Annotated in this window: 41 protein-coding genes, 3 tRNA genes, 1 other RNA gene, 1 pseudogene and 1 riboswitch; of the genes and pseudogenes, 23 read left to right on the forward strand and 23 right to left on the reverse strand. The window is 49.6% G+C overall.

Annotated features, from left to right (window positions below):
• Positions 1-161: 161 nt before the first annotated feature.
• The gene (purF, locus tag PKH29_03520) at positions 162-1,625 is read right to left on the reverse strand and encodes an amidophosphoribosyltransferase (protein ID HNX13906.1); all 1,464 of its coding nucleotides are present in this window, start codon (positions 1,623-1,625) and stop codon (positions 162-164) included.
• A 53-nt stretch (positions 1,626-1,678) separates the two neighbouring features.
• Positions 1,679-2,164: a 5-(carboxyamino)imidazole ribonucleotide mutase gene (gene purE / locus PKH29_03525; GenBank protein HNX13907.1), complete on the reverse strand. Its 486-nt coding sequence runs from the start codon at positions 2,162-2,164 to the stop codon at positions 1,679-1,681.
• A gap of 253 nt (positions 2,165-2,417) precedes the next feature.
• Positions 2,418-2,565, forward strand: a riboswitch (cobalamin riboswitch).
• Positions 2,566-2,811: 246 nt separating this feature from the next.
• Here purE and PKH29_03530 point away from each other — a divergent pair.
• From PKH29_03530 to thyX, 6 genes are read left to right on the forward strand one after another with little or no spacing between them, the layout of a single operon-like run.
• Positions 2,812-3,672 (forward strand): hypothetical protein, encoded by an 861-nt coding sequence (locus tag PKH29_03530; GenBank protein ID HNX13908.1) that lies wholly within the window; start codon positions 2,812-2,814, stop codon positions 3,670-3,672.
• Positions 3,662-5,242: a DUF4430 domain-containing protein gene (locus PKH29_03535; GenBank protein ID HNX13909.1), complete on the forward strand. Its 1,581-nt coding sequence runs from the start codon at positions 3,662-3,664 to the stop codon at positions 5,240-5,242. The genes PKH29_03530 and PKH29_03535 overlap by 11 nt, the downstream gene beginning before the upstream one ends.
• Positions 5,243-5,259: 17 nt before the next feature.
• Positions 5,260-6,138: an energy-coupling factor transporter transmembrane component T gene (locus PKH29_03540; protein HNX13910.1), complete on the forward strand. Its 879-nt coding sequence runs from the start codon at positions 5,260-5,262 to the stop codon at positions 6,136-6,138.
• Positions 6,111-7,748 carry an ATP-binding cassette domain-containing protein gene (locus PKH29_03545; GenBank protein ID HNX13911.1) on the forward strand — a complete coding sequence of 546 codons (1,638 nt, stop codon included), beginning with the start codon at positions 6,111-6,113 and terminating at the stop codon, positions 7,746-7,748. The genes PKH29_03540 and PKH29_03545 overlap by 28 nt, the downstream gene beginning before the upstream one ends.
• Positions 7,745-8,431: an ECF transporter S component gene (locus PKH29_03550; GenBank protein ID HNX13912.1), complete on the forward strand. Its 687-nt coding sequence runs from the start codon at positions 7,745-7,747 to the stop codon at positions 8,429-8,431. The genes PKH29_03545 and PKH29_03550 overlap by 4 nt, the downstream gene beginning before the upstream one ends.
• 25 nt (positions 8,432-8,456) lie before the next feature.
• Positions 8,457-9,086 (forward strand): FAD-dependent thymidylate synthase, encoded by a 630-nt coding sequence (thyX, locus tag PKH29_03555; GenBank protein HNX13913.1) that lies wholly within the window; start codon positions 8,457-8,459, stop codon positions 9,084-9,086.
• 329 nt (positions 9,087-9,415) lie between these two features.
• Here thyX and PKH29_03560 read toward each other — a convergent pair whose 3' ends face one another.
• The 8 genes from PKH29_03560 to PKH29_03595 all read right to left on the reverse strand — a co-directional run bounded on the left by PKH29_03560 (position 9,416) and on the right by PKH29_03595 (position 20,300).
• Positions 9,416-9,898, reverse strand: coding sequence for a CinA family protein (locus PKH29_03560; protein ID HNX13914.1), 483 nt, complete (start codon positions 9,896-9,898; stop codon positions 9,416-9,418).
• A 6-nt stretch (positions 9,899-9,904) separates the two neighbouring features.
• The gene (ilvA, locus tag PKH29_03565) at positions 9,905-11,119 is read right to left on the reverse strand and encodes a threonine ammonia-lyase (protein HNX13915.1); all 1,215 of its coding nucleotides are present in this window, start codon (positions 11,117-11,119) and stop codon (positions 9,905-9,907) included.
• Between the two features lie 144 nt (positions 11,120-11,263).
• On the reverse strand, positions 11,264-11,869 hold the full coding sequence (locus tag PKH29_03570; GenBank protein HNX13916.1) for a pyroglutamyl-peptidase I: 606 nt from the start codon (positions 11,867-11,869) through the stop codon (positions 11,264-11,266).
• A 6-nt stretch (positions 11,870-11,875) separates the two neighbouring features.
• Positions 11,876-14,950 carry a glycoside hydrolase family 2 TIM barrel-domain containing protein gene (locus PKH29_03575; protein ID HNX13917.1) on the reverse strand — a complete coding sequence of 1,025 codons (3,075 nt, stop codon included), beginning with the start codon at positions 14,948-14,950 and terminating at the stop codon, positions 11,876-11,878.
• 7 nt (positions 14,951-14,957) lie between these two features.
• Positions 14,958-16,199, reverse strand: a complete 1,242-nt coding sequence (locus PKH29_03580) for a sialidase family protein (GenBank protein HNX13918.1) — start codon at positions 16,197-16,199, stop codon at positions 14,958-14,960.
• 47 nt (positions 16,200-16,246) lie between these two features.
• Entirely contained in the window at positions 16,247-17,284 is a 1,038-nt protein-coding gene (locus PKH29_03585) for a rod shape-determining protein (GenBank protein ID HNX13919.1), read from the reverse strand.
• 41 nt (positions 17,285-17,325) lie between these two features.
• Entirely contained in the window at positions 17,326-17,892 is a 567-nt protein-coding gene (locus tag PKH29_03590) for a phosphoribosyltransferase family protein (protein HNX13920.1), read from the reverse strand.
• 116 nt (positions 17,893-18,008) lie between these two features.
• Positions 18,009-20,300 carry an ATP-dependent RecD-like DNA helicase gene (locus PKH29_03595; GenBank protein ID HNX13921.1) on the reverse strand — a complete coding sequence of 764 codons (2,292 nt, stop codon included), beginning with the start codon at positions 20,298-20,300 and terminating at the stop codon, positions 18,009-18,011.
• Between the two features lie 307 nt (positions 20,301-20,607).
• Here PKH29_03595 and PKH29_03600 point away from each other — a divergent pair.
• Together PKH29_03600 and PKH29_03605 are read left to right on the forward strand one after the other, a co-directional pair.
• Positions 20,608-20,683, forward strand: a tRNA-Ala gene (locus tag PKH29_03600).
• A gap of 80 nt (positions 20,684-20,763) precedes the next feature.
• Positions 20,764-22,176 carry an NCS2 family permease gene (locus PKH29_03605; GenBank protein HNX13922.1) on the forward strand — a complete coding sequence of 471 codons (1,413 nt, stop codon included), beginning with the start codon at positions 20,764-20,766 and terminating at the stop codon, positions 22,174-22,176.
• Positions 22,177-22,252: 76 nt separating this feature from the next.
• On the opposite strand, the gene PKH29_03610 is transcribed toward PKH29_03605, so the two are convergent.
• Genes PKH29_03610 through PKH29_03620 form a run of 3 tightly spaced genes read right to left on the reverse strand, consistent with a single transcriptional unit; the run spans position 22,253 to position 24,309 of the window.
• Entirely contained in the window at positions 22,253-22,417 is a 165-nt protein-coding gene (locus tag PKH29_03610; GenBank protein HNX13923.1) for a hypothetical protein, read from the reverse strand.
• Positions 22,418-22,445: 28 nt separating this feature from the next.
• The gene (locus PKH29_03615) at positions 22,446-22,862 is read right to left on the reverse strand and encodes a secondary thiamine-phosphate synthase enzyme YjbQ (protein ID HNX13924.1); all 417 of its coding nucleotides are present in this window, start codon (positions 22,860-22,862) and stop codon (positions 22,446-22,448) included.
• A gap of 31 nt (positions 22,863-22,893) precedes the next feature.
• Entirely contained in the window at positions 22,894-24,309 is a 1,416-nt protein-coding gene (locus PKH29_03620) for a transglutaminase domain-containing protein (protein HNX13925.1), read from the reverse strand.
• 230 nt (positions 24,310-24,539) lie between these two features.
• On the opposite strand from PKH29_03620, the gene PKH29_03625 reads away from it, so the two are divergent.
• Positions 24,540-25,715, forward strand: coding sequence for a hypothetical protein (locus tag PKH29_03625; protein ID HNX13926.1), 1,176 nt, complete (start codon positions 24,540-24,542; stop codon positions 25,713-25,715).
• A gap of 221 nt (positions 25,716-25,936) precedes the next feature.
• Here PKH29_03625 and PKH29_03630 read toward each other — a convergent pair.
• The 8 genes from PKH29_03630 to PKH29_03665 all read right to left on the reverse strand — a co-directional run bounded on the left by PKH29_03630 (position 25,937) and on the right by PKH29_03665 (position 32,416).
• A tRNA-Arg gene (locus PKH29_03630) sits at positions 25,937-26,013 on the reverse strand.
• Positions 26,014-26,030: 17 nt separating this feature from the next.
• Positions 26,031-26,376: RNase P RNA component class A (gene rnpB / locus PKH29_03635), an RNA gene on the reverse strand.
• 22 nt (positions 26,377-26,398) lie between these two features.
• The gene (gene galU / locus PKH29_03640; protein ID HNX13927.1) at positions 26,399-27,268 is read right to left on the reverse strand and encodes a UTP--glucose-1-phosphate uridylyltransferase GalU; all 870 of its coding nucleotides are present in this window, start codon (positions 27,266-27,268) and stop codon (positions 26,399-26,401) included.
• Positions 27,269-27,281: 13 nt separating this feature from the next.
• The gene (locus tag PKH29_03645; protein ID HNX13928.1) at positions 27,282-28,295 is read right to left on the reverse strand and encodes an RING finger protein; all 1,014 of its coding nucleotides are present in this window, start codon (positions 28,293-28,295) and stop codon (positions 27,282-27,284) included.
• 163 nt (positions 28,296-28,458) lie between these two features.
• Positions 28,459-29,634: a spermidine/putrescine ABC transporter substrate-binding protein gene (locus tag PKH29_03650; GenBank protein HNX13929.1), complete on the reverse strand. Its 1,176-nt coding sequence runs from the start codon at positions 29,632-29,634 to the stop codon at positions 28,459-28,461.
• A 22-nt stretch (positions 29,635-29,656) separates the two neighbouring features.
• Positions 29,657-30,484 (reverse strand): ABC transporter permease, encoded by an 828-nt coding sequence (locus PKH29_03655; protein ID HNX13930.1) that lies wholly within the window; start codon positions 30,482-30,484, stop codon positions 29,657-29,659.
• Positions 30,481-31,293 carry an ABC transporter permease gene (locus tag PKH29_03660; GenBank protein HNX13931.1) on the reverse strand — a complete coding sequence of 271 codons (813 nt, stop codon included), beginning with the start codon at positions 31,291-31,293 and terminating at the stop codon, positions 30,481-30,483. Before PKH29_03660 ends, PKH29_03655 begins: the two co-directional genes overlap by 4 nt.
• Positions 31,280-32,416: an ABC transporter ATP-binding protein gene (locus PKH29_03665; protein HNX13932.1), complete on the reverse strand. Its 1,137-nt coding sequence runs from the start codon at positions 32,414-32,416 to the stop codon at positions 31,280-31,282. Before PKH29_03665 ends, PKH29_03660 begins: the two co-directional genes overlap by 14 nt.
• Positions 32,417-32,818: 402 nt before the next feature.
• Here PKH29_03665 and PKH29_03670 point away from each other — a divergent pair, with 402 nt between their 5' ends.
• Both PKH29_03670 and PKH29_03675 read left to right on the forward strand, forming a co-directional pair.
• Positions 32,819-33,511 carry a hypothetical protein gene (locus tag PKH29_03670; GenBank protein HNX13933.1) on the forward strand — a complete coding sequence of 231 codons (693 nt, stop codon included), beginning with the start codon at positions 32,819-32,821 and terminating at the stop codon, positions 33,509-33,511.
• 310 nt (positions 33,512-33,821) lie between these two features.
• Positions 33,822-36,428, forward strand: coding sequence for a valine--tRNA ligase (locus tag PKH29_03675; GenBank protein HNX13934.1), 2,607 nt, complete (start codon positions 33,822-33,824; stop codon positions 36,426-36,428).
• Between the two features lie 102 nt (positions 36,429-36,530).
• Here the strand turns inward: PKH29_03675 and PKH29_03680 are convergent.
• A tRNA-Leu gene (locus tag PKH29_03680) sits at positions 36,531-36,613 on the reverse strand.
• Between the two features lie 173 nt (positions 36,614-36,786).
• On the opposite strand from PKH29_03680, the gene PKH29_03685 reads away from it, so the two are divergent.
• The 12 genes and pseudogenes from PKH29_03685 to leuB all read left to right on the forward strand — a co-directional run bounded on the left by PKH29_03685 (position 36,787) and on the right by leuB (position 51,386).
• Positions 36,787-37,770 carry a DUF5050 domain-containing protein gene (locus PKH29_03685; protein HNX13935.1) on the forward strand — a complete coding sequence of 328 codons (984 nt, stop codon included), beginning with the start codon at positions 36,787-36,789 and terminating at the stop codon, positions 37,768-37,770.
• Positions 37,771-37,877: 107 nt separating this feature from the next.
• On the forward strand, positions 37,878-39,128 hold the full coding sequence (locus PKH29_03690) for a hypothetical protein (protein HNX13936.1): 1,251 nt from the start codon (positions 37,878-37,880) through the stop codon (positions 39,126-39,128).
• 139 nt (positions 39,129-39,267) lie between these two features.
• A complete protein-coding gene (locus tag PKH29_03695) occupies positions 39,268-39,966 on the forward strand; it encodes a helix-turn-helix domain-containing protein (GenBank protein HNX13937.1) in 699 nt (232 codons plus the stop codon).
• Between the two features lie 494 nt (positions 39,967-40,460).
• Complete coding sequence (ilvB, locus tag PKH29_03700; GenBank protein ID HNX13938.1) at positions 40,461-42,125, forward strand: biosynthetic-type acetolactate synthase large subunit; 1,665 nt, start codon at positions 40,461-40,463, stop codon at positions 42,123-42,125.
• Positions 42,126-42,140: 15 nt separating this feature from the next.
• The gene (ilvN, locus tag PKH29_03705; GenBank protein ID HNX13939.1) at positions 42,141-42,647 is read left to right on the forward strand and encodes an acetolactate synthase small subunit; all 507 of its coding nucleotides are present in this window, start codon (positions 42,141-42,143) and stop codon (positions 42,645-42,647) included.
• A gap of 30 nt (positions 42,648-42,677) precedes the next feature.
• Complete coding sequence (ilvC, locus tag PKH29_03710) at positions 42,678-43,673, forward strand: ketol-acid reductoisomerase (GenBank protein ID HNX13940.1); 996 nt, start codon at positions 42,678-42,680, stop codon at positions 43,671-43,673.
• Positions 43,674-43,745: 72 nt separating this feature from the next.
• Complete coding sequence (gene ilvD / locus PKH29_03715; GenBank protein ID HNX13941.1) at positions 43,746-45,389, forward strand: dihydroxy-acid dehydratase; 1,644 nt, start codon at positions 43,746-43,748, stop codon at positions 45,387-45,389.
• A 55-nt stretch (positions 45,390-45,444) separates the two neighbouring features.
• Positions 45,445-46,962, forward strand: a pseudogene (locus PKH29_03720) (2-isopropylmalate synthase).
• A 7-nt stretch (positions 46,963-46,969) separates the two neighbouring features.
• Positions 46,970-48,532 (forward strand): citramalate synthase, encoded by a 1,563-nt coding sequence (gene cimA / locus PKH29_03725; GenBank protein HNX13942.1) that lies wholly within the window; start codon positions 46,970-46,972, stop codon positions 48,530-48,532.
• A 12-nt stretch (positions 48,533-48,544) separates the two neighbouring features.
• Positions 48,545-49,810: a 3-isopropylmalate dehydratase large subunit gene (gene leuC, locus PKH29_03730; GenBank protein ID HNX13943.1), complete on the forward strand. Its 1,266-nt coding sequence runs from the start codon at positions 48,545-48,547 to the stop codon at positions 49,808-49,810.
• 2 nt (positions 49,811-49,812) lie between these two features.
• Entirely contained in the window at positions 49,813-50,316 is a 504-nt protein-coding gene (gene leuD, locus PKH29_03735; protein ID HNX13944.1) for a 3-isopropylmalate dehydratase small subunit, read from the forward strand.
• Positions 50,313-51,386, forward strand: coding sequence for a 3-isopropylmalate dehydrogenase (gene leuB / locus PKH29_03740; GenBank protein HNX13945.1), 1,074 nt, complete (start codon positions 50,313-50,315; stop codon positions 51,384-51,386). The genes leuD and leuB overlap by 4 nt, the downstream gene beginning before the upstream one ends.
• 159 nt (positions 51,387-51,545) lie before the next feature.
• Here the strand turns inward: leuB and PKH29_03745 are convergent, their stop codons facing one another.
• The gene (locus PKH29_03745; protein ID HNX13946.1) at positions 51,546-52,844 is read right to left on the reverse strand and encodes a thymidine phosphorylase; all 1,299 of its coding nucleotides are present in this window, start codon (positions 52,842-52,844) and stop codon (positions 51,546-51,548) included.
• Positions 52,845-53,029: the final 185 nt, after the last annotated feature.

Raw genomic sequence — 53,029 nt, forward strand, 5'->3', positions numbered from 1 at the left:
CGGGTGAAAACGGCTCTTCAAAACATCCGATGTCGCCGACGACGCCCGGGATCAGGGTCTTCGCGATGTGCTGCCGCATCAAACGCACGCCTTCGTAACCGGCTTCCACGTCGACACCGGACGCTTTGTAACTCTCGTTCATAAGTTCCTCCCATTTATTTTTATTCGTATTTTTTCATTCGAGCGCGCTGTTTTGCCTTGTCGCTCTCACTGTATTTTTTCTCGAATTTGTCCGGCTTTACTTCGTCGGGAACATTCACCGGATATTGCCCGGTGAAGCAGCCGGTGCAGCATCCGCCGCAGGATTCGTCAGCAAGCTGCCCGATGTGTTCGACCGAGAGATAACCGAGCGAGTCAACGCCGATGCTTTTTGCAATCTCGTCAACGCTCATCCGGCAGGCTATCAATTTATCTTTACCGTCGATGTCGGTGCCGAAATAGCAGGGGCTGATGAACGGCGGACAGGAGACGCGCATGTGAACTTCTTTTGCTCCGGCTTCGCGCAGCATTTTGACAATTCGGGCGCTGGTTGTGCCGCGCACAATCGAATCGTCGACCATGATCACGCGTTTGCCTGAGACCGTCTCAGCAATCGGATTCAATTTTATATGCACAGACGCTTCGCGCAGCGCCTGCGTCGGTTGAATAAAGGTTCTGCCGATATAGCGGTTTTTCACAAATCCCACGCCGTAGGGAATCTCCGATTCTGCGGCATATCCGATCGCAGCGTCGAGTCCGGAATCCGGAACACCGATCACGACATCGGCCTCGACTGGGTTCTCTTGCGCTAAAAACTGTCCCGCGCGCTGACGGGCCATATGCACATTTGTACCCTCAATCATCGAGTCGGGGCGCGCGAAATAGATATATTCAAACACGCATAGAGAGGGCTTCTGTCCGCAGTGCGAGGTGATGGAGCGGAGATTTCCGTCTTCGATGACAGCGATTTCTCCCGGAACGATATCGCGGACGAATTTTGCGCCGAGGGTCTCAAACGCGCAGGTCTCGGAGGCAAAAATGTAACTTCCGTCGGGCGTTTTTCCCAGTGAAAGCGGACGAAAACCATGGGGATCACGGACAGCGATCAACTTTCGCGCCGACATAATGACGAGTGAATAAGCGCCTTCGAGCTCGTCCATGGCTTTTTCAATCGCGCTCTCAATGCTCGGGGTGCAAAGCCGGTTTTTGGTGATGACGTAGGCGATGACTTCGGTATCGGAAGTGGAACGAAAGATTGCGCCTTCACGCTCAAATTTTTCACGCAGTCCGGCGGCGTTGGTGATATTGCCGTTGTGGGCGACGACCATCGGCCCTTTAACATGACGCACGACTAACGGTTGGAGATTGGTTCGGTTCGCCGAGCCGTTCATCGAATAACGAACATGACCGACCGCCATCTGCCCGCCGTCGAGTCGCTTGAGAACCTCTTTGGTGAACACCTCGTTGACGAGTCCCATGTCAGCATGCGCTGTGACAATGCCGTCATCGTTGACAGCGATACCGCAGGCCTCCTGGCCGCGGTGCTGCAGGGCATAGAGCGCGTAATAAGCAGCTGAAGAGGCGTTAAAAGTCTCGGTCGAACAGATGCCGAATACGCCGCATTCCTCGTGAATGTCACCGAACATGAAAGATCTCCTTGCTAAAATGATAAAAAAGGAAATAGCCCTGAGAGACAGAGCTATTTTTGGTTGAAGGAAGCGTCCTTGGAAAGGACGGCTTTTTGCATTTCAATTTTATAATCGGCCAGTTTTTCAGACAGCTGCTCATCCGATACGGCAAGAATCTGCACCGCGAGCAGCGCGGCGTTTTCGGCTCCGTCGATGGCGACAGTTGCGACTGGTACACCGGAGGGCATCTGAACCGTTGAGAGCAGGGCGTCGAGTCCATCGAGCGTGGACGATTTGATCGGGATGCCGATGACCGGTAAGACGGTTTGTGCGGCGATAGCGCCCGCGAGGTGTGCGGCCTTTCCGGCTGCGGCGATAAAGACACCGATGCCTTTTTCGGCAGCCGAGGAGGCATATTGCGCTGTCTCAGCGGGGGTTCTGTGGGCTGAGAGCACCCTCATTTCATAGGGTACACCAAACCGCGCAAGACAGTCGGCGGCTTTTTGGACGACGGGCAAATCGGAGTCGCTGCCCATCACAATGGCAACCTTGCGCACCGAAACCACCTCCGAAAAAGAATTGAGGCGTAAAAATTTACACCCGCATGCATATTCTATCATAATTTTTTAATATTTGCAATCGAAATTTATTTCAGCATTTTGTATTAGAAGAGTAAAATAAATTATTAAATATGTAAATATGTAAAGATTATTTTATAAAGATCTTTCGAAGTTCCATAAAGCGGTTGACTTTCGGTATTTATCATGCTATCATACGCCTGTACCGGATAACTCCGGACATCAAAATTGAATATTGAATTCGCAGCACGGTTCCAAACGGTGAAAACCGCCATTGGATCAGAGGGAAGTTCGGTGAAAATCCGTCGCAACCGCCATTACCGTAATTGAAAGATGCTCTTTCATAAGTCGGAATACTTGCCGTGCATGCGCGGTCACCGGTTATACTATTTTTATAAAATGAGTTTTCCGGAACATTTTTGGGCATGAAAAGTGCAGCCGTTTTAAGATTTCCAAAGGGATATTTTCGGCTGTGCCATGCCTTCGAAATCATTAGAGCAGTTGCGCTTTTATCGTTTCAAACGATAAGGGCGTTTTTTATTGCAATATGCCCGCATTCATCGGATAGCTGCGCCGGCGCAGTAAGGCGCAATATCATATATTGAAATCACAAGGAGAGAATTACCATGAAAATCAAAAAAGCGGTTGTCATGATTTTAACGCTGGCGATGATGCTGTCCATGCTCGGCCTCACGGCGTTTGCAGCAGACGATTCGGCGAAAATCAATGTCACGATCGTCGACAAAACCGGCGCTGTTGTATTGGCGCAGGAACCCATCACCGTCACCGACACCGACAAGGACGGCAAACTGACCATTGATGATGCCTTGTATCTTGCGCATGAAGGCAAGTTCACCGGCGGAGCAGCCAAGGGTTATGCCACCAAAACCGGCGAATACGGTCTTTCCATCACCAAACTCTGGGGCACCGAAAACGGCAGCGGCTTCGGTTATTATCTGAACAACAAGTCCGCCATGAGCTTGACCGATACTGTTAAAACTGGCGATTTTCTAACCGCTTTCTTGTATACAGATACAACGAATTTTTCCGATACCTATACCTATTTTGATGTAAACACCGTCAAAGCGACAGCAGGTGAAGAGATCAAACTGACGCTTTCCGCTGCGGCGTTTGATTCAAATTTCAAGCCCATCGTAAAACCGGTTGCCGGGGCTGTTATCACGGTTAACGGAACCGCAACAACCTATAAGACCGACGCCGAAGGCAAAGTCACAATCAAAATCGATAAGACAGGAACCTGCGTAATCAGCGCCACGTCTTCTGCTATGAGAATTATCGCGCCGGTTTGCACGGCAACCGTCTCCGCAGCCGATACCGCATCCGCTTCCGCCACCTCCGAGGTTTCGGGAGTCACACTGCCCAATACCGGTTCCTGTATCAACCCGGTTATTTATGCCGTGGTTGCATTCGCTATGATCGCCGGAATCGTTGTTGCGGCAATCCCGAAAAAGGTCAATGAAAAGTAAGTCTTTTGCCGTAATCGGCTGCTGTCTGTTAATTCTAGCTGTTTTGTCAGGCCCTGCAGCCGTCTCGGCGCAGAATATCGGGAACACCGCCGGCGAGGTGCAATACCTCGTCGGCGGCATTGCCGAATACAACGAAGCGCAATCCGGCGTCAATTCCATCCAGGAGTGGATCGACACCGGGCTGACCGAAAACGCGGGCGTTACTTCCGAATGGTACGCAATGGCGCTGAGCCAGTCGGGCGAGTCGTATGATTTTTCCGCTTACGGCAATGCTTTAAAAACATATCTGAGCAAAAACGAAATTACTGACGCCGCGACACGCCAAAAGTATGCACTCGCTTTAATATCAACCGGTTTTTCGAATGACGCTTTTGTGAATTCTGCGGTTGAAGATTCAATCGGGCAGCAAGGAATTATGAGTTGGATTTTTGGTCTGCACTTGCTTAACAACGGATGTAAAAGTTCGGGCTATACAATTGATGCAGTCATCAATCAAATTATATCTTTGCAATTTACAGACGGGGGCTGGGCGCTCTACGGCGAGAATTCCGACGTGGACGTCACCGCAATGGCGATCGAAGCGCTCTCACCTTATTATCAAACCGATGAAGCCGTCAAAGCGGCTGTGGATAAGGCAATTGTCCTTCTTTCCGATAAGCAGTTGGACGACGGCGGTTATATGGGTTTCGGCGAAGAAAACCCGGACAGCGCCGCGCAGGTGATTGTGGCATTGTCGTCTCTCGGGATTGACTGCACAGCGGGCAGCCGGTTTATCAAAAACGATCACACACTGCTTGACGCAATCGCCCAATATCGCCTTTCAGACAGCAGCTTTTCACATACAAAAGGCGGAGATTTCAATCACACTTCTACCGTACAGATTTTTTATGCGCTGATCGCTTTTCAAAGGCAGCAAAAAGGGCTGGGGCCGTTTTTCGTTTTTGACAAACCGACAACCGCCGAGAATCAAGGACAAACGGATGGTGCGAAATCAGGTTATAAATTTTGGGTCAGCATATCCGCTGCGGGATTAGCTTTGCTCGTCAGCGTGGTATTGATATTTAAAAAGAAAACACATTTTAAAAACTTTTTAGCGGTGGTTTTAGCCGCCGCTGCCGTAATCGCATTTATTCAGCTGACCGATTTCAGTGCCGCAAGCAGCTATTATAACGGTAAAGACACCGAAAAAGATACGATTATCGGCAAAGTGACGCTGACAATCCGTTGTGACACCATCGTCGGAAAGTCCGATTCAAAATATATCCCGTCTGACGGTGTCATATTAAAAACGACTTCGTTTGACATCGCGGACGGCGAGACGGTTTATGACGTGCTGGTAGAAGCGGCACGTAAATATAATATCCAAGTGGAAAACAACGGCACAAAGAATTTGGCTTATGTCGCCGGGATCAATTATCTCTACGAATATCAATTCGGTGACCTGTCCGGTTGGGTTTTCCATGTCAACGGCACTGCGCCTTCGGTCGGCTGCGGGGAATACAAGCTTTCCGACGGCGATGCGATCGAATGGCTGTACACCCTCGAAATGGGCGACGATCTTCAATTATAAAGAAAGGGGAGAGCGGCTTGAAGGATTTTTCGGAGTATAACCCCTTTGCTGTTTTAATTTATTTTCTCGCCGCCGCAGGTTTGGCGATGTTTACCGCCGGCCCGATGCTCCTCGCGCTTTCATTGGCGGGGTCGATTTCGCTTTTTATTGTCCGAAACGGCCGCAAAGGCCTCCGTTCCCATCTGTTCTTCTTCTTTTTATTCGTCCTGATGTCATTTATGAATCCGTTGATTTCCCATAACGGTGTGACGGTGTTATTCGTGATGAACAATAACCCCGTGACGCTTGAGTCTTTTTATTACGGCATTGCCTCCTCGGCGATGATCGTGTCGGTATTATACTGGTTTCGCTCCTTCACGCAAATTATGACAAGCGATAAATTGCTCTATCTGTTCGGTTCTGCGGCTCCGAAACTTTCATTGATCCTCTCAATGGCACTCCGTTATATCCCATTGTTCGGCAAACAGATAAAAAAGACCGACGCAGCGCAAAAAGCCCTTGGGTTATACAAAGAAGATAACGTCATCGACCGGGCTCGAGGCGGTACGCGGATTTTTTCGGTCATGGTGACCTGGGCGCTTGAAAACGGCATTATAACCGCCGACAGTATGACGGCACGCGGTTACGGCATCGGTCGTCGCACTTTTTTCGCGCTCTATAAATTCCGCAAGAACGATTTAGTGTTAATCCTGATTTCGCTCGGATTGCTCACCGCAACTGCGATTGGAATCGGTTACGGTTCGATCTCTTTCGAATACTATCCGGCCATTAATGCTTCGCCCGTCACTGCGGCATCAATTCTGACTTACACCGCATACGGGCTGCTTGCGTTCATTCCCACAATTATTGAAGCGGAGGAAAGCATCAAATGGAAATACTTGCTGTCAAGGAACTGAGCTTTACTTATCCGCTTTGTACCCAAAAAGCGCTTGATAAGGTGTCTTTTTCGGTCGAAAAAGGCGATTTCACCGTGGTCTGCGGAGCGACCGGAAGCGGTAAGTCAACCTTACTGAGGATGTTAAAGCAGGAATTGACGCCGCTTGGCGATAAAACCGGAGAGATCATCTATAACGGCAAGCCGCTTGATAAACTTGATGAAATGACCTCGGCCTGCAAGATCGGTTTCGTAATGCAGCGGCCCGAGCAGCAGCTCGTGACCGACAAGGTCTGGCACGAACTTGCGTTCGGGTTGGAGAATATGGGGTTACCGCAGCAGATGATCCGCCGACGCGTCTCCGAGATGTCGAGTTATTTCGGCATCGAAGCGTGGTTTGACAAGAACGTCTCCGACCTTTCCGGCGGGCAAAAGCAGATTTTAAATCTCGCAGCGGTCATGGTGATGCAGCCCGACATTCTGATTTTGGACGAGCCGACCGCCCAGCTCGACCCGATTGCGGCTTCGGATTTCATCGGGACCTTGCAAAAACTCAACCGCGAGCTCTCTCTGACAATCATCTTAGTCGAACACCGGCTCGAGGATGTCATTCCGGTCTGCGATAAGCTGCTTGTGATGGAAAAAGGATCGGTTCTTGATTATGGTGCATCCCGCAACATCGCCGAGAACATGCGTTCGCATCCGGCAATTTTACAGGCCATGCCGGCAGCAGTTCGGCTTTACAGCAAACTTAATGTGCTGTCACCCTGTCCGCTGACCGTTCGCGAGGGACGGCGTTTTATCGAAGAGCACTTTGAAAATACCGCTAAATCAAAAGAGCAGGGGGATTATGCGCATAATCAAACGCCCGCGCTCGAATTTTCGGATGTATGGTTCCGTTATGCCCGCGAACTGCCCGATGTGCTGAGCGGGCTCGATCTGACCGTTTACAACAGCGAATTATTCTGCATTCTCGGTGGAAACGGCTCGGGAAAAACCACCGCGCTCGGTGCTGCTGCCGGATTGAATAAGTTTTATGCCGGCAACATCAAGGTGTTTGGAAAAAAGCTGAAGGACTATAAAAATCAATCGCTTTATCGGAGCTGTTTATCCTTGTTGCCCCAGGATGTCCAGACGGTGTTTTTACGCAATACCGTGCGCGAGGAACTGGCCGAAGTCGGCGGAAGCAACGTTGAATTGCCTTATGACCTTACCCCATTGATGGACAAACACCCTTACGACCTCAGCGGCGGAGAGCAGCAGTTGGTCGCATTGGCCAAGGTGCTTGCGGCCAAGCCGAAATTGCTCTTGCTTGACGAACCGACCAAAGGACTTGACGCTTATGCAAAAAACGGTATCATCCACGTATTGAAAAAATTACAGGCAACCGGCGTGACGATTGTTGCGGTGACACACGACGTCGAGTTCGCCGCGCAGTGCGCCGACCGATGCGCGTTGTTTTTCCGGGGTGAGATCACCTCGATTGATACGCCCGCGAAATTTTTTGCCGAAAACACCTTTTATACCACTGCGGCCAATCGCATGACACGCGGCATCTTCGGCGGTGTGGTAACCGTAGATGACGCGGTTGACCACTGCCTGAAAAACAAACGAAAAGGGGAAGGCGTATGATCGTCATCAAAAACAACGGTCTGCGTAAAGCGGTTAAAATCGCCATCCCGTTCCTTTTGATTCCGGCGGCAATCGCCGCGGGCATCTTTCTGTTTGACGAAAAGCAATATGCGTTCATTTCGCTAACCGTTGCGATTTTATCTCTGGCGCTGTTTATCGCCGGATTTGAAAAGCGGCAGACAGGAACCAGGCGCCTGATCATCGTGGCGGTCATGGTGGCATTTTCTGTTGTCGGTCGTTTTATTCCTTTGTTCAAACCGATTACGGCGCTGACTATCATCACGGCGATCTACTTGGGCGGAGAAGCGGGATTTATGGTGGGCTCTTTGTCGGCTGTGATCTCGAATTTTTATTTCGGGCAAGGCCCCTGGACACCGTTTCAGATGTTTTCCTGGGGAATGATCGGACTGATCGCCGGTTTTTTATATTTGCCGTTAAAAAAGAGCCGTGTCTTTCTTCTCGTTTTTGGCTTTTTGTCCGGAATTATCTATTCGATTGTTATGGATAGCTGGACGGTTTTATGGTATAATCAATCGTTTGATTTGACGCTTTATCTCGCTGCGCTCGGCACAGCGCTGCCCTATACGATTATGTATTCGGTCTCCAATGTGATATTTTTAGTGTTGTTTGCAAAACCGTTCGGTGAAAAACTCGAACGAATCAAATTGAAGTACGGAATTTAAATCTAAAACGAAAGGATGATCCGAAATGAGAATTATCTCACCGGGGTTCGAGTTTATCCAAAAGCCCGACAGGGAACAGATTTTGCGTAATCTTGAATATATCGGCAGAGTCTGTTATAAGAGCGAGGATAAAATCACACCCGATTCCGCCGCGAAATTCGTGAGCATTCTGATCAAAAACGGCCACGAGTCGGTGATTGAGCATGAAAAAATTACGGTTAAAATCACCTGCGACCGCGGTGTCAGCCACGAGATCGTCCGTCATCGGCTGGCCAGTTACAGCCAGGAAAGCACCCGTTATTGCAATTATAATAAAGACAAATTCGGAAACGAATTAACTTTTATCCGCCCGTATTTTTGGAATGACGACCCCGATAAATACACTGTCTGGGAACAGATAATGGCGCAGATTGAATCGGCTTATTTAAAATTAATCGAAACAGGTGCCGCACCGGACGAAGCCAGAACCGTGCTGCCCAACAGCCTGAAAACCGAGATTGTGATGACGATGAATCTGCGCGAATGGCGGCATTTCTTTATATTGCGCACATCACCGAAGGCGCATTCGCAGATGCGGGAAATCACCATTCCGATGTTGAAAGCGTTTCGAGAAGCCATCCCGGTAATCTTTAACGACATCACAGTTTCCGAGTAAAAATGATATGCAAGAAGCCGCTGTTTATAAGCAGCGGCTTTTCGTATTATAGCAGGCCTATTCATTCGTCATCAGGTTGTCCTTTTGAAACACCGTAATCAGCGGGGGGGATTAAAACGGTTTGGATAGTCATCACCGGGACAGTATATTTATCACCGCACCTGTCCGGAACGAGGTAAATCCGAATTCGGTGTTTTGAATACCGCAGGGGATTTATTCCGCGGCACCGGAAAAGCGATATTTTTAATCGATAAGGCGTTCATATCATTGGAATACGCCGTTAAGTTTCATGCCCGGAACTAATAAAAACCATTAGGAAAACAGGTCTGTCAGAGAGATTTAACCAATTTAAGCGCCATCTCAAATGCAGCAAGCGCAGAGGCATTTCGAATCTGCTCACGTGCGGCTTTGTTGTCGAATTGGCGCTTTTTCACCCAGTATTTGCCCGGTTTGCCTACTGCGATAAAGATCGTGCCGACCGGTTTATCGGCGCTGCCGCCGTCCGGCCCGGCAATGCCGGTAATCGCAACCCCGACATCCGCACCCGAGAGCCGTAAAATGCCGCGTACCATCGAAGCCGCACAAGACGAACTGACCGCACCCATATCTTCGAGAATCTGCTCTGAAACGCCGAGCAGTGCAGTTTTGGCTTCATTGGCATAGGTCACCGCCGACATGTCCAGCACTGCTGAGCAGCCCGGCACATCGGTCAGGAGTTTGCATAATAGCCCGCCGGTGCAGGACTCCGCCGCGGAGATTTTCATGTTCTTTTCTTTTAAAAGCGCAACAAGCTGTTCGGCAATTTTTTCCATTATTTTTTAATCCAGCATAATATGATACCCGTTCGCGAGCAGCTGATTTTGAATCGAAATGATATGTTCGTGGTCACGGGTCTCAAGTTCGAGCGTCACGACGACTTCGCCGAGCCGTGTGCGATTGGAGAGCCGGTCATGGCCGATGCTCATGACGTTTGCTTTGGTATCTGAGATGAGATTGAGCAGTGCGCTGAGTTGTCCCGGTTTGTCGGCGACGATGGTTTTGAACAGAAACCGGCGGCCGGAGCTGATCAGGCCTTTATCCATGATCCGGTCGAGCATATTCATATCGATATTGCCGCCGGAGACGATAGCGACTGTCTTTCCTGAGGTGCGGTATTTATTGAATGCGACCGCAGCCGGCGCCACGGCGCCCGCACCCTCGGCGATCATTTTCATGCGCTCAGCCATAAGTAAAATGGTATTGTAAATATCGGCTTCGCTGACAGTGATAACATCATCGAGCAGCTGCGAACAAATGGTAAACGTGAGTTTTCCCGGAGTCTTAACTGCGACACCGTCGGCGACCGTGTTGGCTGAAGCTAACGGAAAAATCGCACCCGCGTGAATCGCCTGACGCATGCAGGCGGCGTTTTCGGGTTCGACGCCGATGATCTTGACTTTCGGATTAATGGCCTTAGCCGCTGCCGCAACGCCGGAAATCAATCCGCCGCCGCCGATCGGCACCAAAATGGCGTCGCAGTCGGGCATGTCACTCATAATCTCAAGACCGATCGTGCCTTGCCCCGCAATGACTTCGGGATCGTCGAACGGAGCGATAAAGACGGCCTTTTTTTCCTCAGCCAATTGGATGGCATAGGCGTTGCATTCATCAAAGGTCGGGCCGTATAACAAGACTTCTGCACCGTAAGAGCGCGTTGCTTGTATTTTATAAAGAGGTGCGCCTTCGGGCATCACAACAATGCACCTTGCACCGAGCAGTTTTGCCGAGAGCGCGACGCCCTGCGCGTGGTTTCCGGCGGAAGCGCAGACAACTCCGCGCGCGAGTTCTTCTTTGGTGAGGGTTTTCATCTTGTTCAGCGCGCCGCGGACCTTAAAGGAGCCGGTTTTTTGCAAGTTTTCGATTTTCAGATAAAAGTCCGACTGCCCGCCGAAAAACGCGGCGGGTGCGCTGATGATGTCGGTATGATGAATCAGGCCCGACATTCTTTTCGCGGCCTTTTTAATCATATCCAGGGTCACAAGATCACAAGTCATGGTCATCCCTCCGTTGTTATTATACCATAAAAGTTACGGAAAACGGCTTTGCCGTTTTCGAAGACAGCACAACGAGTGTTTGAAACATGCTGAAAGCTTCATGCGCTGTCATTATATCGTATCAGTCAATATATAATTTATGAATTATTCTTGGTTTGTCAGAGTCGAAACTAAAAGTTTAATGACGGCTGCCGCTGTCTGCGGTTCCATGAAAGGATACTTCTTGGTCAGCGCCTGTTCCATCGTTGCCGGAAGGTGTAAAAATCCGACTTTCAGCGGAAGATGGTTTTCACCTACATAATATAGAATACTGTATAAGACATGATTGCATACAAAGGTACCGGCGCTGTAAGAGATGTTGCAGGGCAGGCCGTTTTCACGGCAGGCGGCTGCCAGTTTTTCAACCGGAAGAGTCGTAAATAACCCATCGGGACCGTCTTCGCAGATTTTTTGGTTCAGGTGGATATCACCTCCGTTATCGGCGGTCGAAGCGCTGTCCCAGTTGATGCCGATGCGTTCCAGTTCGGGTTGAGTACGCCCCGCGGCTTGCCCGACCATCAACAGCACATCGGGGCTGTGAACTTCCAGCAAACGCTTGATTATCTCAACTGAAGCATCATATTTAGTGGGAATCTGTGCAGTGATAATGCGGGTGAAACGGACACGCGACGGCAATAAATCGACCGCTTTTTGCGCGGAATTGATTGTCTCTCCGCCGAACGCGTCAAAACAGGTGACAAGAACTTTCATTTCAGTTTATTTTCCTTTGCAAATATTAATTAATAATTTATCTAACACCGGGTTATAGCCGACACGCCCGCGCAGATCCATCGAGACGGCGAACAAATGATTGGCAAGTTCGGCGACGACAGGGGACTTTTGCTTGTGTCCGGTGGTCTTGTCAAAGAATCCGGCTTTGGCATAGGTGAATACAAGTGGCTTCAGATCAAACCCCTCCGCCTTGATATAATTGACCGCCGCAGTGTCTATAAAGTTTTTATCAGCATTGTAGAGATAGGCGAAATCTTGCGGGCCGAATTCGGCGGTCAGCGGATGTACGGGGTTGCGGGCGACAAACGCCACGCCGTCCTCGTGGTCAAACGGCATCGCACCTTCAACGGCGTCGTAAACACCGTAGATATAGACATAACCGACGGTCTTTTTGCCGATTTGATAACCTGCTGTGCCGCTGTCGGGTGGCAGAATGATCACTTTGCAACCTGTTTTAGCCAACTGTTCGGCTTTCGAGAGATCACAGGCGTTATTCGATATAAACACCATTTCGGCTTCGTCGGGCAGGGAAGTTGCTGTTTCGGCTTCCAACCCGATCGCATTTACAATCCTCAGTGCATTTTGACCGATACAGACCGCTTTTCCTTGAACCGCTTGTTTCGGATAGGTTTTGACCGTGAATCGCTCCCCTTGAATCAGTTTTATGCCGTCGTAAAGCGCCGCATCAAAATGAATAGCGGTCTTGGCAGTAATTTTCGGCAATGTCGCTTTGATCATTCCGGCGCACTTGGGACGGACAGCTTTGATACTTGAGATGAGTTCCCAGCTCGAAAGGACTTTTTCACCGTTTCGCAAGGTCACAACCATACGAAGATTCTTATGATCTTCCTGCGTATCATTTAACAGCCAACATTCGAGCGGGATGGTCTCGCCTTCATAAGCCGTCCAGCGGTCGCAGCGCAAATTCAAACGCAGCGGGGCGAGGGAGTTTTTAAATTCGAAGAAGCCGGGTTTGGGTTGGCGATCAACGCCGATCAGCGTTTTCATCCAACCCGCGGGCCACGCGTCGATTAAGAGGTGCAGGGCGGTTGAGACGATTTTATCGCTGCGGCGGCGTAAAGCGTCCGTCATGATTTTTGTCGCGAATGCCTGATGCCGTTGACTCTCGGCAATCCAATTTAAAATACCTTCTTGTTCCTCGTACCAGTCGCCGTGCATCGTGTTGCTCTGAGCAAAGACGATCTTGTCGGGCAGCCATTGCTCGCCGGGAGTCGGCAGCCATTCCTTGGGGTATCTGGAGGTCATGACGTCGTAGTTGTCCAACCCCTCGGTGCCGTATTCGCCGCAGCCGGTCTTCCAGCCGATCCGGATTTTCGGGAGCCAATTTTGATAGAGCCGCCCGATGGGCAGCGCATGATTGGTATACCACATATTGTAGCAGTGGAAATCCGAAAGTCCCTCGTTGGTCGGCGGATCATAATCGCCTTCGACGCGCTTGATCACCCGGTCGGGGTTTTCCTGTTTGACCGCCCGGTCGCAGCATTCAAACCAGCGTTCGAGTTCGGGGCGGCCGAGATGCCGGTGGCATTTACCATCGCGCTCGACAGGCATCGACTCATTGACATAAGTCACCATAATGCAGGAGGGGTGCGAACGTACCAACCGTTCCATCTCGCCGGTCTGGCGAATGCCCTCATAAAATTGTCCGCGCCGGAAAGTTCCGAACACCGGCAGATCGGTCTGGTTGAGCATACCGAGCATATCGCAGTAAAGATATATTTCATCCTGTACCGGTCTCTGTGTAAACCGGTAGTAATTCATATTGGCGACTTTGGCGATCAGAATATCGGTGATCAGCAGTTCCCAGTCTTCGTCACACACGGCAAGCTGCATATGTCCCATGTCGTTTGCGCCGCGCAGGCGGATCTTTTTGTTGTTGAAAAACAATTCGCCCTTATCATCGTTGCTCTCAGTCTCGGTCTGCATAGAAAACTTGCGCATGCCGAACGGCTTGTCACATTGATCTAGCAGCACTCCGTCGCGAGAATATAATGAGATGCGCGCTGTGTACAAATACGGCTTTTCGAGTTCCCAGGTCTTGAACCTGCCCATTGGTACTTCATAACGGTAATCGTTAGCGCCGGGGCCGGTGTAAGGAATGTTTTCAAACAGAACTTCCTTTTTCGGAGTGCCTTCAAAATTGCGGGGAAAAATTTTTACGCCGAGGGTAAAACTGCCGGATTTATCGCGGTCGGAATAATTCTCATCGGTGGCATTAAAAACCTGTACCCATGCCTGGACCGTCCCGATATCGATATTCGGGCGCATAAAGACATCGTTGATCAAATAATCCGGCGTCTCCTCCAAAAAAACCTTGTTGTAAATACCGCCTCCGGGAGGGCAGTGGTGCCAACCGACCTGCGGGTCGTCCCAGCCGAGTCCGGTAGCGGCGTATATCTTATCCCCGTCAATCCGATCTCCTTCAATGCCTACGGTCGGAAGATCGTTTTTTAATTCGACCAGCAGCACGTTCTTGCCGCGTTTTAGAATCTTGGTAACTTCAAATTTAAAAGGTGCAAACATGCCCTCGTGGCTGCCGACATATCGCCCGTTTAAATAGATATTGGCAATGTAGTCCGCACCCAAAAAGTTGAGCCAGACCCGTTTTTCCGATGAGGCGAAATACTGAAATTCAGATCGGTAAAAAGCCGTCCAACGGCCGATCGGTCCGTGAAAATGCGGCAGTTTGACGTGCTCCCAGTTCCCGCGTCCTTTTTGAGCGTTCTCGAAATTGCAGTTATCTTCCGGGGTCTCGAACCGGAAATTGAATTCGGAAAGATATCGGCGTCTGCGAATCTTTTTCGCTTTTGGGACAAGATCGCGCAAAAACGGCGCATAGGTTTCTCTCAGTGCTTTGATTTCGTTCCAATAGTCCTTTTTCAATTCCTCATAGGACTTTTGGATGACCTCAGGTGCAACGGCCTTAGAGGGTTTGAAATCGACGGGATCATAGTAAATCGGCGGACACTTCTTCAGCCCCGGTCGGGTCGCCTTGTTATCCGCTGCGATCTTTGCAAAGTATGCCTGTTCGTTTGCCATGTTGAACTTAAACCTCGATTATATATTTATTGAGCCAGCCGCCAAACTTGGAAAGTTCGGGGCGGCAAGGCGCGAGCACGACGAGTTTTCCGTCGAATTGCTCATAAGCCCAGTGTCCTGTAAAATCGACCGGAAACAATGTTTTGGCATCATCAACTTCTTCTGGTTTTGTCACAATCGTTGTGACGGTTTTTCTTTTCACCCGGCAGGAGTATTTATCGATTTCGGCGATGCAGAGAGGATAACGCGGGAAGTTGCCCACGGGATTCCGGTCATTAATGACGCCGATATAAAATAACCGTCCGTCGGTGTGTTCAAATATGCGCGCGCGGCTCGAGGAAGAATACATAAAGCTGCCGTCGTCGTAGAGCAATGGTTCGGGATGGCTCCAGGTCTGCCCTTCATCTACAGACAACAGCATAAATTTGCAGCCTTCCACAACCGAATGAGGCGCATTGCTGCCTCTCGCGACCATCATAATCCGTTCGCCGTTTACCACAGAGAGAACCGGTTCAAACAGTCCGCGCGTCGAGCGTTCGACCTCGATGGCCGCCCAGTTGCCGAATTCAAAAGTATACCCGAGATCAGCGGCGTTCCACTTTGCCTTGATCGCGCCGCTGCGCATAAAGCCGTTGCCGAAATAATCAATACGATTCCAATTGGGATCGACTGCCTGAGAACTGACGCCGAGTGTTAATGTAAGGTCTTTGGTGCGCACAAGATTCGGAATCACAAACGTGGCCATATTAGCTCCGAATTTTACACTGTGCATATAATGAGTTTTATCGTACATCTGGCCGGCGCTTGAGATTCCTTTTTGTATGATCTGACGTTTATCCGACCAGGTGAAACCGTTATCAAATGAAATACGATAGTAAATTTTACGTTTTTTCGACGGACTTTCCGGGTCGTTGTTTTCAAAATACAGCTCAGTGCCGAAATAGAGCATCGTCCCCCGGATATCGTCCGAGAAGACCGAGCCGTAACCATCTCTGCGGCTGCTCCCGTGCAGATCATAGACGAATTTATGTTCGAAGACGCTTTGGAATTTCCAGGAGCGGCCGCCGTCCGAAGACCGGTAGATCGAAGTGGCCAAATTGCTCTTTCGGCGGTCCATCCGGTCAAAAGTCAGGATCATGTCGCCGCCTCCCGGGATATCTTTGCGCGGACATTTGGCGACCGAGGGTCCGTTGATGAATTCATCGCCTTCACAGCGGATAAATGCTTCTTCGCGCTCGATGACTCTCATGACGTTACGTTATCCTTTCGCATCTGCTGTCTCTTATACAAAATAAGTTAAAAAACATTGTCGATATAACCTTTCGCTCCCGGAGTGAATTTATCGATATTGTCCAGCGCTCGCGCGGCTCCGAGAATAACCGCATCTTTCGGGCTGAGCGCACGAACGACCGGCGTATTCAAGCGCATAGACATATATTCATCCAATCCCTCCAGCATGCTTCCGCCGCCTGAGAGCAGAATGCCGTCGGTCTTGATGTCGTTGATCAGTTCCGGAGGTGTGCGCTCCAGAACGGATTTGGTTGCGTCGACGACGATCGAAACGGATTCGGCGAGAGCATCGGCTAACATATCGTTCCCGACTTCGACCGCCTGCGGGATGCCGGTGATATAGTTTCTGCCCTTGACTGTCGTAGTCTTGTGTGTTCCGTTATAATATGCGCAGCCGACTTCCCGCTTGACACGCTCGGCAGTCGGTGCGCCGATAATCAATTTAAACCGACGTTGGATATACTTGATAATTTCATTATCAAAGCGGTTACCTGCCACGTTCACAGAATTGGTGGCGCTGATGCCGTTCAGGGTGATGACTGCGATATCGGCTGTGCCGCCCCCAATGTCAACCACCATAATACCGTGCGGTTTTGAAATATCCATCCCGCTTCCGATGGCAGACGCAACCGGTTCGCTGATCAGATAAACCTCCCTCGCTCCTGCAAGATCGCATGCATCCACAACCGCTCTGGCCTCAACATCGGTCATTCGGGCAGGGACAGAGACCATGACGACCGGCTTGAAGATTCGCAAATCACCGCAGATAGTTTTAATATAATGCCTGAGCAGCTTCTCCGTGACGTCGAATTCCGAAATCACGCCGTCGGCGAGCGGCTTAATGACTTCGATGCCGCCGGGGTTGCGCCCGAGCATCTTATTGGCTTTCTCGCCGATAGCGATCACATCGCCGGTTTCGCGGTCGAAAGCGGCCACGGTCGGCTCGTCGATCAAAATGCCTTTTCCGCGCAAAAACACTTTTGTGGTAGCGGTTCCGAGGTCGATCGCGATATGCTGGTTCAGGCCGAGAAAACCATATGCCATTACTGAAACGCCCTTTCAAAATCAAGTCAAAGTCTCTAAATTTAAAATCCGTAATCCGTTTCCCGTTTTAAAATCGTTGAGGCTGCGCATACGGCGAAAACTTCTTTTGCTCCGGCTTCTTTCAAAACCCGGATGGCCTCGCACAGAGTTGAACCGGTGGTCATGACATCGTCAATCAATAATATAGAACGCTTTTTGACAATTGCATCGGTTTTCAGCCGGAAACTGCCGAAGATATTAGCGGCGCGCTCCGCTGCGGTCAAACTTTTTTGTTCAGTCGAGTGGCGCAGGCAGATCATCGTGTCGAAAAACGGAAAACCGAGGACGTCTGCAACCCGTTCGGCGAGCAATTCCGATTGGTTGTATTCGCGTACCTTTCGGCTGTGCTCGCTTTGCGGTACACAAGTTATAAAATCTACCGGCCCGAAGTCGGCGCCGAGACAACAGTGCGCCATCATCTCGCCCAGTACTGCGGCGTTTTGCCGCTTCCGGTTGAATTTCAAATCCTTGACTGCTTTTTTAGCGCCCTTTATGTAAAAGAAAGGGGAGAAGTACCCATCCGCATTCGGTACTCTGCGGCCGGCCAACTCCATGTCCCGGCGCTTCATAAAAGGAGGGTGACATTTTCCGCAATAATCAAGATCAGCGCAAATCTGACCGCAGAAAACACACTTGTGCGGGAAGAAAGCCGAGATTAACCTATCAAAGAATGTCACGCCGTCCATCAGAGTCCAGCTCCCTCGTCGAGTCCGAGTAAAAACTTCTTTAACCCGGTATAGCGCAGCGCCTTTTTCTCGTTGGCAATCATCTTCATTACGGTCGCTTCGCTGCCCACGATCACAAGCATTTTTTTGGCGCGGGTCACGGCGGTGTAGAGCAGGTTTCGGTACATCAACTGTTCCGAATAGGCGGGAAAGACCGGAAGAATTACGGCTTCGAATTCGCTGCCCTGGGATTTGTGCACCGTGCAGGCATAGGCGGGTTCCAATTCGTTGAGCTGCTGCGAGGAAAAACAGACCTGCCGCCCGTCGAAATCTGCATATAAAAGCCGCGCCGCTTTATCGATGCCGGTGATGATGCCCGTGTCGCCGTTGTATAACCCGACACCGGCCTCGCCGCCCTTTGTCCACATTATATCATAATCATTGTGGGTTTGCATAATCTTATCGCCGATTCGATAATAAAATCCCTCATATTCATATTGCGGACTTTGACTCGGAGGATTCAAGACGGCCTGCAGTTTTTTATTCAGTTCGAACGTGCCTAACGAACCCTTTCTGCCTGGGGTCAGTACCTGAATATCGGTAAACGGCGACCAGCCGTAACGGGCGGGCAGGCGGGAAGAGCAGAGCGACACCAGGGTTTTTGCACATTCGGTTTCTGTACGGACAGGCATGAAAAAGAAGTCGCCGTCTTTTCGGTCCAAAATCGGTGATTCTCCGTCATTGATGCGGTGAGCATTGACCACGATCAGAGATGCGGCGGCCTGCCGGTAAATTTCGGTCAGCCGGATTAGCGGAATTTTTCCGCTTCCTGCCAGATCGCGCATAATGTTGCCTGCGCCGACGGCGGGCAGCTGGTCCGCGTCGCCGACGAGAATCAATTTGGCTCCGGGCTGCATTGCGCGGAGCAGTCCTTCCATCACAAAGATATCGCACATCGAGGCCTCATCGATGATCACCGCGTCACTGTCGAGCGGCAGCTCCTCGTTGCGTCCGAAAGTGAGCCAGCGATCGTCACCGTTGCCGACTGTGCTTTCGAGCAGGCGGTGGATGGTCGTTGCCTCCCACCCGACAAGTTCGCTCATGCGCTTTGCCGCGCGGCCTGTCGGAGCTGCCAACGTCACTTTCAAGCCCCGATTTTGCAATAGCCGAAGCACAGCATAAAGTATTGTCGTTTTGCCGGTGCCGGGACCTCCGGTGATGATGCAGGTCCCGTGCGAGACAGCTGTTTTCACGGCTTCTCTCTGATAATTTTCATAAGCAATACCGACGGCTTTTTCTAATTCGGAGATTTCAGCGTCATTCACCGGTTTTGTATAAGAGTCAATTTGAGATAGCATTTTCATTCGGTCGGCGATGTATTTCTCGGCGATAAAGACCTTTGAGAGGAAACAAAACTGCTTCTCCCCAAAACAGACGGGTAAAACCTCGCCCATCGTCATCTGGTTATTCAGCGCATTTTCCGCCAGCTCCGGTTCGCAGCGCAGCAGCGTCTGAGCTGCACCGAGCAGTTTATCGGTCGGAAGGCAGGTATGTCCGTTTTGAAGGTTGTGACGCAGTACATGCAGAACGCCTGCGCCGAGGCGGTTATCGTTGTTGTATTCAAATCCTCGCTCAAAGGCCAGAGCGTCAACCCGCGCAAAATCGAGACCGATGGCGTTGCAGCACAAAATATAGGGGTTGTCCTCAACCAGCCGCATTGTGTGCTCTCCGAGCGTCCGGATTGTTTTAACCGATTCGGAAGGGCGCAGGCCGTAACCCGATAAATATAACAGCATTCGCCGCAGATCGAATAATTTCGTAAGTTCTTCGGCAATCGCAATGGCTTTTTTATGAGAAAATCCGCGCACTTCGGCAATCTGCATCGGATCGTTTTCCAATATGAACAAAGTGTCGTCGCCGAAACGATCAAAAATCCTCTCGGCGCTGACCGGTCCGATGCCCTTTACCGCACCGGATATTAAATAGCGCAGAATATCCTCACGGTTATCAGGAAGACGGCGTTCAGAGGATTGTGATTCAAGCTGTTTGCCATAAGAGGAGTGGGTCACAAACCTGCCGATGACCTTAAGGCGTTCACCGGGGAAAATCTGCGGCATCTCGCCTACGACTGTCAGGATATCGCCGCCGCAGAGCAGCTCGACGACATGATATCCGTTATCTTCATTGGCAAATACCACCCGGTCGACAACACCCTCGGCCTGATACAGCCCGTCCTTATCATCCAAAGACGTACCTTCACAGGGGATACAGCCCGAGATATCGCCCGCAAGATCTCTCGCAATGTCTCTCAAGCCGCCACCTCCAAAGAAAAAACACCGTATATCGGCAATTATTAAATTATAGTATACCATATATAGTAAACAAGGTCAATGAATAAGATAAAATTAGCCAAAGTTTTCGTATTTTTTTTGTAATTTTAGACAAAGATAAATCAGGCAATAACTTTTTCGGAAAGATTGCTTGAAAAGGGTACGGCGATATGATATGATTCTTTCGTAATCGTTGATTTGCGATTTAGCGCAATTCATCCGATTTATAGGTCGGAGGCGCCTAACCAACCGATCGGGATTAGTTCTTTTCATCACAAAGGTTTCACGCGGGGGTATAGCTCAGCTGGGAGAGCGCTTGAATGGCATTCAAGAGGTCAGCGGTTCGATCCCGCTTATCTCCACCAGCACAAACCTTGTGATACAAAACTTCTCTCCCCTTGTATGACAAGGTTTAGGCAAATATTTTTTTATAGGAGGAGTTTTCTTGTTCAAAATCAAGGAAAACGGCTCTTCCGTCGGAACTGAGATCATCGCCGGTTTGACGACCTTCTTCACGATGGCGTACATCATCTTCGTCAATCCGTCAATTCTTGGCTTGACGGGAATGCCGCAAAAAGCAATCTTCCTCGCGACCATTTTCGCGACCGTTATCGGCACGCTGATCATGGGCCTTTTCGCGAATGTGCCGTACGCACAGGCACCCGGTATGGGGCTGAACGCCTTTTTCACATTCACGGTCGTTTTCGCCCTCGGTTTTACCTGGCAGCAGGCGTTGTCAATGGTCTTTATCTGCGGTATCATCAATATCGTTATCACCGTAACAAAGATCAGGAAGACCATAATTAAGTCGATCCCCTCCGGACTTCAGAACGCCATCGGCGGCGGCATCGGTATTTTCATTGCCTACATAGGAATTAAAAATGCCGGTCTCATCAACTTCACCTCCGACCCGGGCAAAAACACCGTTTTGGGTGACGGAACGGTTATCGCCGACGCCAGCGCGGTTCCGGCGCTTGTTAAACTCGCCTCGCCGGCAGTTCTGCTCGCCTTAATCGGCTTGGTTATTACCGTCGTTTTGCTGGTTATCAAAGTAAAAGGCGCCATCTTAATCGGGATTGTCGCCACCACGATTATCGGCATACCGATGGGCGTAGTCAGTTTTGCAAACGTTGGTATTGCCGGCGGTATTGCGGATTCCTTTAAAGAACTCGGAAGCACATTCGGCGTTATTTTCAAAAGCGAAGGTATTCCATCGTTATTCGCAGACGCCTCCAAATTACCTTTGGTGCTCGCAACCATCTTCGCATTCAGTTTGACGGATACGTTTGACACTATCGGAACGTTTGTCGGTACAGGCCGACGGAGCGGTATCTTCTCGGAAGAGGATATGAAATTGATGGAGAGCGGTTCGGGCTTTAAGTCCAAGATCGACAGAGCGCTTTGCGCTGACTCTGTCGCTACCTCTATAGGCGCGATTCTCGGTACCTCCAACACGACAACTTACGTCGAGAGCGCCGCTGGCATCAGCGTCGGCGGACGCACCGGTCTGACCAGTGTTGTCACGGCTGTTCTTTTTTTGGCCTGCATCCTGATTGCTCCGTTCGCGGGAATTGTTCCGGCTGCCGCAACCTCCGCTGCATTGATCGTGGTCGGCATCATGATGATGGCCTCCTTCAAAGAAATAGATTGGCACGAACTCTCCGAAGCCATTCCTGCCTTCTTCGCGGGTGTGTTCATGGCGATCTGCTACAGTATCTCCTACGGTATTGCTTTCAGCTTCATCTTCTACTGTATTGTGAAGATTTTCAAGGGGAAAGTCAAGGAGATTCACCCGGTTCTCGCAGTCGCGACAGTGCTGTTTATTCTGAACTTTGTCCTGTTGGCGATTCAGAAATAAGATTATCTCAGGATAAAGAGAAACCGGCGTACCAAACGGTACGCCGGTTTTTTGTTTAAACAATTTAACTGCAAAATTAATCCGTCTTTGCAATTTCCTTTGTAATTAAATCCGACGCGATATGAAGCGCTTTGATTCGATTGCACAGCAGTGTCTGCTGAGAAAGCCCCAGCGTCTGTTTTTCCTGTATTTTTTCACACTTTCTGATCGTGGAAGAGACAACGCGAAGTGCTCCCTCCAATTCAGCCTTTGAATATTGTCCCATCATGTCACTCCCCGATGATCTTAATCAAAACATGCTTATCCCGCTTACCATCGAATTCGCCGTAAAAAATCTGTTCCCAGGTTCCGAAATCGAGTTTGCCGTTTGTAACCGCAATGACGACCTCGCGACCCACTACGGTGCGTTTCAAGTGCGCGTCGGCGTTGTCCTCATAGCTGTTGTGGTCGTATTGGCCGTAAGGTTTTTCCGGCGCGAGCTTTTCAAGCCATTTTTCAAAATCGCGGTGCAGGCCGCCCTCGTCGTCGTTGATGAACACACTCGCAGTGATGTTCATTGCGTTGACAAGGCACAGCCCCTCATGAATTAAGCTTTCGGCAAGCGCAGCCTCGACTTGCGGAGTGATATTGACAAATGCCCGACGTGTTCCGATATGAAAATAAAGTTCTTTTCGAAATGATTTCATGTGCACTCTCCTGATTTTCAATGAGCGTCGCTTATGTCCTTTTTCGGAAGATCAGAGAACCGATAATTAAAACCACAGCCGTAACCAGGAGTATCATTAATATTGTGGTAAGTTGTACGGAAATTCCGAGTTCATGAGAAACTGCGGAGATATACCTTGAAAGTTGAAAATTTGTTGGTTGAGAAGAGGGCAGTGAATCGGCGGTTGAAATAACAGGGAGAACGGGCGCGGAAGAAAAAACGGAAGATGAAGGTGTCGGAATCGAAGTTTCCTCCGAAGTCCGAACCGATGATTTTGACGAAGCCGCCGGAACGGACTGCTTTGAAGAGACGGTTTGAGAGGAGGGTAAACGCGCCTGCGAGCTGGTTTGAACTACGGATATTATCGATTCTGCCTGCGATTGCGGACGCATAGCAGCCTGTGTGGCGTTGATACCCCTGTCTTTGACTGTGCATTTGGGATAATCACCGCTCCAGACATGGTCAACCGCCATTTCCGAATCCGTAATATTAAAATAATCGTAGGTCTTGTTATTTTTGCCGTCCGAACTCACAGGATCGTCCCAGGTGATGTCGAGCTGATACCAGTTTCCGCCGAGTTTGACAAGGTTCCAGGCATGCGGGATGTTTGCAACAACAGTTCCGCTGACAAATACGGATTCGATTCCGACAGCGTTAAACAGAAGGCGTGCGGCTTCCGTATATCCCTCACAAACTCCTATCCCTTTAATTAACGGGCCGTAAGCATAATAAACCAATTGCAGATTGCTTTTTTCTTCATATCTGGCATGGTCGATCAGATAATCATGGATTGATTTTACGAGCATGTATTCGCTCATACCCGGTGCAAATACTTCCGTTGTAAGCCGAACCACTTCGTCTTTCGTTTCCTTTTTCATCTGAACCAGTGTTTCGCTGTCATAACCGTAGGTAAAATTAATTTTATATGCAGCCGCGTCGGAGTGGTTATTTGAGAAAATTTTCACAGATACACTTTTATAGCCCATATAGGCGATATAATCGCGGTCGCGAACCTGTTCAACCAGTCCGGAGAAATCAGGTATAAGGTTTTTCCCGTCGGAAAAAACAATATAAACGTCGGTCTCAGCTTTCATCATGGCTGTTCGGATACAGCTATATAAATCTTCGGAGGAATCTGCTACATGAATGCTGTTTATTGGGATATCGGTATTGGCATATTGAACGTCACAGTCTGTGTGGCTTCCGTAAACAGTATAAGACATCCCGTAATAATAAAAAACCAGTTCCGGTTTGGCAGCAAAAGCGTCTTCGAAAGCGCTATTAATATTTCCGGTTGAGACACTGAAATGCTCATTAAATGCCGACAAGTTTTCAACGACGGTATCGGCTGGAGATGCGGAAAGAGACAAAGGGAGCTGGGAAATGATGAGTAAAGCAGCTGCTAAAATGCAGAGCGCTCTTTTCAAAAGTGATCCCCCTCCCATTTTAATTTACATGACAAATATATCATTATAAAGACAGTTTTGTCAATCATTCCGATAATTCTCCTATTGGAATTAGTTGACATGGAAAATGCAGTATGATATACTGAAATACAGTTTGTACACGCATTTCATTGATACCTCCGCCCATAGACGGTAAAGGTTCAGTTTTTCAGAAAAGCCGTCGAAAAATAGAAAAACAGAAGGATATAAGCATGAAGAAGTACATCGCAGTTTTGGAAATCCTGCTTGCAGCAGTATTATTCTCCATTTCTTTTTCGGGGACTCAGACGAGAAAAATTCAATCTTACTCAATAGCGGAAGGAGGGTCACTGACACTTACAGCGTATGAAGGCTCTGCATATTATTGGTATATCGGCGATGACGCCAATCAAAAGTATTTTTGCAATACGGACACCGCATTAAAATACGGAGTCGAGTTTCTCGGAAGCAACAGCAGAACACTGACGATTAAAAGTGTCAACCCGAAAAAATTCTTTGCAATGGTTAGTTGTTGGGATAAAGAACAGCCTTACAGTGGAAATAAATACGTTGGTAACGAATTATTCATATGTTTTGTATCACTCACTTCCTCTAAAACAAAGATATCGAGTGTACCTTATGCCTCTTCAGCGCCATCTGTTATATCGGCGACATTCAATTCACCGATTCCGAAACTGGAATATAATTTAAAAATGGCAAGTGTGAACCCAGGTGAAACAATCAATTTAATCGCAACACATTCTTTAAAAGAATCAGTAAAGGGATTAATTTCTTATCAGTGGTACGAAAGTGCAAAAAGCGATTATTGTAACGCCAAAGCCATTTCAGACGCAATTTCCGATACTTACACCATTGATGGAAACACCCATTCCGGAACGACACGCTATTACTATTGTATAATAACCAATGAATTGAATGGCGAAAAATACACCAATAAGGGCGACGGCATGGAGATGGTCGAGATCACCTTCGCTGGGGAGCACATTCACGCGTACAGCGAGTGGAAAATAAAAACAGAGCCGACCTGCACCGAGAACGGCGTAAAAACCCGAACTTGCGAATGCGGAGATAAACAGCAGGAGGTTATCTCGGCGCTCGGACATACATTCAGCGAATGGGCAGTAAAAACTGCAGCGAATGAGACCGCAGAAGGGCAGGAAGAACGCAGCTGCATCAAATGCGGTGCGGTTGAGAGTCGTATTATTCCGCGAACCGAAACATCATCAGAAAGCGCATCAAGTATCCCTATAACTCAAATAAACGGACAATCAGCAGATCAATTTAAAACTAAATGGTGGATTTTTGCAATTGTTCTCATTGGTATCGCCGGTGGAGCGGTTTACGGCTTAATTCTGATAAAAAAGAAAAAATCAAATAGTAATTTATAACCATTCATAACACACCCAGAAGCTTATCACATGCGAAGAAAATAATAGAATTATAAATTGATCCGCTCATGGGCGTATTATGGTTAGAAAGGTTAGCAGAGAGCGCAGCTTATCTAAGCGTAAAAAGGGGACAGTCCTGAGTCCTTCCGGAGAGATTATCCTTCTGCGAAGAAAAAATACTAATAGATAAAAAGCACCCGTAAGATATACGAGTGCTTTTTTGGCACTCCCGGTGCGATTTGAACGCATGGCCTGCCGCTTAGGAGGCGGCCGCTCTATCCAGCTGAGCTACGGGAGCATATTTTCGGCAGTCGGCAAACGATCCGGTCTGTAAGCCGGGTTCTGTACGGTTTTCACCGTGACGACCATCTATCTGGGACAGACATTGCTGTCCGCCTCGTGCCATCAGTCGGGAATGCGCCGGGCCGGCGCGTCACCCAGTCGATGTTGCTTCGAATAGAGTTTACAGGGAGCGACAGTCTCCCGCCGCGCCGGTGAGCTCTTACCTCGCCTTTCCACCCTTACCCGAACCGTTGCCGGAACAGGCGGTATATCTCTGTTGCACTTGTCCGAGGGTCACCCCTGGCGGCCGTTAGCCGTTATTCTGCCCTATGAAGCCCGGACTTTCCTCCCCTTGCAGGGCGGCCGTCCGACCGGGTCGTTTGCCGACTGCCGAAATTTTATTATAAACTTTTTACGAATGTTTTTAAATAGTTAATAAAATCCGTGCCAAGTTCGGGATGTTTAACGCCGATTTCAATGATTGCTTCGAGATATCCGAGTTTGTTTCCGATATCGTATCGTTTGCCCGAAAAATCTACTCCGATCATGCCGTCGCGTTTGGCCAGTACCCGCATGGCGTCTGTGAGTTGAATTTCGCCGCCCGCTCCCGGAGGGGTATTATCGAGGACATCAAAGATTGCCGGCGTTAGTACGCATCTGCCTAAAATCGAATAAAGGGACATAATCCGATCGTCGGTCGGTTTTTCGACCATGTCTGAGACTGCAAAAGTTTTTTCACCGAGCGGGGAAACTTCAAGGGAGCAATATTTTTTGATCGCTTCGCGGCTGACTTGCTTAATGCCCGCGACGCCTTTGCCGTATTTCTCGTATGCAGCACATAGTTCGCCGATGGCAGGAGTATCGCCGATAACGACATCGTCTCCGTAGAGTACCGCAAACGGCTCATCGCCGACAAATCCACGCGCACAACTGATCGCATGCCCAAGCCCTTTGGTTTCTTTTTGGCGCACAAAGAAGATATTCGCCATCTTGGCCGTATCCAGCACAGAATTGTATAATTCGGTCTTTTTACCTGCCAGAAGCCGTTCCTCGAGTTCCGGAGAGCGGTCAAAATGATCTTCCATCGCTGCTTTCCCACGGTTGGTAATAATCAAGATATCGGTAATGCCGGCTGCAACCGCTTCTTCGACGATATATTGGATAGAGGGCTTATCGACGATGGTCAGCATCTCTTTCGGAATCGCTTTAGTCGCCGGCAAAACACGGGTCCCGAGACCTGCGGCCGGAATGACGGCTTTTTTAACTTTCAAAAATATCGCTCCTTTAACTGAAAATCAAGCAGATATAGGCTACTGCGGATGAAGCAAAGAAATAGAGTATAACCGGAAATAAAACCGCAAAAGCGTTGACGCCGCCTTTCGCGGAGAACAGATATTCGCGCTGATAACGGTCATAGGAACGCTGCCGGATCATCCTGATGGTTTTTATGGCTTTGTTGTAATAGAGCTTCATACCGAAAAATCCGCAAAAGACCATCGACAGAACATATAAAACCGCCGTGAGCATAATGCAGATGTTTAAAGTAGACATGTTAGCCGTCATAAAATCGTTCAGAATGCGTAATTCTTCGGCTAAATAGGCATTATAATCGGTAATTGTATTGGCAGCCGTCAGCAAAGCATCTGAACTTTTTACAAAGAAAATACCATAAAAGGCTATAATTGGAGATATGACTGCTAATGTAAGTGCAGTTCCGGCGCCAATCACTTTATGATAAAACAACCAGAAGAAAGATGCAAAAAAAGCATAGACGGAAAAAGCATTTTTACCCCGGCTGATTTTCTTGAAACGCTCCATAACGTCTTCGGAATTACTGCCGTAAAAACGTGCCAAATCAGCCCGGCTGATATCATCAACCAATTTCCCGTCATCATTGTAAACGGTATCAAAATCGTTATAGGCATGAGAACCGGGAGGAGGCGGATAATTCGGCACAGTTTTATATTCAGGATTCGGAGCCGTTAACTCATGACCGCAATTGATACAGACACGAAACAATGGGTTATTGCGATAACCACAGAATTCACAGACTAATTGTCCGTTTTCGTCGGAGCTGCTGCGGATGGGTTGAACGCTCGGTGGCTGAGAAAGCGTTGCAAGCTCGTTAACCGTATCAAAATTACCGTTTCGGTGTTCAGACGCAAAAAAGCAGGCATTCGTTTCTTTCCAGCAGCCTCGATGATGAGCCGTTCCGCATTCCGGACAATAGACGATATCGTCTTTATCGGTAAATTCTTTTTTGCAGACGGGACAGATTTTTCCCTGCCAAAAATTCATGTTAACGCCTTTCCGAAAAAATTCGTGACTGGTGCTAAGCCGCAAATCACTTAAAATATATTAACCAAATATTTATGTTTTGTCAAGTAAAGAACCGCAATCGATGAAAGCAAACAAAAGGCGCACATACGGAATTTGCCGTATGTGCGCCTTTGAAACTCGCTTAATAATCCGTACGTTTTTTCTTTCTGACGACCAGGAAGACGATCAATGCGGCCACAAAGACGGCAAGCGCAATTAAAACATACCAGCTCCAGCCTGAGCTCGAGGTCTTTACCGTGTCAAACAGTTCGTTTGTATATTTGGTGGTTTCGGTGGGAAGAGTTTTAAATTCGACACCGCGCTTTAAAACTTCCTGAGAGGGATAGGCAATAGGATTTTCAGCCACTTCCGTGTCCATGAAAGCCTTCGCAGCGCTGATAGGTGTGGAATAACCGAGGTATTCCGTATTTTGTCCGGAAATCTCGGGGTCACACAAAAAATTGATATATTTCTCGGCGGCCGTTTTGTTTAGAGCACCGGTGGGGATGCAGATGGAGTCGACGAAGACGTTAAAACCCTCTTTGGGGAAGCAGAACGCAAGGTCCGGGTTTTCGGCCTGCATGGTTAAAAAGTCGCCGGCATAATAAGGGGCGATCCAGGCCTCTTCGGTCTCCATTTGAGAAAATACCTGATCCATGACATAACTTTGCACCAGTTTCTTTTGCTCAGACAGCTTTGCGGCAGCCTTATCAAGCTCACTTGAGGAGGTCGTGTTAACGTCGATACCGAGCAGCATCTGGGCAATGGCGAACGCGTCGCGGCTGTTGTCAAACATCAGGATTTTACCGCTGTATTGGCTGTTCCATAGTAAATCCCAGCTTGTAACTTCTTCGGTGACGTACTTGCTGTTATAGATCAAACCCACGCAGCCCCAGGTATAAGGCACACTGTATTCATTGGCGGGATCAAATATGCGGTTTTTAAATTCAACATCGATATTAGAATAGTTCGGGATGTTGGAAAAATCAAGCTTTTGCACAAGCCCTTCTTCAATTAGTTTTCCGACCATATAGTCGGAAGGAATGATGACGTCATAACTCGCGCCGCCTGTTTTGAGTTTGGCGTAGAGTGCCTCATTGGAATCATAAGTCGAATAGTTGACTTTGATGCCGGTGCGGCGGGTGAATTCTGCGTTGACATCAAGACCGCCGTCTGTGCCGTCGGAGATGTACTGACCCCAGTTGTAAACGTTGATTTCCTCGCCTGTCAGCGGAACTGCGGCGTCCGTCGCAAAAACGGGCAAAACCATGCCTGCCAGTAAGAACAGAGAAAACACGAGCGCGAAGACCTTTTTCATCTCTCAAACCTCCTGAAATATTTTATTGCATATTTTGTGCAACCGGCGTATCAAGCCGCTGCTTTTTTTTATCGTCATAACTCTGCATGATCGTCATACCTGCCATAACCAAAACAATTGCAAGGAAGATGATAGTAAACAAGGCATAAATTTTCGGGGGAAGGGGCTTTTTGGTGTAGCTGTAGATCTCAATCGGAAGCGTAGTGTAGGACGGGCCGTAGACAAAATAGGAAATGACGAAATCGTCAAGGCTCATCGTAAACGCCATAAGACCGCCGGTGATAATACCAGGTAAAATTTCGGGCAGTATGACTTTGAAGAATGATTGCACCGGAGTGCAGCCGAGGTCGAGCGCCGCCTCGTTGAGATTGGGGTTCAATTGCCGCAGTTTCGGAATCACCGAAAGGATGACATAAGGCAGGTTAAAAGTGATGTGCGCAATCAGCAGCGTGCCGAAGCCCAGAATATTATTGTTGGCGATCATACGTCCCGCAAAGGCGAATAACAACGCTAACGAAATGCCGGTCACGATCTCCGGGTTGGTCATCGGGATGTTAGTCGCGGTCATGATCAGCGATTTCGTGCGTTTTCCCATTTTCTCAATGCCGATGGATGCAGCGGTTCCGAGCACTGTGGCGATGAACGAAGATAAGATTGCGATGATTAGAGAATTGAGCAGCAGTCGAAGTAAGGTGTCATCTTTGAAAAACTCCAGATAATTATAAAAGGTGAAATTCTTGAAAACGGTCATATCTTTCCCGGAATTGAACGATGCCACTACCAATAGTACGATTGGGGCATAGAGCACGATAAAGACAATGACGGTAAAAATCCTGCTGAATCGTTTCATACGAGCGTTACCTCATCATTGTCTGTGAATTTATTCATGATGCCCATGCAGATAAAGACGATGACCATCAGGCAGAGAGACATTGCCGCACCCACGTTGAAGTTATACGATGCTTTGAACTGGCTCTCGATCACATCACCGATCATGGCAGTGCCGGTTCCGCCGAGCTTTTTCGAGATATAAAAGGTGCTTACCGCCGGAACAAAAACCATTGTGACGCCGGAGATGATGCCGGGAATCGAGAGCGGCAGATAAACCTTCGAGAGAACTTGAAACCCGTTGCAGCCGAGGTCTTGAGCGGCCTCGACGAGCGCGGGGTTGATTTTGACCAAAACGCTGTAAAGCGGTAAAATCATATAGGGAAGATAATTATATACCATGCCGAAAACGACTGCCGTCGGGGTGCGCAGCATCGTCACCGGACCGATCCCGAATATTCCGAGTAACTGATTGATGACACCGGTGTCTTCAAGCATTGCGACGAGCGCAAGGGTGCGAAGCAAAAAGCTCGTGCACATCGGCAGCAGCAGAAGCAGTGTCATGATGCGCTGAGCAGCCGGAGATGCATGCGCAATCGCGTAGGCCATTGGATAACCGATCACCAAACAGCATGCGGCAGAAATGATTGCAAGCCAAAGAGAATCGGCAAACGTGGGCAGATATTGCTTTAATCCGGTGATGTTGGAAAAGGTGAATTGGCCGGTTGCGTTGTCTGTGAAGGCGAAATAAAAGACCACGGCGAGAGGTATGATCGTGAACAGCGCCATCCAGAGAATATAGGGCGCCGCAAGCAGCTTAGCCCTCTTCATTCTCTTCCTCCGTACTATCGTTTGCTTCGCTCTCTTCGTCATACTGTTCGCTGAAGGACGAATAATCGCCGAACCTGCCGGAGTAGTCGCTCTTATGCATGATATGTATGGCGTCGGGTTCGATGACGAAAGCGACTTCGGTGCCCATTTCGAGATAATCGGTCGACTGGATCAGCCATTTATAGCCGCTGACGTCGACGATAAATTCATAATGCACACCTTTAAAGGTGACTGATGTGATGGTGCCTTTGATATGTCCTTTTTCAAATGGGATGATGTCGATGTCTTCGGGACGAATGACGACGTCGACCGGAGTATTTGGTTCAAATCCCGAATCCAGACAATCGAATTTGCGCCCGCAGAACTCGACCAGACGATCCTCGAGCATGACGCCGTCGATGATATTTGATTCGCCGATAAAGTCGGCGACAAATGCGTTGATCGGTTCGTTGTAAATATCTTCGGGCGTTCCGATCTGCAGAATCTTCCCATTGTCCATGACTACTACGCGGTCGCTCATCGTGAGCGCTTCTTCCTGGTCATGCGTGACATAGACAAACGTGATGCCGAGCTGCTGTTGAATGCGCTTGAGTTCCGCCTGCATGTCTTTGCGCAGGCGCATATCGAGTGCACCGAGTGGTTCGTCGAGCAGCAGCACGCGGGGGCGGCAGACGAGTGCGCGGGCGATTGCGACGCGCTGCTGCTGGCCGCCGGAGAGCGCACTGCTGTTGCGGCGTTCAAATCCATGCAGATTCACGAGATCGAGCATCGAAAACACCCGTTCTCGGATTTCTTTCTCGGGCAGCTTTTGAAGCCGAAGACCAAAAGCGATATTTTCAAATACATCCAAATGAGGGAACAGGGCGTATTTTTGAAAAACCGTGTTCACATGGCGCTTATATGGAGGAAGATCGGTGATGTCTTTTTCATCAAAATAAACCAAGCCCGAATGCGGCGTCAAAAAACCGCCGATAATTCTCAGCGTAGTGGTTTTTCCGCAGCCGCTCGGGCCTAAAAAAGTTATAAATTCCTTGCTGTTAATGGAGAGATTGATGGATTTCAAAACCTCTTCGCCATCGAAAACCATACTGATATCCGATAGGCGGATAAGTTCTTTTGGCATCTATCATCCCCCAAATCGTTAAAAAATCAGCCCGGCGTTGCCTCGCTTTTTTGTCACAAAGCATCCGCGGACCGTGCAAGTTTTAATATAGCGTTTTCCCAAAAGAATGTCAATATATTTTTCGATTTTTTTCGTGGTTATTTTCGAACTGCTGATTTAACAAGCGGCTTTTGAACTCAGCAATTTGTTGATTGTATGATAATATTTCGAGCAAATGGTTGAATCCATCTGAAAAGTGCTCAATCGTTGCGTGCCGAATTACAAACATTTTCGTTTATCTTTTCTTCTGTTTTTTACTTGACATTTGAGGGATAATTTGGTAAAATTATTGTAACGCGTGGAAAAGCTCTGACTCCGCGTTGTTGCATAAAAAACAGAGCATTTTTGAAAGAGGGAAAAATCATGAAAAAAGTCCTTGTCATTTTGCTTGCGCTTGTCTTTGTTATCGGTATGAGCGCCTGCGCAGTGTCTTCCAAACCGAGCGATGAGACATCGTCCGTTCTGTCTGAGACAGCTTCCGTCACTCAGCCGATCGATTCGACGGTGTCCGAAGTAACATCCAAAGTTTCGTCCGTCGCGTCGGTTGTATCCGAGACATCTGCCGTATCGGAAGTCTCGACTCCGTCCGAGACGTCCGAGCCCACCACGACCGCTGTCGAATATACCGATATCGCAGCTGCTGTTTTGGCTGACTTCAACGCGAAGCGCACCGAACTCGGCAAAGACGCACTGGTCACCAGCGACCGCCTGACCAAAGCCGCCGAGACTTACGCGAAAGCGCTGCTCGACGCATCGGATGATTTCATCAAGGGCACCGATTATCGTACATTGCCCGATGGCTCCGGAGTTACCGCAATCGTCAATTCTGTTGACAGCACCGAAGGCCGTCTGACCGGTCTGAACTACAGTGTCTGGGTCAACGAGATGCCGTCCTCAGGTAATACACTCGAAGCCCTCAAAGCGGTCATGCTCGCCAGCACACAGTTCGCCACTAAAGCTGAATTCGACTTTGCCAAGATCGGCATCACCGCACTGCAGACCGTCATCGATGGTGTCCCGCAGAGAAGCGTCATCGTCATCTTCTACGCTGCATAATTTCATTCTCATGGATACAAAGGGACGGCTTTGAATTTCAAAGCCGTCCCTTTTTGTTGACATTTTACACTGTTTATGATATTATGACCGCATATTCGGTCTTGAAAGGGAGAGTTAAATGTCCTTTTCGCAGCTCCAATTATCGGTGAGTATTTCCGTCGGGGTACAAATGCGGTTGTAGCTGCGTTTATCGCGGGTGCAATCGCTTGTTATGCTTGCACCGACGAGGACGAAATGATCATGATTCCGGTGCAAAAGCGCCGGATTTTTATATGAGAAGATAGAATATAAGTATATCGGGAGGATGTTCATGGCTAAAGAACTTGAAAAAAACTACGATCCGCTTCAGTTTGAAGACAGATTGTATCATACTTGGGAAGAAAAAGGGTATTTTCACGCCGAGCCCGATTCCGAAAAACAGCCCTATACCATTGTGATTCCGCCGCCCAACATCACCGGGCAGCTGCATATGGGACATGCACTTGACAATACCCTGCAGGACATCCTCATCCGCTATAAACGCATGAGCGGTTTCTGTACGCTTTGGCTGCCGGGAACCGACCATGCCTCCATCGCCACCGAGGCCAAGATCGTCGAGGCGATGCGCAAAGAAAGATTGACCAAAGAGAGCATCGGACGTGATAAGTTTTTGGAGCGCGCTTGGGCGTGGAAAAAACAATACGGCGACCGCATCATCGAACAACTCAAAAAGATGGGCTCCTCCTGCGACTGGCAGAGAACCCGCTTCACCATGGACGAGGGTTGTTCCAAAGCCGTAAAAGAGGTCTTTGTCCGCCTGTATAATAAGGGTTTGATTTATCGCGGCGAGCGCATCATCAACTGGTGCCCGCACTGCCTGACCTCGATCTCCGACGCCGAAGTTGAATATGAGGATCAAAAAGGCCATTTTTGGCATCTGCGCTATCCCCTCTCGGATAGCAGCGGCTTTATCGAGCTCGCCACAACCCGTCCCGAAACGATGCTTGGTGATACCGCGGTCGCCGTTCACCCTAAAGACAAACGCTATAAAAAACTGGTTGGAAAGACTGTGATTCTGCCGTTAGTCGGACGCGAAATCCCGATCGTCGCCGACGAATATGTCGATCCGGAATTCGGAACCGGCGCGGTTAAAATCACACCCGCGCACGACCCCAACGACTTCGAGGTCGGCAGACGCCATAACCTGCCGTTAATCAACGTGATGACGCCGGACGCCAAGATCACAGCCGACTATCCGAAATACGCCGGAATGGACCGCTACGAGGCTCGTAAAGCCATTGTGAAAGACCTGGAAGAGCAGGGGTTCCTGATTCGTGTCGAAGATCATGAACATAACGTCGGCACCTGCTATCGCTGCTCCACCACCGTCGAGCCGCGCGCGTCCTTACAGTGGTTTGTCAAGATGGAACCGCTGGCCAAACCCGCCATCGAAGCCGTGAAAAGCGGCGATATCAAGTTTGTCCCCGAGCGCTTTGACAAGACCTATTTCCACTGGATGGAGAACATCCGCGACTGGTGCATCTCCCGTCAGCTCTGGTGGGGTCACCGTATTCCGGCATTTTACTGCGACGAATGCGGTGAGACGGTGGTCACCAAGGATGAAAACCCCGTCTGCCCGAAATGCGGCAAGCCGATGCGTCAGGACCCCGACACTCTCGACACATGGTTTTCCTCCGCGCTCTGGCCGTTTTCGACCCTTGGCTGGCCGGAAAAGACCAAGGACTTGGATTTCTTCTACCCGACCAACACACTCGTGACCGGCTATGACATTATCACCTTCTGGGTCTCGCGCATGATCTTCTCGGGGCTTGAATACATGGGCGAAAAGCCGTTCGATACAGTACTGATCCACGGCCTAGTGCGCGATGCGCAGGGGCGCAAGATGTCCAAATCTCTCGGCAACGGCATTGACCCGCTCGAGATCATCGATAAATACGGCGCAGACGCACTGCGGTTCGCTCTGGCCACCGGCATCGCTCCCGGAAACGATATGCGCTTCTCCGATGAAAAAATCGAAGCCAGCCGCAACTTTTGCAATAAGCTCTGGAACGCGGCGCGCTTTATTTTAATGAACCTGAAAACCGAGATCACACCGGATTCGCTGCCTAAGACCCTTGCCCCCGAAGATAAATGGATTCTGACCCGTTACACCCGAACCGTCCAAGAAGTCAACGAGCTACTCGACCGTTACGAGATCGGAATGGCGCTCGGAAAACTTTATGACTTCATCTGGGACGAGTTTTGCGACTGGTTTATCGAACTCTCAAAAGACCGTTTGTATGCCGGCGGAGAACCCGCTGAAGAAGCCTCGCAGGTGTTATGCTATGTGATGGGCAACACCCTCAAACTGCTGCACCCGTTTTTGCCGTTCATCACCGAGGAGATTTGGCAGGCGCTTCCGCACAATAGCGATACTATCATGCTTGCGTCTTATCCGAGATATGATGGGTCCCTCGATTTCAGCGCGGAAGCCGACATGGTCGAGATGATTATGGCTGCCGTCAAAGCTCTCCGCAACCGCAGAACCGAGATGAATGTCGCACCGTCCCGCAAGGCAGTTGTGCACATCAGCAGTGAGCACATCGGCAAATATCTCAGCTGCAAGCGGTTTTTTGTGCGCCTTGCGAGCTGCAGCGACGTGGTCGAGGGTAAAACCGATGGCATTTCGATTGTCACCGATGACGCCAAGATGACGATTGCAATCGCTGAACTGGTTGACATTGAAGCCGAAAAAGCGCGCTTGAAAAAGGAACTTGAGACCGCCCAAAAGGAACTCGGGCAGATTGAAGCGAAACTCGGAAACAGCGCGTTTGTTGACAGAGCACCGCAAGCGGTCGTCGAGGAACAGCGTCAGCGCCGCGAAAAGCTTCTTTCCCGCATTGAGGTCATTCATAAAACAGAGGAAGAATTGATCTAAATATCCATAATTCATATAATATAACAATTTATGGAAAATTAAAACACCTATATAAACAGAAAAGAAACGACAGCTTTATCAAAGATTTTGTCGTTTCTTTTATGGTGCGGGTAACAGGGGTTGAACCTGCACGGTCTCCCACCGGAACCTAAATCCGGCGCGTCTGCCAATTCCGCCATACCCGCAACGGGGTTATTTTAACATAACTTTGAAAAATCCGCAACCGAAATCTATAGAAGAAGCGGAGATGACTTCTCACCAAAATCTCACTTTACAATCTTACACGATTTTGATATAATCAATATAATATTGATTTTCCATCTGTAGAAAGATGCAAAGATTAAGGAGCATACGCGTTATGAAAAAAATACTTTCCGTTATGTTTGCGATATTGTTTACGGTGACTGCCGCCGCCTGCGGCACTCCGTCGGGAACCTCATCCGCCGCATCGTCGGCACCCGAGATGGTTAAGAGCACTTTGAACGAATTTGACGCCTCGCCGTACGGGATGTACCCGAGCAATCTCGGTGTTGACGGAAACGCGGTCACAGACGGAAACACCATCTATTATTCGAGACTGGATTACTATACGACGGACGTTGCGGAATACCGTCTCTGGAAATATGACTTTACCGCAAAAAAACACAGCCAACTCACCGAATTCAAAACTGATTATCTGAATCTTTACAACGGACGTATCTTTTATATTAACCATAATGACCTTTTCGTTTATTCCATGAAAACCGATGGCAGCGATATTAAGCAGCTGACGCAGGAAACGGTCAATAAACTGCTCGTTTATGAGGGCAAATTATATTGCATGACTGATACGGAGCTCTATACAATTGCTCCTGACGGAACCGGAAAAACTGTAATTTATAATGCAAAATGCACGGATGTCTGGTTTGATGGCGGAGTGACCTATATCGTCGGGCAAGAGAATCAGGTATACACGCTGAATGGCGGTACCGGTGCCCCTATCGAAGGCATTTTCGCCTATTCGATCATTGTTGATAACGGATGGATTTATTATCTCAATGTCAAAGATTCCTCGTATGTTTATAAAGCCCGTACAGACGGCACAGATGCATGCGTAATATACGGCGGCATCTGCGAGAATCTATTGATTGCAGGCGGTATGCTCTATTTTGTGAGTGTCGATATCGGCTACAACATCATTCGAATTGATTGCAACGGAGAAAACAAGGTATTGGTAAATTACGACCGAGCGAGCGGAATCAATGTTATCGGCGATTATATGCTCTATACCGATACGCGCAGCGGAGATATGCGTCTGATGAAAATCGGACAAAATTCCGCAAGCGATTTCCTGTATATGTAATCTGCGGGTAGCTTTAAGAAATCAAGCTCAGCTTATATTATACTGATTGAATGATCAATAAAATATTACCGGAAATTCTTGACTACTTCCGGGAAAGCGAGTAGAAAATGCCGGACCTTGAATCGATCAAACGATTTGACTTGAACAGAGCGCCCAGAAAGCAAATGCCGGTATTGATGCCGTTGATTTGGCTGCTCAGCTTCCCTGATTATTGGAAACACAAGTCAAAAATTATAAAAAAAGGTATGGAGGGACTTAAACCGCCGTATCTGCTGCTCTGCAACCACAACGCCTTTTTGGATTTTAAAATCGCCTCGGTTGCTGTTTTTCCCCACAGAACCAACAATGTGGTCGCCATCGACGGATTTTTGAAACGGGAGTGGCTGCTTCGGGCTGTCGGCTGTATCGGAAAACGTAAATTCACCAATGATGTGTCGCTTGTGCGCAACTTGATTCAGGTGATTAAAAATAAAAACATCGCCGTGATCTATCCTGAAGCGCGTTATTCTCTGTGCGGGACTAATGCGATTTTGCCAAGTTCGCTCGGAAAACTGGTCAAGCTGCTGGGCGTCGATGTTGTGACTTTTATCACTCACGGGCATCACATCGATTCGCCGTTTTGGCATCTCGGGAGCCGAGGCGTTCAAACCGTTGCCGATATGACACGTCTGATCTCAAAAGATGAACTGGCTGATCTCTCAGCCGATGAGATCAACGGTAAAATCGAAAAAGCGTTCTTATATGACGATTTTGCATGGCAGAAAAAAAACGGTATCCGAATTACAAAGCAAGACCGTGCAGAAGGATTACATAAAGTGCTCTATCAATGCCCCCACTGCAAAGCGGAATATCGCATGGATTCCAAGGGCAGCGAATTGTTTTGCAAACATTGCGGTAAGGTCTGGGAAATGACCGAACTCGGCGAGTTGAAAGCAAAAAGCGGCGAGACCGAATTTGCGCATATCCCGGATTGGTACGAATGGGAGCGGACGCAAGTTCGAGCCGAAATTGAAGAGGGCAGGTATTATTTTTGCGATAAAGCCATCGTCCGGTCGCTGCCCAATGCCGAGGGTTACATTGAGATCGGTCTTGCCGACTTCGTACATGATATGAACGGTTTTACGATAAAAGGTGAATATAACGGCAAGCCGTATTCCATGGAAAAAAGCCCGCAATCACTGTATTCCTGCCACATCGAATACGAGTACTTGGGCAAATTCGGAGATTGCGTAGACCTTAATACATTACACGACACTTGGTATTGTTATCCGCAGAGCGAGCACTTCAGCGTTACCAAGATCGCACTGGCGACTGAGGAAATGTATAAATATTATAAAGAAAAAAAACACAGTGCCTAACAGTTCCGTCTGTGCAACCTTAAGTTGACAAACTTGAAAAAACAGAAACACCCGGTTGGTGGAGAAAGCGCTCCTTTCGAGGTATGATGAACATATCAACTGAACGGGAAGTTCCCGTTTATCAAAGGAGACGAAAACAATGAGTTTAGGGACAAACTTACAATACCTCAGAAAAATGCGCAACGCCATGACACAGGAAGATTTGGCAGAAATCATGGGCGTATCGCGCCAGACAGTAGCAAAATGGGAATCAGATGCCGTTTATCCCGAAATCGAAAAATTGATTCGGCTCGGTGAATTCTTTTCGTGCAGCACCGATCAACTGCTCCGTGAGGATATCAATAGCGGAAACGAGGCCTATTCTCCCGTTGGCATTGAGACTGTAAACGCTTTTCGGATGGCTCGATATGCGGTCATCAGCCACGCCCCGGAAAATGATGCAATCGACCATATCCGAAAATGGGCAAAAGACAATGGCATCATGGATTCGCAGATCATCGGGTGGGATTTCCCCTTTGTGTCCCAACAGCAGATCAATGTATTCCATATGCATGGATATGCAGCGGCATGTATCCTGCCCGACGACTTTGTTTCAAAGTGCAAAGATGTCGAGATCGTCGCGCAGGACAAGGCAGAATACGCCGTGATTACTATCACAAAGCCGTTTCGTGACCCGTTTGTTTTGATTCCAAACGCATATAAAACCATTCATTCGTACTTAAAAGTGAACGGAATCAAGCAAAACAAAGATGAAAGGATCCTCTCCTGTTTCGAAAAAGTGTATCAAAAAGACGCAGTTGAATATATGGATATCTTCATCAGCATTGATAACGAATAAATATCTTTTAAAAATTGTATAAATTTTTGAAAAATCGTTGACAAAGGTATTTCGAGTGAATATAATAGAAAAAACCCGAACGATTTTGTGAGGTTTTCAAATGACAGTTTTGTTTTCAACAATCGTAGTTCTTGTAGGCATTATTGGTCTAGTAGTAATTAGACCGATTGAAATTGCATATGAGAATTTGACTGCAAACAGGTAACTGGCCAACAAGTAGTGCTAAAAGGCCCGCAGTGAGATTCACCGCGGGTCTTATATTTTATCAAGAAACGGAGAAAACGTCATGTCTACAGTCCTTGTGAACACCGCCGTCATTATTACCGTTATTATCGCCGTAGTCATTGTACTAGGGCTGATTACTATGACATCGCGGGTTCACCGAAAAGAGGATACTGTAGCACACATTAGATAACCACATGTGTAAAACAGGGCTTCCGGTGAATCAACATCGGAGGCCTTTTTCAATAAAGCAGAAGGAGTGAATGAAGATAATGGAGATGAAAGGCGCAAGAATCGTTATTGAAACCTTGATTGAGCAAGGCGTCGATACCATATTCGGTTATCCGGGCGGTACGGTTGTCAATCTCTATGAGGAGCTTTATCACTGCGGCGATCGTATTCGTCATGTGCTCACAAGTCACGAACAGGGAGCTGCACACGCGGCGGACGGTTATGCGCGCGTAACAGGCAAAGTCGGAGTTGTGCTTGCGACTTCGGGCCCCGGGGCGACCAATCTCGTTACCGGTATTGCAAACGCCTATCTGGATTCGTCGCCGATCGTAGCGATCACCGGCAAAGTGGCGCTTGCGATGATCGGGCAGGACAGCTTTCAGGATGTGGATATCGCCGGAATGACCATGCCCATCACCAAGCACAACTTCCTCGTAGAGCACATCGAAGACCTTGCCGACAACATTCGCGAAGCGTTTGTCATCGCTAAGTCGGGCCGTCCGGGACCGGTGCTTGTGGACGTTCCGAAGGACATCCAACTCGCCAAATACGATTTTGAACCTCAAAGTCCGGTTTCGGTCTTGCCCAATAAATTGCCTTATGAAAAAGAATTGATGCAAGCGGCGGTATTGATTGAGACCGCGAAGCGCCCCTGCATCTACATGGGCGGCGGCGTGGTGATCTCGGGCGCGTCAAAAGAGCTGACGGAATTTGCCGGACGCATCGACGCGCCGATCGCCTCCAGCATGATGGGACTCTCGGCACTCTCCCGCAGCAATCCGCGCTTTTTAGGCATGATCGGCATGCACGGCAATTACGCTGCGACCAAAGCCATCGCCGAAGCGGACCTGATTATCGCAATCGGCACCAGGTTTAGCGATCGGACGACTGGAAACAAAGAGAAGTTTGCGAAGAAGGCAAAAATTCTGCATTTCGATATCGATCCCGCCGAGATCGGTAAAAACATCCGGATCACCGCCAGCGTGACCGGTGATATCAAAGATATTTTAACCGCTTTACTCACGCGGCTGGCTCCATTTGAACATCCTGACTGGCGAAAACTTGTACAAAAGTTCAAAGATGATGAAAAGCGACTATGTAAATATCCGGTAGACCGACTGCACCCCTACGCGGTGATTTCGAAACTGCAGGCCTTAGCCGATGACGATACGGCGATTGTGACCGATGTCGGACAGCATCAGATGTGGACGGCACAGCGATACGAATTCGCCAAACCCCGCAATTTTGTCACCTCGGGCGGACTCGGCGCAATGGGTTTCGGAATGGGCGCTTCTATCGGAGCTTGTTTCGGGAAAAATAAAAAGAAAACGGTTTTAATCACCGGAGACGGCAGTTTCCACATGAACCTCAACGAACTCGCCACCGCAGTCACGCACAACCTACCGATTGTCATCGTGATTATGAATAACGGTGTTTTGGGAATGGTCAGGCAGTGGCAGACATTTTTTTACGACGGTCATTATTCAGAGACCACCCTTGAGCGCAAAACCGATTTTGTGAAATTGGCCGAAGCGTTCGGCGCAAAGGGAATGCGGATATCCCGTTTGGATGAGATGGATTCGGTGCTTGTAGAAGCTTATTCATTTGACAGTCCGGTCGTCGTGGACTGCATGATCGACATGGACGAGATGGTTTTCCCGATGATACCGCCCGGTGGTTCGGTCGATAACATCATCTTGAATTAAGAAAGGGATAAGAGTATGAAATCGGAAAAGTTCGTGATCGGTGTTTTGGTGTCAAACCATTTCGGCGTTTTGACGCGAGTGGCAGGCTTGTTTGCGCGGCGCGGTTTTAACATCGATTCGCTGACCGTCGGCGAGACCGAAGATCCCGCCGTCTCCCGCATGACCATCGCTGTCACGGGCGACGATTATGTTCAGGATCAAATGGTCAAACAGCTCGAAAAACTGCACGATGTCAAAAAGATCGCGGTGATGGAGCCGGAAGAGACAGTCACCAGAGAGTTGGTACTTTTAAAAGTCAAATCGGACGAAACCAACAGAGCGGCCATCATCGAAGCAGCCAATGTCTATCGCGCAAAAGTCATTGATCTCTCGCCAGAATCGATTAGCATTGAGATTACGGGAGAGCAGACAAAACTGGACGGTTTTATCAAATACATGCGTCAGTACGGAGTCTTGGAACTCTGCCGCACCGGCGTCACAGCACTCGGACGCGGCGAGGTAACCCTGACAATCAGCAAATAATTCAATTAAAACATAAAGGAGAAATGAAACATGGCAACGATCTATTACGAAAAAGACTGCAATTTAAAAGCACTCGACAGAAAGATCGTAGCGGTTATCGGCTACGGCAGCCAAGGGCACGCCCATGCACTCAATCTGCGCGACAGCGGCGTCAAAGTCGTCGTCGGCCTTTATGAAGGCGCACCCTCCGCACAGCGCGCCCGCGAAGCCGGACTCGAAGTTAAACTGACTGCCGACGCGGTCAAAGCTGCCGACATTATCATGATTCTCGTCAACGACGAAAAACAGGCTGCGCTTTATAAAAATGATATCGAACCCAACCTGACGGCGGGCAAGACCTTAGCTTTTGCTCACGGTTTCAACATCCACTACGGCCAGATCGTGCCGCCCAAGGGCGTCGACGTCATCATGGTCGCGCCTAAAGGCCCCGGCCATACCGTCCGCAGCCAGTATGTCGAGGGAAAAGGCGTGCCCGATCTCGTTGCTGTTTATCAGGACGTAAGCGGAAAAGCGCTTGAGACCGCGCTGGCTTACGCGCAAGGCATCGGCGGCGCAAGAGCCGGTATTTTGCAGACAACTTTCAAAGAAGAGACCGAGACCGATCTGTTCGGCGAACAAGCGGTGTTGTGCGGCGGCGTTTCTGCCCTGATGAAAGCGGGTTTCGAGACCTTGGTTGCAGCCGGATACCAACCCGAGAGCGCCTATTTCGAATGCGTACACGAGATGAAGCTGATTATCGATCTGGTTGTCTCAGGCGGTCTTTCGTTCATGCGTTACTCGATCAGCGACACCGCCGAATATGGCGATTACAGCGTCGGAAAGCGCATCATCACCGATGAGACAAAGAAAGAGATGAAAAAAGTACTCACCGAAATTCAAGATGGCACCTTTGCGCGCAACTGGATTTTGGAGAATCAAGCCGGAAGACCGTCTTTTAACGCCCTGCGTCGCATGGAGAGCGAGCATCAAGTCGAGAGCGTCGGCAAAGAACTCCGCCAAAAGATGTCTTGGCAAGCTAAAAAATAATTTTTTAGCAATAAAAATAGATTTAGTGATTATAAAAAACAGATTTTACCCTTTCTTTGAAAGGAAATTATCATGAGAAGTGATTGTATTAAAACCGGCGTGGAACGCGCACCCCACCGCAGTTTGTTCAAGGCAATGGGCTATACTGACAATCAAATTAAAAAGCCGCTGATCGGCATCGTCAATTCATTCAACGAGATCATCCCCGGGCATATCCACCTCAACCAGATCGCCCGTGCGGTCAAAGACGGCGTTTTGGCGGCGGGCGGAACGCCGATGGAGTTCAACGTGATCGGCGTCTGCGATGGCCTTGCGATGGGTCATACGGGTATGAAATATTCGCTTGCTTCGCGTGAACTGATTGCGGACAGCGTCGAGTGCATGGCGATGGCGCACGGTTTTGACGGACTGGTTTTCGTCCCGAACTGTGACAAAATTGTCCCCGGCATGCTGATGGCGGCGGCGCGGCTGAATCTGCCCTCGATCTTTGTCTCGGGCGGCCCGATGTTGTCGCTGGACGGCAAAGATTTAAATAGTGTCTTTGAAGCGGTCGGTGCGTATAAAGCGGGTCTGACCAACGACGAAAACCTGCATGACCTCGAAGAAAGCGCCTGTCCCGGCTGCGGTTCCTGTTCGGGCATGTTCACGGCCAACTCGATGAACTGCCTCACCGAAGCGCTCGGAATGGGATTGCCCGGCAACGGCACGATTCCGGCGGTTTTTGCTGCGCGCATCCGGCTCGCAAAAACAGCGGGCGAACAAATCATGGAGCTGGCAGCAAAACAGACAACAGCACGCCAAATCATGACCGAAAAAGCGTTTCAAAATGCGCTCACCGTCGATATGGCGCTCGGCTGCTCGACCAACTCGGTGCTGCACCTGACCGCCATCGCGCACGAAGCCGGTGTGAAAATCGACCTGCGTAAAATCAACGCCGTAAGCGAAAAGACCCCGAACCTGTGCCGCCTTGCTCCTGCAGGCCCGCACCATATGCAGGATTTGAATGCGGCGGGCGGTGTCCACGCCATCATGGCGGAACTGGCCTCTGCAGGATTCATCGATACATCACTTCCGACCGTAACCGGCAAAACGGTAGGTGAAAACCTCGCCGGGAAACGAGCCGACGGAACCGTTATCAAGAGCATTAAAGAACCGTATTCTCAAAGCGGCGGTCTTGCGATTCTGTTCGGATCGCTTGCACCGAACGGCGGAGTGGTCAAACGCAGCGCGGTTGCTCCGGAAATGTTATGTCATAAAGGCCCCGCGCGGGTTTTTGACTGCGAAGACGAGGCCATCGCGGCGATATACGGTGGGAAAATCAAACCCGGTGATGTGGTTGTCATCCGATACGAAGGGCCTTCCGGCGGTCCCGGCATGCGTGAAATGCTCTCGCCAACCTCCGCCATCGTCGGTATGGGGCTCGATAAGACCGTCGCACTGATCACCGACGGGCGCTTTTCAGGCGCAACACGCGGCGCGGCCATCGGGCATGTGTCTCCGGAAGCCGCAGCGGGCGGGCCTATTGCCTATGTACGAGAAAATGATATAATCAATATCGACATTCCGCGACATACCTTATCTTTTGAAGTCTCGGAGGTCGAACTGGAAACGCGCAAAAAGAACATGCAGCTCAAACTATCCGCCGAACTGAACGGCTATCTCAAGCGTTATGCGCGCATGGTGGCTTCAGCGGACAAAGGCGCGGTGATCGAATGAAAGAATCGGAAACTATACCTGTAATTAATATAAATCGAAATATAATAAAAAGGAGGGCCATGTCATGAGAAAAATTATGATTTTCGACACCACGCTGCGTGACGGCGAACAGTCGCCCGGCTGCAGCATGAATCTCGAAGAAAAATTGGAGGTGGCCCGCCAGCTAGAGCGACTGAAAGTCGATATCATCGAAGCGGGATTTGCAATCTCCTCACCCGGCGATTTCGAGTCGGTAAAACGCATCAGCGAAACGGTTAAAGACTGTCAAATTGCCTCACTCTCCCGTGCATTGACAAAGGATATCGATGCGGCTTGGGGCGCGGTCAAAGGCGCTGTCTCGCCGATGATTCATACGTTTATTTCCACCTCACCGGTGCACATGCAATATAAATTGCGTATGGAGCCGGAAAAAGTACTCGAACAAGCCGTCGCAACGGTCAAGTACGCCAAAAAGCATTGCGGCGAAGTCGAATTTTCGGCGGAGGATGCCATGCGCAGCGAACCGGCCTTTTTAGCTAAAGTAGTTTCTGCAGTGGCAGCGGCAGGTGCAACGGTAGTCAACATTCCCGACACAGTCGGTTTTACGACTCCCGAAGAAATGGCCGCGATGATCCGCTATCTGTTCGAAAATGCCATGGGTATTGAAAAAGTGCGCTTTTCGACCCACTGCCACAACGATCTCGGAATGGCGGTTGCCAATTCGCTGGCTGCGGTCGGCGCAGGTGCGTCGCAGATTGAATGCACGGTCAACGGACTCGGCGAGCGCGCGGGCAACACGGCGCTCGAGGAAGTAGTCATGGCGCTGCACACCAGAGGTCAGACCATGGACTGCGAATGCCGCATCGATACAACCCAAATTTACCGTACCAGCCGTTTGGTTTATAACATCATCGGACAGACCGCCCCAATCAATAAGGCGATTGTCGGCGCGAACGCGTTTGCGCATGAATCCGGTATCCACCAACATGGTGTGATGGCCGAGCGCACAACCTACGAGATCATGACGCCCGAATCCATCGGTTTGCCCAAAAACAAAATGATACTCGGCAAACACTCGGGCAAGCATGCGCTCGAAGACCGCCTTTCCGAACTGGGTTATCGGTTCAGCAAAGAAGAGCTTGAGGGTTATTTCGAGACATTCAAAGAACTCTGCGACAAGAAAAAGGAAATCACCGATCTCGACCTCGAAGCGATTGTGACAAACGGACTGTCACAGCATGCAGGAGCATATCAGCTCGAACGCTACGATGTTCACTCTTGCAACTATGCCACTGCAAACTGCGTCGTACGACTGCTTTACAATGGTCAGAGCATCGAGGAAGTCGCACTTGGAAACGGCCCGATCGACGCCGCTTACAACGCCATCAACAAAATCGTCAAGCGCGACGATTATTCACTGGTCAACTACGAGATTCACTCGGTAACCGATGGCCGCGACGCACTCGGTGAAGTTGTGGTAAAATTAAAATACGGCGACAGAACCGTGACAGGCAGGGGACTTTCGACCGATATTCTTGAGTCGAGTTTGCTCGCCTATGTCAACGGGGTTAACAAAATTTTAGACTTGGGGTGAAAAATAAGTGAGAAACGTTGAAATTTTCGATTCAACGCTGCGCGACGGCGCACAGGGCGAGGGTATCTCGTTTTCGGTGCAGGACAAATTGAACATCGTCAAAGCGCTCGACGATTTCGGCGTTGATTACATCGAGGCGGGCAATCCGTTTTCGAATCCCAAGGACACGGCGTTTTTCGAGCAGGTACGAGGCTTGCGGCTAAAAAACGCCAAGCTCTGTGCATTCGGCAGCACTTGCCGTAAAGGTGTGGGCCCCTGTGACGACGAAAACGTGGCGGCTCTACTTAAAGCCGATACCGAGACGGTGACCGTTTTCGGCAAGGCATGGGATCTACATGTAACCGAAATATTACGTGTGACATTGGATGAAAACTTTGACATCGTCGAAAGCACCGTTCGTTTTTTAAAACAAAACAATCGCGAGGTCATCTTTGACGCCGAGCACTTTTTTGATGGATACGCCGCAAACCCCGATTACGCGCTCGAGGTGTTGAAAGCCGCAAAGCGCGGCGGTGCGGACTTGTTGTGCCTGTGTGACACCAACGGCGGTACCGCTCCGCTCGCTCTCTATGACGTCGTAAAACGCGTCTGCGGGGCTTTTGCAGACATGCACGTCGCAATACATTGTCACAACGATTCGGGCTGTGCGGTCGCAAATTCGCTGCTTGCGGTCGAAGCGGGGGCAATGCAAGTGCAGGGAACTTTTATCGGTTTCGGCGAGCGGTGCGGCAACGCCGATCTCTCCGCCGTAATTGCAAACCTGAAATTAAAACGCGGCTATGAAATGCCGAATATAAAAATCGAATCACTCAGCGAAACCGCCATCCGAATCGCCGAAATCGCCAATCTCAACATTCCGGGCGATAAGCCGTTTATCGGAAAAAGCGCGTTTGCGCACAAGGGCGGCATGCACATCGACGGCGTCAGCAAGCTCTCGATATCATTTGAACACATCGATCCGGCGCTTGTCGGCAACCGGCGGCGGTTTTTGACCTCCGAGGTCTCGGGGCGCACGACGGTACTCGAAAAAGCCGCGAGACTCGCGCCCGAGCTCAAAAAGGACTCACCCGAGACCGCGCAGATCGTTGAAAAGCTCAAAGAACTTGAAAGCAACGGCTACCAATTCGAGGCCGCCGATGCAAGTTTCGAACTATTGATTTTAAAACTATTGGGGCGTTATCAGCCATATTTTTCGCTGATTCAATATAAGACTACGGGCGACTATCCGGTTTCGGAAGGTGCGACTTCAGCATATGCGATGATCCAGATTCGAGTGGACGGCAAGACCGAGACCGCCGCTTCTACCGGAAACGGCCCGGTCAACGCGCTCGACCTTGCTCTGCGCAAAGCGCTTTCGGTGTTTTATCCGCAGCTTGCAAAAGTCCATTTGACCGACTATAAAGTGCGCGTACTCGGCGATCGGGACGCCACTGCGGCCAAGGTGCGCGTTTTAATCGAGTCCTCGGACGGCGAACAAGTCTGGACGACGGTCGGCGTCGCAACCGATATTATTGAAGCCAGCTGGATTGCACTGGTCGATTCGCTCGAATATAAACTGATAAATGGTTAGGGGAGAACTATCATGCCAATGACGCTCTCGCAAAAAATATTGGCCGTGCACTGCGGCATGGATAAGGTAGAGGCCGGGCAGTTGATTTTAGCCGATGTCGACCTTGTGCTCGGCAACGACATCACCGCGCCGGTCGCGATCAACGAATTTTCAAAGCTCAACAAAAACTGCGTGTTTGATTGTGATAAAGTAGCGCTGGTCATGGATCATTTTGCGCCGAATAAAGATATTAAGGCAGCTGAACAGTGCAAATATGTGCGCGAATTCGCGAGTAATATGAACGTGAAAAACTTTTTCGATGTCGGCCAGATGGGCGTGGAACACGCGCTTCTGCCGGAAAAAGGCCTCGTCGTCGCGGGTGATCTCGTGGTCGGTGCCGATTCTCATACCTGCACCTACGGGGCGCTCGGCGCGTTTTCGACCGGCATCGGTTCGACCGATATGGCTTGCGCGATGGCGACCGGAAAGCTTTGGTTCAAGGTGCCGTCGGCAGTCAAATTTATCTTAAAAAACAGGCCCGCAAAATGGGTTTCGGGCAAAGATATCATTCTGCACATCATCGGCAAAATCGGCGTGGACGGCGCATTGTATAAATCCATGGAGTTCACCGGCGACGGCATTTCGCATATCTCGGTCTTTGGACGGCTGACCATGGCGAACATGGCCATCGAAGCCGGAGCCAAAAACGGCGTATTCGAAGCCGACGATAAAACGCTCTCCTACATCAAAGCACACAGCAGCCGCAAACCCGTCGTTTACAAGGCCGATTCTGACGCCGAATATGATGCGGTTTATGAAATCGATCTCTCCAAACTGCGCCCGACCGTGGCGTTTCCGCATCTGCCGGAGAACACCCGAGCAATCGACGACGTGGGCGATGTGAGGATCGATCAGGCTGTGATCGGCTCCTGCACCAACGGACAGTTGGAAGACCTTGCCGTTGCTTCTGAAATTTTAGAGGGCAAAAAGGTTGCGAAGGGCGTTCGCTGCATCGTGATTCCCGCCACCCAGCGCATTTACCTCGAGGCCATGGAGAAGGGCTATTTAAAAACGTTTATCGACGCGGGCTGTGCGGTCTCAACCCCGACCTGCGGACCGTGTTTGGGCGGTCATATGGGCATTCTGGCAAAGGGTGAGCGCGCCGTTTCGACCACCAACCGCAATTTCGTCGGACGCATGGGACATCCCGAGTCCGAGGTCTATCTCGCGAGTCCGGCGGTTGCCGCGGCAAGCGCGGTAATGGGCAAACTGGCTTCTCCCGAATTATTGGAGGGTTAAAAATGAAAGCGCACGGAAAAATCCTCAAATATGGCAACAATGTTGATACCGACGTCATCATCCCCGCGCGCTATCTAAATTCTTCCGATCCCAAAGAACTTGCCTCCCATTGTATGGAGGATCTCGACGCGACTTTTATCAAACGCGTCAGGGCGGGGGACATCATTGTCAGCGGACGCAATTTCGGCTGCGGTTCCTCGCGCGAACACGCGCCGCTGGCTATCAAGACCTCGGGCATTGCTTGTGTAGTCGCCGAATCGTTTGCGCGCATTTTCTATCGCAATTCCATCAACATCGGCCTGCCGATCATCGAGTGCCCTGAGGCCGCCAAAGCTATCGCCGAGGGCGACGAAGTCGGTATTGATTTTGACAGCGGAATCATTACCGACCTGACTACCGGAAAAACCTATACTGCGCAGCCGTTCCCGAAGTTCATCCAATCAATCATTGAAGCCGGTGGCTTAATTAACGCCATTGAGAAGAATTTAATCGGGGGTCGTACATGAATTATAATATCGCGCTCGTTAAAGGCGACGGCATCGGCCCCGAAATTGTCGATTGCGCCGCCAAAGTGCTGGACTCTGTCGGTGCGAAATACGGCCATAACTTTAATTATATCGAATTGCCCGCAGGCGGCAATGCCATCGACCGATTTGGTATTCCGTTGCCCGAAGAAACCATTAAGGGCTGTTTGGCCTCCGACAGCGTTTTGCTCGGTGCGGTCGGCGGTCCAAAGTGGGATACCTTGCCCGGGCATCTGCGTCCTGAACGCGCGCTGCTTGGCATCCGCGCCGCCATGGGTTTATACGCCAACATCCGCCCGGCCAAATTGTTTGAATCTCTCAAAGCCGCAAGTCCTCTGCGCCTGGACATCGTGGAAAAGGGCTTCGACCTCGTTTTTGTACGCGAACTTACCGGCGGCATGTATTTTGGTCAAAGCGGCAGACGAGAGGGCAAATTCGGCCCCGAGGCCTTTGACACTGAATGTTACGGTGTGGAGGAGATTAAACGGATTGGACGCGTGGCGTTTGATCTCGCGGCAAAGCGCAGCAAAAAGGTCACGAGCGTGGATAAGGCCAATGTCTTGGAGAGCTCCCGTATGTGGCGCGAGACCATGCACAAGCTCGCCGCAGAACACCCGGACATCGAATATTCGGATATGCTCGTCGACAATGCGGCCATGCAGCTGGTGCGCAACCCCGGTCAATTTGACGTTGTGGTCACCTCGAATATGTTCGGCGACATTCTTTCGGACGAGGCCTCGGTACTGACCGGTTCCATCGGTCTTCTGCCGTCGGCTTCTTTAGGCGACGGCACACGCGGCTTATATGAGCCGATTCACGGTTCCGCGCCCGACATCGCGGGCACCGGAAAAGCCAATCCGATTGCAACAATCTTGTCTGCCGCCATGATGCTGCGATATTCGTTCAGTTTGCAAAAAGAGGCAGATGCGATCGAAAATGCGGTCTTACAGGTGCTCGCCGCCGGTTATCGCACAGCCGATATCATCGGCACATCCGATACCGACCCCCTGAACACCGTCCAAATGACCGAAATAATCATCGGATTGTTATAAACAGAAATTATAAATCGGGGCGGATCATATCAGTCCGTCGATACCTTTATGCGTTTATAACGGGCGATTACAACGGGCCGTGCCCGTATCGTCCCTACATTGCGAAAAGCAAAACATCATGTAAAGCATATAAGCTTTACATGATGTATATCACGGTCTTTATGATATAATTTTATAAATCAACGGAATTGGTTTAGGCGATGTGTCCCCATATTGAAACGCCGATAAAAATGCGGTTTTGGCAGATTCGAATTTAGCTTCGTCACTTGCATATAACACCGCAAGCGGTTCACTTCTTTGTACCTTGTCATTCGTCTTTTTCAGCATGGTTAAACCCGCGCAGGGGTCGATTTGATCTTCAAGCACCGCTCGTCCCGCGCCGAGCAGCATCGCGGCTTCGCCAATCAATTTGGTATCGGTCTTGCGGATATATCCATCTATCTCAGCGGTTACGGTCTGCTGATATTTCGCCTTCGGCATCTTATCGGTATCTAAAATCCAACTCGAATCACCGCCTTGTAACCGTACAGTATCGGCCAGCTTCTGTAAAGCAGAACCGCTTTCTATGGATTTTCGAATGGCGTTGTCGGCTTCTGTGTCGGAGTATCCCGCATGATGCAGCATCTGTTTGACCAATGTATGGCAGACCTCGCGCAGGTCGCTGTCTCCGCCGCCTTTTAACATCTCCACCGCCTCGGCGACTTCCAACAGATTGCCCACATTGTGCCCGAGCGGTGTGTCCATATCGGTGATTACCGCACTGACTTTTTTCCCTGCGGCGGTTCCTATCCCGACCATCAGTTTTGCCAACTCCTCGGCTTTTTTGCGGGTTGACATAAAAGAGCCGCTGCCGTATTTTACGTCGAGGATGATGATGTCCGCACCGCCCGCCAGTTTTTTACTCATGATGCTCGAGGCAATCAGCGGCATGCAGTCCACAGTCCCGGTGACATCGCGTAAAGCATACAGATGCTTGTCGGCGGGGACAAGGCCTTTGGATTGACCGATCACGCACATACCGTTTTGGTTGACGATCTCGGCGAATTTTTCAGAAGAAATGGATGTGGAAAGCCCCTTGATCGATTCAAGTTTATCAATCGTGCCGCCGGTATGCCCGAGCCCGCGCCCGGACATCTTGGCAATCTTCAATCCGCAGCTTGCCGCAATCGGCGCGACAATCAGCGTGGTTTTGTCACCAACGCCTCCGGTGCTGTGCTTATCGACTTTAACGCCTTTTATGGCGGAGAGATCGGCGACCGCGCCCGAATCGCGCATGGCCAGTGTAAACTGCGCCGTCTCTTGATCGGTCATGCCTTTAAACCAGACGGCCATCAGCCAGGCGGCGAGCTGATAATCGGGAATTGATCTGTCACCCGCGCCGTTTGCAATATAGGCAAGTTCCTGTTTGGTCAGCCGATTGCCGTATTTTTTCTTTTCGATAATATCGATCATTCTCATAAAATATCTCCTGAATTTTTATGCTGAGTGCAGAACTCTTTCATTCACTCATATCTTCCGCTTTGCGTGGTATATAATACCACAATCTGCGATAAAACGCAAATACAGTGAAGCCGCTTAAAAAATCAAACTGTAGGATTACAATTGATGTGTTACAAAGTAAGGGAAGGAAAAAGGTAGCGAAC

The organism is Oscillospiraceae bacterium (assembly GCA_035353335.1).
Taxonomy (GTDB): domain Bacteria; phylum Bacillota; class Clostridia; order Oscillospirales; family JAKOTC01; genus DAOPZJ01.

Excerpts from the sequence above, each read along its gene's own strand:
- ilvN (HNX13939.1), top strand. The coding sequence starts at position 42,141 with ATGAAATCGGAAAAGTTCGTGATCGGTGTTTTGGTGTCAAACCATTTC.
- PKH29_03670 (HNX13933.1), top strand. The coding sequence starts at position 32,819 with ATGAAAAAAGTCCTTGTCATTTTGCTTGCGCTTGTCTTTGTTATCGGT.
- ilvD (HNX13941.1), top strand. The coding sequence starts at position 43,746 with ATGAGAAGTGATTGTATTAAAACCGGCGTGGAACGCGCACCCCACCGC.
- PKH29_03665 (HNX13932.1), bottom strand. The coding sequence starts at position 32,416 with ATGCCAAAAGAACTTATCCGCCTATCGGATATCAGTATGGTTTTCGAT.
- PKH29_03675 (HNX13934.1), top strand. The coding sequence starts at position 33,822 with ATGGCTAAAGAACTTGAAAAAAACTACGATCCGCTTCAGTTTGAAGAC.
- PKH29_03585 (HNX13919.1), bottom strand. The coding sequence starts at position 17,284 with ATGGCATATGGTTTTCTCGGCCTGAACCAGCATATCGCGATCGACCTC.
- PKH29_03690 (HNX13936.1), top strand. The coding sequence starts at position 37,878 with ATGCCGGACCTTGAATCGATCAAACGATTTGACTTGAACAGAGCGCCC.
- ilvA (HNX13915.1), bottom strand. The coding sequence starts at position 11,119 with ATGACTTGTGATCTTGTGACCCTGGATATGATTAAAAAGGCCGCGAAA.
- PKH29_03645 (HNX13928.1), bottom strand. The coding sequence starts at position 28,295 with ATGAATTTTTGGCAGGGAAAAATCTGTCCCGTCTGCAAAAAAGAATTT.
- PKH29_03550 (HNX13912.1), top strand. The coding sequence starts at position 7,745 with ATGATCGTCATCAAAAACAACGGTCTGCGTAAAGCGGTTAAAATCGCC.
- PKH29_03650 (HNX13929.1), bottom strand. The coding sequence starts at position 29,634 with ATGAAAAAGGTCTTCGCGCTCGTGTTTTCTCTGTTCTTACTGGCAGGC.
- PKH29_03530 (HNX13908.1), top strand. The coding sequence starts at position 2,812 with ATGAAAATCAAAAAAGCGGTTGTCATGATTTTAACGCTGGCGATGATG.
- PKH29_03545 (HNX13911.1), top strand. The coding sequence starts at position 6,111 with ATGGAAATACTTGCTGTCAAGGAACTGAGCTTTACTTATCCGCTTTGT.
- leuB (HNX13945.1), top strand. The coding sequence starts at position 50,313 with ATGAATTATAATATCGCGCTCGTTAAAGGCGACGGCATCGGCCCCGAA.
- leuC (HNX13943.1), top strand. The coding sequence starts at position 48,545 with ATGCCAATGACGCTCTCGCAAAAAATATTGGCCGTGCACTGCGGCATG.
- purF (HNX13906.1), bottom strand. The coding sequence starts at position 1,625 with ATGTTCGGTGACATTCACGAGGAATGCGGCGTATTCGGCATCTGTTCG.
- thyX (HNX13913.1), top strand. The coding sequence starts at position 8,457 with ATGAGAATTATCTCACCGGGGTTCGAGTTTATCCAAAAGCCCGACAGG.
- PKH29_03580 (HNX13918.1), bottom strand. The coding sequence starts at position 16,199 with ATGAGAGTCATCGAGCGCGAAGAAGCATTTATCCGCTGTGAAGGCGAT.
- PKH29_03590 (HNX13920.1), bottom strand. The coding sequence starts at position 17,892 with ATGAAGCGCCGGGACATGGAGTTGGCCGGCCGCAGAGTACCGAATGCG.
- ilvC (HNX13940.1), top strand. The coding sequence starts at position 42,678 with ATGGCAACGATCTATTACGAAAAAGACTGCAATTTAAAAGCACTCGAC.
- ilvB (HNX13938.1), top strand. The coding sequence starts at position 40,461 with ATGGAGATGAAAGGCGCAAGAATCGTTATTGAAACCTTGATTGAGCAA.
- PKH29_03570 (HNX13916.1), bottom strand. The coding sequence starts at position 11,869 with ATGAAAGTTCTTGTCACCTGTTTTGACGCGTTCGGCGGAGAGACAATC.
- PKH29_03625 (HNX13926.1), top strand. The coding sequence starts at position 24,540 with ATGAAGAAGTACATCGCAGTTTTGGAAATCCTGCTTGCAGCAGTATTA.
- leuD (HNX13944.1), top strand. The coding sequence starts at position 49,813 with ATGAAAGCGCACGGAAAAATCCTCAAATATGGCAACAATGTTGATACC.
- PKH29_03745 (HNX13946.1), bottom strand. The coding sequence starts at position 52,844 with ATGAGAATGATCGATATTATCGAAAAGAAAAAATACGGCAATCGGCTG.
- PKH29_03560 (HNX13914.1), bottom strand. The coding sequence starts at position 9,898 with ATGGAAAAAATTGCCGAACAGCTTGTTGCGCTTTTAAAAGAAAAGAAC.
- PKH29_03695 (HNX13937.1), top strand. The coding sequence starts at position 39,268 with ATGAGTTTAGGGACAAACTTACAATACCTCAGAAAAATGCGCAACGCC.
- PKH29_03660 (HNX13931.1), bottom strand. The coding sequence starts at position 31,293 with ATGAAGAGGGCTAAGCTGCTTGCGGCGCCCTATATTCTCTGGATGGCG.
- PKH29_03685 (HNX13935.1), top strand. The coding sequence starts at position 36,787 with ATGAAAAAAATACTTTCCGTTATGTTTGCGATATTGTTTACGGTGACT.
- PKH29_03535 (HNX13909.1), top strand. The coding sequence starts at position 3,662 with ATGAAAAGTAAGTCTTTTGCCGTAATCGGCTGCTGTCTGTTAATTCTA.
- PKH29_03655 (HNX13930.1), bottom strand. The coding sequence starts at position 30,484 with ATGAAACGATTCAGCAGGATTTTTACCGTCATTGTCTTTATCGTGCTC.
- PKH29_03615 (HNX13924.1), bottom strand. The coding sequence starts at position 22,862 with ATGAAATCATTTCGAAAAGAACTTTATTTTCATATCGGAACACGTCGG.
- PKH29_03575 (HNX13917.1), bottom strand. The coding sequence starts at position 14,950 with ATGGCAAACGAACAGGCATACTTTGCAAAGATCGCAGCGGATAACAAG.